Source organism: Cupriavidus sp. 05N39, assembly GCF_056397325.1.
This window is the reverse complement of sequence record NZ_JBFTNE010000047.1, coordinates 1-55964: the sequence shown is the minus strand read 5'-3', so window position 1 is coordinate 55964 and position 55964 is coordinate 1. Positions and strand designations below refer to the sequence as shown.

Genomic DNA, 55964 nt, shown 5'->3' with positions numbered 1-55964 from the left:
CAGGCGGACGGCCGCATGTCGATGAAAGAGCTGGCGGAAGCGGTTGGCCTGACCATCACGCCGTGCATCGAGCGGGTCAAGCGCATGGAGCGCGACGGCGTCATCATGGGCTACTACGCCCGCCTGAATCCCGTGCTCCTTGGCAGTGGCCTGCTGGTGTTCGTGGAGATTTCGCTTGGCAACAAGTCGGGCAATATGTTCGAGCAGTTCCGCCGCGAGGTGTTGCGTATTCCCGAGGTGCTGGAGTGCCACCTTGTATCGGGCGATTTCGATTATCTGATCAAGGCCCGCATCCGCGAGATCGGCGAGTATCGCCGGCTGCTGGGCGACATCCTGCTGCAGTTGCCCGGCGCCGCGCAGTCCAAGAGCTACGTTGTGATGGAGGAGATCAAGGAGACGCTGGCGATCGCGGTCGACGAGAAGGCACCGCACGCCTGAGACCCTGCCGGCATCTGTCTAGAACAATGACATCTGTGGCGTTGCACCGGCCCTTGAGAAATGTTCGGTAGTCAGGGGATGGCGTTCGGCGTTTAGCCCATGGCGCTGGCAGGCYAGCTTGAAACGCTTGCGCAGCAGTTCGGCAAAAATGCCGGTACCTGTCATGCGCGTGCCGAAGTTGGAGTCGTAGGCCTGGCCGCCCCGCATCTGCGCGATCAGGCTACGGACATGCCGGGCGCGCAGCGGATGGTAGGTGGCCAGCCACTCGGAAAACAGATCCGCTACCTCGCGCGGCAGCCGCAGCAGGATATAGGCGGCTGTCTTCGCGCCAGCGTTGGCGCCCGCCTCCAGGATGGACTCCATTTCCGGGTCGGTCAGGCTTGGGATGACGGGCGCCACCATCACGCCCACGGGAATCCCGGCCTCACTCAGCGACGCGATGGCTGCGATGCGACGTGCCGGTGCGCTCGCCCGCGGTTCCAGCGTGCGGGCTATCTCATTGTTGAGCGATGTGACCGACATATGGACCCGGACCAGGTTCCTGGCCGCCATGCGCTGGAGGATGTCGATGTCGCGCGTGACAATCCCCGACTTGGTCGTGATGGCCACCGGATGGTTGAACCGTTCCAGCACTTCCAGTATGCCCCGTGTGATGCGGAGTTTGCGCTCGATGGGCTGGTAAGGGTCGGTATTGGCGCCCAGCGCGATGACCGATGGCGTGTAGCCGCGGCTGCCTAGTTCGGCCTGGAGCAGCTCRGCGGCGTTCTCCTTCGCGTACAGGCGGGTTTCGAAGTCGAGGCCCGGCGAAAGTCCCAGATAGGCATGGCTGGGTCTGGCATAACAGTAGATGCAACCGTGCTCGCATCCTCGGTAAGGATTGATGGAAGCATCAAAGGGCAGGTCCGGCGACTGGTTGCGCGAGACGATGCGTTTCGCCTTCTCCGTGAAAACAATGGTCTGGATCTGGGGTATCTCTGGCTCATCAAGGGCTCGTGACTCATCGTCGACCCGTTCGCGGGTCCATGCATCGAAGCGGCTGACGTTGTTCGAGCGCGCCGCCCGGCCTTTGAGCGGGCTGGAGGAGGGAGGTCGGGTCGTCACGTTGGCAGTCCTGCGGCTACGATTGATACTGTATAAATATACAGTGCCCAACAGCTCGCCGGCAAGGAGTAAAGGGTGGATGTCCCTGGAAGCGGAAGATTTGGAGAATCGCGCACGACGTGGTCTGTGCGGGACGGCGGCTCGGCAATGGGTATTCCTGCTGCAGCACTTTGCAAAAACAGCCAGGTGTGTCTTGCGGTGCGGGAGCCAGGCCAGTCAGGCAGGCGGTGCTGCCTCGGGGCGGTCCCAGTAGGGCGGGGAGCCGAAGCGCGCCGCAAAGAAATCGGTAAAGGCGCGGGTTTTTGCCGGCACCTGCCGGCGGCTCGGGTAGACCGCCCAGATCGATACCGACGGCAGCACCGGATAATCCGGCAGCACGTTGACTAGCGCGCCACTGCGCAGGTAGGGGCCGACATCCCAGGTGGATTTGAGCGCGAGCCCCATGCCAGCCAGGATCGCATCCCGGATGACCTCGCCGTTGTCCGTGCGGAGATTGCCGCTGACGGCAATCGCGGTCTTGCCCAGCGCCGTGTCGAACTGCCAGGAGGCCTGGTCGCCAAGCACGATGCAATTGTGGTTGCGCAGATCCTCCGGGTGCCGTGGCGTGCCATGGGCGGCAAGGTAGGCGGGCGAGGCGCAAATGGCGCGATGGCTCGGGGCAAGCGGGCGGGCCACCAGCGATGAGTCGGGCAGGGCACCCATGCGCAGCGCCACGTCTACCCCGGCCTCCACTAGGCCGATCACCTGATCCGTCAGCCGCAGGTCCAGCGTCAGGCCGGGGTAGGCGGCAAGGAAGGCTGGGATGGCCGGAGAGACATGCTGGCGGCCGAAGGATGCGGGCACCGTGACGCGCAGTATTCCGTGTGGTGCTTCCGCCCCCCGGCCTACCGACTGCGCGGCCTGGTCGGCCGTGTCGAGCAATTGCCCGGCATGCTCAAGAAAGCGCTGTCCGTCTCCGGTCAGCGAAATGCGCCGCGTGGTCCGGTGCAGCAGCCGCGTGCCGAGCTTCTGTTCGAGTAGCGCCAGGCGGCTGCTGGCCGATGACGTGGACAGCCCGAGATCGCGCGCCGCCGCCGACAGGCTGCCCAGCGCCGCCGCGCGCACGAACACCGCGATATCCAGCAGGTCGAAGTGCATGGCGCCTGGGCCCCTGGGCCTTGGAACTGCTAATTACTGCGAAAGGGCGCGAGCGGCTTCGACCTGGGATTCGAAGAAGGTCTGGAAACTGATGGCCAGGCCGGCCATCAGCAGGCCGGTTCCGATCAGCAGCGACAGGATGACCAGGATCACGACCGGCCAGCCAGACCGGGTCGGCTTGCCATGGGGATTGAAGCGGGCATCCCATCTATCGTCCGGGCGCAGGCCGTACACGATGGCTGCCAGGAAGGCGCTGATCACCGATGTGCCACCGGCGATGGCAAAGGTCCAGTCCAAGGCCGGCGTGCCGGCGCCAGTCTGTATCGAAATGACGCCGATGACCCCGGCCAGGGCCGCCAGCAGGTGAGCCCATGCAAACTTGTCGCGCAAACCACCCAGGTAGAAGCGATGCAAGCCCAAACTGCCGAACAGGAAGGCAAGCGCGACCGTGAGCAGTTTGGACTTGCCCGGAAGCGGCTTGACGAGTGCGGTGGCGGCTGGAACTTGGGTAGCGGCAGGCATGAGGCGGCAACTAGGTTGATGGCCGGCCAGGGGGCGGCCGGCGCAAGATCAGATCAATGCCAGTCAAGCTGGCACCGGCGCTCATTGTACGCTGGCCTCAGGCGCGGGCGCGGGAAGGCCGGGAGCGATGCGCGTCGGACGGCGAAGCATTTGGGAGTTCCGTGCGCGGCACAGCCGGGAGGAGGGGGGTAGGGGAAAGGGAGGCGGATCCCGCCGTTTGGAGGGCAAACAGGCGGGGGAGGGAAATGCAGGTGTCAGGCGGACCTAACGGCCGCCGTCGCGTCCCCGCGCCTGCCAGCCGGGGCCGGTGCCGGGACCGCGCTGCTCGCCGCGCGCGTTGTCGCCTTGCGCGTTGCGATCGGGTGGGCGGCCGCGCTCGTCATCGCGCTCCTGGGGAGGCAAGGGGCGACCGTTAAGGCGGTCATCAGCGCGGGCTCGGGCTTCCATTCTTTCGATCTGGGCGCGCACATGGTCTTGCCGTTCGGCGCGTACGCTAGCCATCTCCCAGCCACCCTGGCCGCGCGCGTTACCATTGCCCGCGGTCCGGCCTTCGGGCCGGCTGTGTTGCCAAAACGCGACCTGCGCATGGCTGACAGCATTGAGGCCGAGCACTGAAACGGCCAACAGGATGCCAGCCACCGAGTCGCGCAGGAAGGTGCGGGGGAGCATGCGGAATCCCAGTATCCTGTCGCGCGGTGAGTTGTTCGAGATATGGGTTCATGGTACGCACGGGCCTTCGGGACGCATATGCAAAAGCCGTTACTGGTGTAACGGATTGTTTCGCCTCACCCGGTACGTTTCGCAGCTTGCCTGCGGGCAATGCGGGGAGTGGCGTTTCAACGCCTCACGGCGCGTAGCGGATACGGTAAATGGCGCCCGCCGTGTCGTCGCTGACAAGCAGCGAACCATCCGGGGCGACCAGGACATCGGCCGGCCTGCCCCAGGCTTTGCCGTCTTGCAGCCAGCCTTGCGCGAAGACTTCCTGGCGCACTGCCTGGCCACTCTCGTTCAGCACTACCCGGACAATGCGGTAGCCGACCTTCGTGCTACGGTTCCAGCTGCCGTGCTCGGCAATGAAAATATTGTTCCGGTATTCGGCGGGAAACTGTGAGCCGGTATAGAAGCGCATCCCGAGCGAGGCGACATGCGCGCCCAGCTTTGCGGCCGGCGGCTCGAACTCCGAGCAGTTGCGCTGCTTGCCGAACTCAGGGTCCGCGACGCTGCCGGCGTGGCAGTATGGATAGCCAAAATGCTGGCCGGCACGGGTCAGGCGGTTGAGTTCGTCGTCTGGCACGTCGTCTCCCAGTTGATCGCGCCCATTGTCCGTGAACCACAGCTGGCGCGTGACCGGGTGCCAGTCAAAGCCCACCGAATTGCGCACGCCCCTGGCTACTACCTGCAGGTCGGACCCGTCGGGCTTCATCTTCATGATATTGGCGTAGCGGTTTTCATCAGGCTTGCAGATATTGCAGGGTGCGCCAACCGGGACATAAAGATAGCCATCCGGACCAAAGGCGATGAACTTCCAGCCGTGGTGGGTTTCGGAAGGGAAGCGATCGCTCACCACGATCGGTTTTGGCGGGGTGTCGAGCCGGGCTTCGATGTCATCGAGCCGGACGATGCGCGAGACCGAGGACGCATAAAGGGCCCCGTCGCGGAAGGCCACGCCTACCGGCATGGTCAGGCCGGTGGCGATTGTCCTTGCCCTCGGGTCAGGCGCCAGCGCGTTGCTGATTGCATAGACCTTGCCCTGGCCAAGGCTACCGATAAAGAGGGTGCCAGCCGGTGACATGGTCATGCCCCGTGCTTCCGGCACATCCTGGCTCAGCACGTCGATGCGGAACCCCGGCGGCAGCTGGATCTGCTCCAGCGGCAGGGCCGTGCCCGCGCTTGCATTGGGGCTGAACCAGGCCGCCGCGGCGAAAGTGGCTGCAAGCAGGGCGCGGAAGGCGCGAATGTGAAGGTAGGAACGCACGGCAAGATCTCCTGTCGGGGTTTTCGCCACGATGCCTGTCGCCAGGTGTCGAGTCAATCGCTCTAAGTGTTTGTTTGGGCTCGGGATTTGGTCTATACTCTTGCGTTTCGTGTTCGAACATCAAGTTTTCTGAGGAATCAAACCATGGTCGTAATCCGTCTGGCTCGCGGTGGCAGCAAGAAGCGCCCCTTCTTCAATATCGTCGCTGCTGACTCGCGTAATCGTCGCGATGGCCGTTTCATCGAGCGTATTGGTTTCTACAATCCCCTGGCTTCGGCAAGCGAAGAAGGCCTGCGTCTGGTGCAAGACCGCCTGACGTACTGGACCGGCGTTGGCGCCCAGCTGTCGCCGACGGTTGCCCGTCTGGTCAAGCAGAACGCCGCCAAGGCTGTGGCCTGATTGTTGTGACGCGCGTTTCGCGACGCGTGGCAAACGACACGTGACAGAACGCAAGCAAGGCGTCCCGGCGCGGCGGCCGCTCAATGTGCCGCTCGAGCCCTCGGCCCGGCCCCAGGCCGGTGTGCAGGAAAAGGCGAGTTTCAAGCCGCAGGGCGTAGCTGGGTTTCCGGCTGCGCTGGCGTTTACCGATAAGCTGCCGGACGACCTGATCGAGGTCGGTTACATCAGCGCAGCTTATGGCATACGGGGCTGGATCAAGGTCCAGCCACACGCCGACGATGCGAGCGCGTTGTTGCATGCGCGCCGCTGGTGGCTGCTGAAAGCCCCGCCGACAGGCCTGGTGGGCGCGGCCGATGCCGTGGCATCGGAGGCATTGTGCGTGAAGGTCGTGCAATCCCGTGAGCATAGCGGTACCGTGGTGGCCCAGGCGAACGGCGTGTCCGACCGCAACCACTCGGAAGCGCTCAAGGGTCGCCGTGTCTGGATTCGTCGCGAGGATTTCCCCGCGCCGGATGAAAACGAATTTTACTGGGTCGATCTGATCGGCTGCGCCGTGTTCAATGAGCAGGGCGAGTCGCTGGGCGAAGTGTCCGGCCTGATCGACAACGGCGCGCACCAGATCCTGCAGGTAGCGCATACCTTGCCTGACGGCAAGGCAGGCGAGCGCCTGATCCCCTTTGTCGACGCATTCCTGCGCTCGGTCGATATTTCGGCCAGACGCGTGGTGGTCGACTGGGGCCTGGACTACTGAGCGGTCCGGCAACGGACGCTCGGCTGGCGGCGGCCGGGTGGGCAAGTATAGGGAGGGGCGGATGCAGTTCGATGTGATCACGCTATTTCCCGAGATGTTCCGTGCGCTGACCGACTGGGGTATCACCAGCCGGGCGGCCAAGCAGCAGCGTTATACGCTGCGCACCTGGAATCCGCGCGATTTCACCAGCGACAACTACCGTACGATCGATGATCGCCCGTACGGCGGCGGTCCTGGCATGGTAATGCTGGCCAAGCCACTGGAAGATGCGATCGGCGCGGCATGTTCGGCGCAACTGGCGGCGCAAGCCGCCACGGATGTGCCGGGCGAGCCGGTGAAGCCGCATGTGGTGCTGATGTCGCCGCAAGGCGCGCCCCTGACGCATCGGAAGGTGATGTCGCTGGCACAGCGTCCCGGCCTTGTGCTGCTTTGTGGCCGATACGAAGCCATCGACCAGCGATTGATCGAGCGGCGCGTGGATGAGGAAATCAGCCTCGGCGATTTCGTGCTGTCGGGCGGCGAGTTGCCGGCCATGGCCGTAATCGACGCGGTCGTCAGGCATTTGCCGGGCGTGCTGGGCGATGCCCAGTCGGCGGTTCAGGACAGCTTCGTCAATGGGCTGCTGGACTGTCCGCACTATACGCGGCCGGAAGAATACGAAGGTGTGCGGGTGCCCGAGATACTGCTCGGGGGCCATCATGCCGAGATCGAGAAGTGGCGGCGCCAGCAGGCGCTCGCGAATACTGCGAAGAAGCGCCCCGATCTGATCGAGGCAGCGCGCAGCCAAGGGTTGCTGAGCCGGGCCGACGAGAAATTCCTGTCGGCCTGGCTGGCGAAAGAAGGGCGGGAGTTCGCTCCCGCCAGGTGAAACCCCATCCTCTGCCGGGGCCCAGGCCATGCCTGGGGCATACAACGTCGGCATGATGGACAAGGAGAAAAAACGATGAACATCATCGAGCTGATCGAGAAAGACGAAATCGCGCGCCTGACCGCGAACAAGACCATCCCCGCATTCGCACCCGGCGACACCGTGATCGTCAGCGTGAACGTGGTGGAAGGTAGCCGCAAGCGCGTGCAGGCTTATGAGGGCGTGGTGATTGCCAAGCGCAATCGCGGCCTGAATTCGTCCTTCATCGTGCGCAAGATTTCGTCGGGTGAAGGCGTGGAACGTACGTTCCAGCTGTACTCGCCGCTGATCGCAGCGATCGAAGTGAAGCGCCGTGGCGACGTCCGCCGCGCCAAGCTGTACTACCTGCGTCAGCGTTCGGGCAAGTCCGCGCGGATCAAGGAAAAGCTGGCATACAAGTCGGCACCGGCCAAGGCTGCTGCTGCGGAGTAAGCCGCTGTCGCCACGATCGGTTCTGCCGGTCGTGGCTGCGCAAAAAGGGCACCTTCGGGTGCCCTTTTTGCGTCTGCGCACGGTATTTTTGCTGCGGTGCATGAAGAACGGCTTGGCCGGCTTCTGTCATACTCACAACGATTATGCGTCCTGCCTTCGATCCCGAATCCCTCCCCATCGTCGCAACCGATACCCGGCATCCGCCGCTTGCGGATGCGCGCCTGCAGCCCGAGTTCATCCGCCACCGGCTGCAGTCGCCGCCGGCGTGGGCGCCCGAGCTGACTGACGAATCGCGTGCCTACGATCGCAGCCTCAAGCTGCGCGACGCGGCCGTGCTGGTGCCTCTGGTTGAGCGGGGCGACGGGCTGACCGTGCTGCTGACCGAACGCAATGCCAACCTGAGTTCGCACGCCGGGCAGATCAGTTTCCCGGGCGGCCGGCACGAAGCCTTTGATATCGACCGTGTTGCCACGGCGTTGCGTGAAACCGAAGAAGAAGTTGGGTTGGTGCGCGACTATGTGGAGGTGCTGGGCGCTCTGCCCGACTACATCACGGGCACCGGTTTCCATGTCAGCCCGGTGGTGGGCCTGGTGCGCGACGGTTTCACGCTGCGCCCCGATGCGCGCGAGGTCGCCGATGTCTTCGAGGTTCCCCTGGGGTTCCTGATGGACCCTTCCCATCACCAGCAGCGTCTGTTCCGCTGGGTGGACGGCGAGCGCCTGTTCTACGCCATGCCCTTCCCGCGCGAAGACGGCGGCCACCGCTTTATCTGGGGCGCCACCGCCGGCATGCTTCGCAACCTCTACCATCTGCTGGCTGCCTGATTGCCATCGGGCAGCCGTACAGGGAGCGATCTCAGGCCGCGGCAGCCTGGTCTTGGCCGATGCAGTGCGGGCAGCTCTTGCCCACCACATAGTGCGGGCTTTGCTGCTCCTCGGCGGTGACCACGGCGCGGCAGGCGAAGCACTGCTTCGGTCCGGCGGGCTCCAGGCTCGGGTTGAGCGCGGTGCGGTAATCGAAGACGAAGCAGTCGCCCTGATAGTGGCTGCCGCCCACTTCCTCGAAATACTTCAGGATACCGCCTTCGAGCTGGTAGACGTGCTCGATGCCGGCCTCCTGCATGTGGATGGCGGCTTTCTCGCAGCGGATGCCACCGGTGCAGAACGACACGATGGTCTTGCCCTCGAACTCCGCCTTGTGTGCCGCGATGGCCGGCGGGAAGTCGCTGAACTTGGCAATGTCGTAGTCGACCGCCTGCTCGAAGGTGCCGACCGCGACCTCGAATGCATTGCGTGTATCGAGCATCACCACCGGGCGGCCGGCGTCGTCATGGCCCTGGTCCAGCCAGCGCTTGAGCTCCACGGGCCGTACCGCAGGCGCGCGCCCTGCCTCGGGGCGGATCAGCGGCATTTTCATGGTGATGATTTCCTTCTTCTCGCGCACCAGCATGCGCTTGAAGGGCTGGTTCTCCGACAGGCTCTCCTTGGGCGCGATGTCGGCAAAACGCGGGTCGGCGTGGAGCCATCCCAGGAAGCCGTCTATGGCTTCGCGCACGCCGGCCAGGAACAGGTTGATGCCTTCCGGCGCGAGCAGGATGGTGCCCTTGAGCCCGTGGGCTTCGCAGCGCGCGCGCATTTCCGGGCGCAAAGCCGGGATATCGTCCAGCGTGACGAATTTGTAAGCGGAGATGTTTACGATCTGCATAGGTGGCGCACGCCCGGCCCGCGCATTGTGACCGCGCGGTAACTGCCTGATTGGAAAGGCGAAATTATAGCGCCTTGAAGGCCTCGTGCTGGTCTTTTCCGAGCGGCCGGGTTGGTCTTGCCGTGCGGTCCGTGGCGCAAAGAAGGCGGGCGAGGACATGCCGAGCCGGTACAATTACGCCCATGTCTGCACCTCGCTTCGTTCATCTCCGTCTCCATTCCGAATACTCCGTCGTCGATGGCATCGTGCGTCTTGAGGACGCCGTCGAGGCCGCCGCCGCCGATGGCATGGGCGCGCTCGCCCTGACCGACCTGGCCAACGCCTTCGGCCTGATCCGCTTCTACAAGGAAGCGCGCGGCGGCGGCGTCAAGCCCGTGGTCGGCGCCGACGTCTGGCTGACCAACGCCGACGATCGCGACAAGCCCACGCGGCTGCTGCTGCTGGTCCAGGACCGGCGCGGCTACCTCAACCTGTGCGTGCTGCTGTCGCGCGCATGGCTGTCGAACCAGTACCGCGGCCGCGCCGAGATCGATCCGGCCTGGTTTGACGAGGCCGGTGAAGAGGGCCTGCCGTTGGCCACTGGCATGATTGCTCTTTCCGGGGCCATGGGCGGTGATATCGGCGTGGCGCTGGCCAATGGCAATGAGGCGGTAGCGGCACAAGCCGCGGCGCACTGGGCCAAGGTCTTCCCGCAGCGTTTCTACATTGAACTGCAGCGTGCCGGCCAGCCCGGCACCGATGCCTATGTGCAGCAGGCGGTGCAGTTGGCGGCCAAAATGCGCCTGCCGGTGGTGGCAACGCATCCGGTGCAGTTCATGACCGCCGACGACTTCACCGCGCACGAGGCCCGCACCTGCATCGCCGAAGGCGAACTGCTGGCCAATCCGCGCCGCACGCGGCGCTTCACCACCGACCAGTATTTCAAGTCCCAGGACGAGATGTGCGCGCTGTTCGCCGACATCCCGTCCGCGCTGGAAAACGCGGTACAGATCGCGCGCCGCTGCAACCTCACGCTGGAACTGGGCAAGCCGCGCCTGCCGCTGTTCCCCACGCCCGACGGCATGTCGCTCGACGACTACCTCGTGCACCTGGCCAAGGAAGGCCTGGAAAAGCGCATGGCGGTGCTGTTCCCCGACGAGGCTGTGCGCGAGGCCAAGCGCCCCGAGTACTACGCCCGGCTGGAGTTCGAGACCGGCACCATCATCAAGATGGGCTTCCCAGGCTACTTCCTGATCGTGGCGGACTTTATCAACTGGGCCAAGAACAATGGCGTGCCGGTAGGGCCGGGGCGCGGCTCCGGCGCTGGCTCGCTGGTGGCCTATGCGCTCGGCATCACCGACCTGGACCCGCTCAAATACGCGCTGCTGTTCGAACGTTTCCTGAACCCGGAACGGGTTTCGATGCCCGACTTCGACATCGACTTCTGCCAGCACGGCCGTGATCGGGTGATCACTTACGTGAAGGAGAAGTACGGACACGCAGCCGTCTCGCAGATCGCGACTTTCGGCACCATGGCCGCAAAGGCCGCGGTGCGTGACGTGGGCCGCGTGCTTGACCTGGGCTACGGTTTCGTCGACGGCATCGCCAAGCTGATTCCGTTCAAGCCGGGCAAGCTCGTCACCATCGAGGAAGCCAAGAAGGAAGAGCCGCTCCTGACCGAGCGCGAGAAGAACGAAGAGGAAGTGCGCCAGTTGCTGGAGCTGGCGCAGCGCGTGGAAGGCATGACGCGCAACGTCGGCATGCACGCCGGCGGCGTGCTGATCGCGCCAGGCAAGCTGACCGATTTTTGCCCGCTCTATACCCAGGGCGCGCAGAACGACGGCATGAGCGGCGTGGTCAGCCAGTACGACAAGGACGACGTGGAAGCGGCAGGCCTGGTCAAGTTCGACTTCTTGGGCCTGACCACGCTGACCATCCTGGACTGGGCCGAACGCTATATCCGCCGGCTCGATCCGACCAGGGCGGACTGGAACTGCAGCCACATTCCGCTCGACGATGGCCCCGCCTTCGACATCCTCAAGACGGCCAACACGGTAGCCGTGTTCCAGCTGGAAAGCCGCGGCATGCAGGGCATGCTGAAGGACGCCAAGCCCGACCGCTTCGAGGACATCATCGCGCTGGTGGCGCTCTACCGCCCGGGCCCGATGGACCTGATTCCCAGCTTCTGCGCGCGCAAGCACGGCCGCGAGAAGGTGGAGTACCCGGACCCGCGCGTCGAGCCGGTGCTCAAGGAGACCTACGGCATCATGGTCTACCAGGAGCAGGTGATGCAGATGGCGCAGATCATCGGCGGCTACTCGCTGGGCGGCGCCGACTTGCTGCGCCGCGCCATGGGTAAGAAGAAGGCCGAGGAAATGGCCCAGCACCGCGAGCTGTTCCGCGCGGGCGCGGCCAAGAACGGCCTGACCGCCGAGAAGGCCGACGACACCTTCGACCTGATGGAGAAATTCGCGGGCTACGGCTTCAACAAGTCGCACGCGGCCGCCTATGCGCTGCTGGCCTATTACACGGCCTGGCTCAAGGCGCACCATCCGGCCGAATTCATGGCAGCCAATATGTCGCTCGCCATGGACGACACCGACAAGGTCAAGATCCTGCACGAGGATTGCAAGCTCAACCACCTCAAGGTGCTGCCGCCCGACGTCAACGCCAGCGAATACCGCTTCGCGCCGACCGATGCCAAGACGATCCGCTACGGCCTGGGCGGCATCAAGGGCTCGGGGCAGGGCGCCATCGAAGACATCCTGCGCGCTCGCGAGGAAAAGCCCTTCACCGACCTGTTCGACTTCTGCGAGCGCGTCGACCGCCGCCAGGTCAACCGCCGCACCATCGAGGCGCTGATCCGCGCCGGCGCCTTCGACAGCCTCAATGACAATCGCGGCCAGCTGCTTGCCTCCGTGTCGCTCGCGATGGAGGCCGCCGAGCAGAAGGCTGAGTCGGCCAACCAGGTCTCGCTGTTCGACCTGATGGCCGACGCCGGTGAATCGCACCGTCCCGAACTGGTCGACGAGCCGCGCTGGGCGCCCAAGCGCACGCTGCAGGAAGAAAAGCAGGCCCTGGGGTATTACTTCTCGGGGCACCTGTTCGATGCCTATCGTGACGAAGTCGGCCGCTTCCTCAAAGGCACGCTGGCCGGGCTGGAGAAGGAAGTACAGGGCAATGGCGGCGGCTATGGCCGCGATGTGCGCGGCAAGGTGATCGCCGGTGTCATTACCGGCATGCGTACCCAGATGACGCAGCGCGGCAAGATGCTGATCGTCTTGCTCGACGACGGCACCGGGCAGGTCGAGATGACCGTGTTCAACGAATTGTTCGACGCCAACCGCCATATGTTCCGCGAGGACGAGATGGTGATCGTGCAAGGCAACGCCCGCCATGACACCTTTACCGGCGGCGTGCGTTTCACCGCCGAATCGGTGATGGACCTGGTGGCGGCGCGCGCCAAGTACGCCGAAGCGGTCGGCCTGGCTTTCAATGGCAATGCCTCTACCGAGCTGTTGCGCGAACTGCTCACGCCCTACCTGGCGACGGTGGCCAACAGCCCTGGCTTGCCGGTGCGCATCAGCTATGCCACCACCGGTGCCCGCTGCGAGGCGGAGCTGGGCCGGCAATGGCTGGTCACGCCGTCCGAGGATGCGCTCGCGAGCTTCCGCTCGGCCTTGTCGGGCGAGAACGTTCGCATGCTGTACGGCTGACCCGGGCTGCCGGCAGGGCGGCAACGGCATTGCGCCGCCCTGATCGGTATTGCTGCCATCCCGTCATTCCATGGATCACACAAGCCCCGCATGGCTAAGCAACGCATCCTCTTTCACCTGACTCACTTCCTGCGCGGCGGCATCGAGACCTCGCTGGTGTCGCTGCTCGCCTCGCTGGATCGCGAACGCTTCGAGATAGGCCTGACCCTGACCTATCCGACCGAAGCACTGGAGACCCATTTCCGCGCGCTGTTGCCGCCGGACGTCAAGCTCCACATCCTCGCGCCGGAAGCCTGGCTGTCGCGTTGCCGGCAACTTAAGAAAGCGGGCAAGCTGGGCCCGCTTGGCAAGATCTACGAGGAAGTGCTGCTGCCGCCGCTGCGCAAGCCGCTGGTCAACCGGCGCTTTCGCGGCATCCTGCGCGACTATGACCTGGTGATCGACTACGACATGTCGCTGTCGCGGCTGACAGGGCGGTTGCCAGTGCCGATGATTGGCTACCAGCATTTCAGCGTGGCGCACCTTGAGCGCGAGAACCGCCGCAAGCTGCGCAAGCTGCGGCGCCAGTGCCGCGAGCACTATGACCGCATCGTCGTGCTCAATGACACCATGCTGGCGGATGCGCGGGCGCTGATTCCCGAGGCGGCCGGCAAGTTCATCCGCCTTTACAACGCCACCGATCTCGACCGTATTCGCGCGCTTGGCAAGGCACCGTTCAGCCCGCCGGCCCATCCCTACATCGTTTCGGTGGGGCGGCTGGAGGAGAGCCAGAAGGATTTCACCACGCTGCTGCGGGCCTACGCGGCGCTGGTCAGGGGCACGGGTTTGCGCGAGCGGCTGGTGCTGGTGGGCGACGGCGCTTCACGCGGCCGGCTTGAGGCGCTCGCGCGCGAGCTGGGTATCAGCGAGCGCGTCAGCTTTGCCGGCTTCCAGCCCAATCCCTATGCCTGGATCCACCATGCGCGGCTGATGGCATTCAGCTCCAAGATGGAGGGACTGCCGAATGTGCTGCTGGAAGGCATGGCGCTCGGCCAGTTCGTGGTGAGCACCGATTGCCCTGTGGGCCCGCGCGAGATCCTGGCCGAGGGCAAGGCCGGGCTGCTGACGCCGGTTGGCGATGTGCCCGCGCTGGCGGAGGCGATTCGCCGCGGGCTGGAGGACGAGCCGCTGCGTGCCCGGCTGCTGGCCTATGCGGCGGYCCATATCGAGCAGATGGGCTTTGGCCCGACCTCGGCAGCTTTCGGCGCTTGCGTCGACGATCTGCTGGGCGCTCCATGCACGGGGGCGGCAACCCCTACCGCGGCTGCTCCTGCCGCTTCTGCTGCTGCAGGTACCGCAGCTTGATGTACTTGTAGTAGCTGGCCTGGCCGTTCATCAGCGCCACGCCGAGGCCTTGCGCGCCATCCAGAAAGCCGCGGCGCAGCAGGTAGGTCCGCAGGAAGGCCCAGGCGCCATGCAGCGCGGCGCCGGCGGGCGAGGCCGTCTTGCCGCGCGCCAGGCCCTGCCGGGCGCCCAGGGTGGAGTATTGGTCGATCTTGCGCAGCACCTGCGAAAAGTCGTCGTAGGTGTAATGCAGCAGCGGCGTGTTCAGCTTGCCGGTGGGGCCGTCGGAGATCACGCGTTCATGCACGAGATCGTCGGTGAAGCGGGCGCGGCCGCGCCGGAACAACCGTGTGACGTAGTCGGGATACCAGCCGCCGTGGCGGATAAAACGGCCGCAGAAACGCGACAGGCGCGGCATTTCGTAGGCGTCGGCCTGGCCGGACGCGATCGCCGCGAGGATCTCGTCGCGCAACTCGGGAGTGACCCGTTCGTCGGCGTCGATGGAGAAGATCCAGTCGCTGTCGGCCTTCGACACCGCCAGGTTTTTCTGGGCGCCGAAACCCGGCCAGTGCTCGGTTTCGAAGACCTCGGCACCCAGGCTGCGGGCCAGTTCGACCGTCCCGTCCTGGCTACCCGAATCCACTATAATCGCGCGGTCGCACCAGGACACGCTTTCCAGGCACTCCCGGATATTGTGTGCCTCGTTTTTTGTAATTAGTACGACTGAGATTCTCATAGAGTTTGCTTATGGTGTTTCGTGCGACCAAACAGGCATGGCTGGCCAACGGGCTGGTCCTTGCTTTCCCCGTGCTGCTGCTGAGCGTACCGCGCGGCGCGGGCATCTTCATTGGCGCGGTGGTGCTGGCCATGCTGCTGGGCTGGCGGGGCATGGGCCTGACCATGGCGTGGTATCGCTCCCTGCTGGTCCCGCTCGGGCTAGCCATTCTAGCGGTACTTGTGGTGTGCATCGCATCCAAGCTGCTCTTCGGCCTGCGCTGGAGCGCGATCGATAACCCCACGCGCGTGCTGCTGGCCCTGCTGACCTGCCTGGCGGTGCTGCGGCATCGCCCGGACAGCCGCATGCTCTGGTACGGGATTCCACTGGCGCTGGTGTCCTGCCTGCTGATCGTGGCGTACCAGTTCCTGGTGCTGCATGATGACCGCCCGGCGGCGTGGACCCAGCCTATCGCCTTTGCCAATATGGTGGCGGCGTTCGGGCTGATCGGATTTGCGCGGCCGGGCCATCGCCGGCTCGACCATGCGCTGGCATGGGGGGGGCTGGTGGTGGCGGGTGCCGTGCTGGTCCTCAACGGATCGCGTGGCGCCTGGCTGTCCCTGGCCCTGACCATGGTCCCGCTGCTCGCGGTGCGCTACCGCCGCATTCGGCTGCCGGCCTTTATCGGCATGGTGGCATTGCTGGCGGCGTTAGCGGGTGCGCTCTATCTGGTGCCGGGCAGCCCGGTCGCCAAGCGGGTGGACCTGGTCGGCCAGGATGTTGCGCAGTTCGAGGCCGGCAATGCGGATACCTCGACCGGCGCGCGCCTGCTGATATGGCAAATGGCGGCCACGGCGTTCGCAGCGCATCCATGGAGCGGGATCGGCTTGAGCCAGTTCCGCCAGCTGACGGAGGCACTGCCGGCCTGCCAGGTCAGCCGCAGCCACCAGTTCTGCCTGGAGCATGCCCACAACGACGTGATGGAGGCGCTTGCCACCATGGGCGTGCCCGGCCTGATTGCCGTCATGTCGATTTTCCTGGTGCCGGCCTGGCTGTTCTTCGGGCTCTTGCGCCAGAGCCGCCGCCAGGGCGACGAGCGTGGCGAGTGCCTTGCCGCGGCCGGACTGGCGGTCGTCATGGCCAGCCTGATTGGCGGCCTGACCCAGGTCACGATGGCCCACCAGGCAAGTATCGTTTTCTATGCCGGCGTGATCGGGCTCTTGCTCGGGCTGGCTGCAGTACAAGCAAAGTATCCCCGGACCGACGGGGTGGAGAAACCGTGAAAGTCCAAGAACAAAATGCACCCCCGGCACAGGAAGCCGACACCCTGAAACGAGTCTGGTCATACCTGCGTCCGGAAATGCGCATCTTCATCGTTGCCATCATCGCGATGGCGGCTGTGGCGGGCGCCGAAGGGATCATGCCGAAGGTCGTCAATGACCTGCTCGACAACGGTTTCGGCGGCGCATATGCCGGCAAGCTCTGGCACGTGCCGGCGCTGCTGATTGGCGTGGCACTGGTACGCGGGGTGGCGCAGTTCGCTTCCGGCTACCTGCTCGCCCTGATCTCCAACCGGGTGCTGCTGAAGATGCGTATGCAGATGTTCGAGCGCATGCTGCATGCGCCCGCGCTGTTCTACCATCGCAATACCGCGGCGTCGCTGATCAATGCGGTGATCTTCGAAGTCAACCAGGTCATGCAGATCCTGACCGGCGTGCTGATCACCCTGGTGCGCGATTCGCTCACCGTGTTGGCGCTCCTTGTCTACCTGTTCTATACCAACTGGAGCCTGACGCTGGTGGTGGCGGTGATCCTGCCGGTGATCGGCTTCGTCATGGCCAAGGTCAATCGCCGCCTGCGCCGCCTCAATCGCGACCACCAGGCGCTGACCAACACCGCCGCCTACGTGGTCGAGGAAGCCGCCGGTGGCTACAAGGTGGTCAAGCTGCATGGCGGCGAAGCCTATGAGACGTCGCGTTTCGCGGCCATGGCTGAGCGCCTGCGTGGCTATTCCATGCGCATGGCAGTGGCGGGCGGGCTGAACCAGCCCGTCACGGCATTCCTGGCGGCGCTGGCTCTGTCGGTCATCCTCACCATCGCGATGATCCAGTCGCAGACCAACCACACCACGGTGGGCAGCTTCACCGGCTTTGTGATGGCGATGCTGCTGCTGGTCTCGCCGCTCAAGCACCTGACCGACCTGAACCAGCCGCTGCAGCGCGGCCTGACCGCGGCCGAGATGATCTTCGGCCTGATCGATGAGCCGGTCGAGCCGCAGAACGGCGGGCTGCCGCTTGAGCGCGCGCGTGGCGAGCTGGTATTCGAGAAGGTGGGCTTCCGCTACGGCGATGCCGCCCGTCCGGCGCTGGACAACATCCACTTCAACGTCAGCGCCGGCGAGGTGGTGGCGCTGGTGGGGCCGTCGGGCAGCGGCAAGACCACGCTGGTCAACCTGGTGCCGCGCTTCTTCGACCCGACCGAGGGCCGCATCCTGCTGGACGGCAAGACGATCGACGCGTTCTCGTTGCAAGACCTGCGTCGCCAGATCGCTTTTGTCAGCCAGGAGGTGGTGCTGTTCAATGACACCGTGGCCGCCAATGTTGCCTATGGCGTGCATCCCGCGGCGGACATCGATATGGCGCGCGTCGAGCGCGCGCTGGCCGCCGCCTACCTGACCGATGTGGTCAAGGGCCTGCCGCAAGGGCTCGATACCAATATCGGCGACAACGGCATGAAGCTCTCCGGCGGCCAGCGCCAGCGGATGGCGATCGCGCGCGCTCTTTACAAGGACGCACCGATCCTGATCCTGGACGAAGCGACCTCGGCACTCGACTCGGAGTCCGAGCGCCAGGTCCAGGCCGCGCTGGAGGCCTTGATGGTCGGCCGTACCACGCTGGTGATCGCGCACCGCCTGTCCACCATCGAGAACGCCGACCGCATCGTGGTGCTCGACCACGGCCGGGTGGCGGAGCATGGCACCCACGCCGAACTGCTGTCGGCCGAGGGACTCTACGCCGGACTCCACAAGATCCAGTTCGCCACCCAGTAAGCCGGTTTTTCGCTGCCCGCGGCAGCTGTTGCGGGCGGTTCATGCGCAGTGCAAAGAGGGGGATACCCCCGAAGGAGACCACCATGACCGCATCCACGCCGCCGCTGAGCCGCTATCCGGTTCCCGCCATCGCCGAGCTGCCCGAGGACATCCGGGCGCGCATCCTGGAAGTCCAGGACAAGGCTGGTTTCGTACCCAACGTGTTCCTCACGCTGGCCCACCGGCCGGACGAATTCCGCGCCTTCTTCGCCTACCACGACGCGCTGATGCTCAAGGACGGGGGGCTGACCAAGGGCGAGCGCGAAATGATCGTGGTTGCCACCTCGGGCGCCAACCAATGCCTGTACTGCGTAGTGGCGCATGGCGCCATCCTGCGCATCTACGAGAAAAAACCGGAGCTGGCCGACCAGGTGGCTGTCAACTACCGCAAGGCCGACATCACGCCGCGCCAGCGCGCCATGCTCGACTTCGCTCTCAAGGTCTGCCAGGCCTCCAGTGAGGTGGGCGATGCCGATTTCGCTGCACTGCGCAAGCATGGGTTCAGCGACGAGGACGCCTGGGATATTGCCGCCATCACCGCCTTCTTCGGCTTGTCCAACCGCATGGCTAACACCATCAGCATGCGGCCCAACGAGGAGTTCTACCTGATGGGGCGCGTGCCGAAGGCAAAGTAGGGCGGCGTGCTGCTCTTCGGAGGCGGGGCCCGTCGCGCCCGTCTCCTTATCCTGTTTCCCATTGCCAGCGCGTGCTGCGCGCTACCGGATCTGCGCGCACGTGCCGCTGCGCGGGTTGAACAGTACCGGCCACGCCTGTTCATAGATGCCCGGGGTGCAATGCTGCTCGCAATGCGCATGGGCGAGCGTGACGCGCCGCGGATCCTGCCACACCATCAGCGTGCAGCCGCTGTCGTCGATGGCCCGCAGTTCGATGTGCGGAGTCTTGCGCACCTGGCGGAACTCGGCGAGATCGAAATGGCAGGAGCCACGCCTGCCCACCCAGAGTTTCCAGGACAGACTGCGCACGTCGTTGCTCACCACTTGCATATGCGCATCCTCGCGGAAGCCGTCTTCCTCGGTGCGCTGGCAATTGGCGGAGATATCGATGTCGCGCGGAACAATTGGCGTCGGCCGTTCGCGGACAACAGCGGGGGGCGCCGCGGGGGGCCCAGGTGCGCGCGCGGCGGGTGGGGCCGGCGGCAGTGTCACGGTGCATGCCGTCAGCGCGGCGACAAAAAGCCACGGCCACAGAGGCCAGCACTTGTTCTTCATGGTGACTCCTTGCGCCCGGTATCGCGGCGCGCGCGATGCGCTGGCGAGGCGCATCCCATATCACTATTTATAGTGGATGGCGCAAGGAAGGCGAGCCCAAACGGCCCGGACTGCTACATCAGGATGATGTCGTACTGCTCCTGGTGGAAGGTCGATTCCACCTGCAGCGAAATTGGCTTGCCGATGAAGTCGCCGAGCATGGCCAGATGCTGGCTTTCTTCCTCCAGGAACAGGTCGATCACTTGCTGCGAGCCGAGGATGCGGAATTCGCGCGGGTTGAACTGGCGCGACTCGCGCATGATTTCGCGCAGGATGTCGTAGCACACCGTGCGCGGCGTCTTGACCTGGCCCTTGCCCGTGCACACGGGGCATTGCTCGCACAGCACGTGCGCCAGCGATTCGCGGGTGCGCTTGCGGGTCATCTCCACCAGCCCGAGCTGCGAGAAGCTGTTGACGGTGATGCGCGTGCGGTCGCGCGACAGTGCGCGCTTGAGTTCCGACAGCACCTGGTCGCGGTGCTCGGTGTTCTCCATATCGATGAAATCGATGATGATGATGCCGCCCAGGTTGCGCAGCCGCAGCTGGCGCGCAATCGTGTGCGCCGCTTCCAGGTTGGTCTTGAAGATCGTGTCGTCGAAGTTGCGCGCGCCGACGTAGCCACCGGTGTTGACGTCAATGGTGGTCATGGCCTCCRTCTGGTCGATCATCAGGTAGCCGCCTGATTTCAGGTCGACCCGGCGCGACAGGGCCTTTTCGATTTCGGCGTCGATATTGAAGAGGTCGAAGACAGGGCGCTCGCCGGTGTAGTGCGACAGGCGCGGCAGCACGGCCGGGGTGTATTCCTCCGCGAACTCCACCAGCTTCTGGTAGTTCTCGCGCGAATCCACCTGAATCACGTTGGTGGCGTCGTTGACGAAGTCGCGCAGCACGCGCTGGGCCAGGTTGAGATCCTGGTACAGCAGGCTGGGCGCGGGCAGGGTGGTGGCATTCTGGCGGATGGAGGCCCAGATCTTGCGCAGGTAGGCGATATCGTTGCCGAGTTCCTCGTTGCTGGACTCCTCGGCAATGGTGCGCACGATAAAGCCGCCGCGTTCGTCCGCCGGTACCAGGCTTTGCACGCGCGAGCGCAGGGCTTCGCGGTCGACCTCGCCCTCGATGCGCTGGGAGATGCCGATGTGCGGGTCCTGTGGCAGGTAGACCAGGGTGCGTCCGGCGATGCTCACCTGGGTGGACAGGCGCGCGCCCTTGGTGCCGATCGGATCCTTGATGACCTGCACCATCAGCGCCTGGCCTTCATAGAGCGTCTTCTCAATCGCCAGGGGCGCGGCATTGCCGTTTTTTTCCGGGTCGCGCGGATGCCAGATATCGGCGACGTGCAGGAATGCGGCGCGTTCGAGCCCGATGTCGATAAAGGCGGATTGCATGCCGGGCAGCACACGTACGACCTTGCCCAGGTAGATATTGCCGACGAGCCCGCGCGACAGCGTGCGCTCGACATGGAGTTCCTGCACGGCGGCCTGCTGCACGATGGCCACGCGCGTTTCCTGCGGTGTGATGTTGACGAGGATGTCTTCAGTCATAGTGGATGAAACTCGTCGCCGGCTGACCGGCCAGGGGGTTGTCCGCACTGCGCCGCCATGCGCTCCGGGGCGCTGCCTTGGCCAGGGCAGCCGCGGGGTAGCGGAAAGGGCGGCGGCGGGGTTCTCAGAACCGCAGTTCGGCCTGTCTGAGCAGCGAAGCGGTCTCAAACAGGGGCAAACCCATGATACCCGAATAGCTGCCGTCGATTCGCGCGACGAACTCCGCCGCGCGGCCCTGGATGCCGTAGGCGCCGGCCTTGCCGGCCGGCTCGCCGCTGGCGACATAGGCCGCGACTTCATCGGCCGTCATGGGCCGGAAACTGACCTCGGAGACCGAAAGCGCGTGGCGCAGGCCAAGCGTGGACACGACGGTCACGGCGGTCAGCACGCGGTGGGTGCGGCCTGCCAGCGCCGCCAGCATGCGCGCGGCGTCGGCGTCGTCGGCGGGCTTGCCGAGGATTTCGCCGCCCAGGCAGACGGTGGTGTCCGAGGTCAGGATCGGGGAGTCGGGCAAGGCGCGCCGTTCGCGCCGGCGCAGCGCGGCCTCGGCCTTGAGCGCGCATACGCGCTGCACGTAGTCGTCGGGGCTCTCGCCCGGCAGAACGGTTTCCAGCGCCTCGGCGTCTTCGGTGTCATCGGCCAGCAGCAGTTCGTAGGCGACGCCAAGCTGGGTCAGCAATTCGCGCCGGCGCGGGCTCTGGGARGCGAGGTAGAGGAAGGAATGGGTCACGGCAGGGCAGTCGGGGATCCGGGGAAATGTGCCGGCGGCATGCGCCGCTTCGGTCGCATTGTACCTGCCGGCCTCGCCCGCTGCGTGCCACTGGCGGCGGCCAGCCAGCTTCAGGCGCGATGGTACGGATGATTCTGCGTCACCGACCAGGCGCGGTAAAGCTGCTCGGCCAGCAGCACGCGCACCATGCCATGCGGCATGGTCAGGCTGGACAGGCGCAGCAGCGTCTGCGCGCGCGCCTTCAGCGCCGGATCCAGCCCGTCCGCGCCGCCGATCAGGAAGGCGACGTCGCCGCCTTCGCGCTGCCAGTCGCCCAGCTGGGCGGCGAGTTGCACGGTGGTGAGATCGCGCCCGCGCTCATCCAGTGCCACGATGCGGCATTGCTTGGGCAGCGCCGCCTCGATGCGGGCCGCCTCGCGCTGCATCACGGTGGTGGCGTTATTGCTCGACGAGCGCGCCTCGGGCTTGATTTCGCGCAGCTCGATGCGCAGCTCGGGTGGCATGCGCTTCGCGTACTCGGCGAARCCGGTTTCGATCCAGCCGGGCATCTTGTGGCCAACGGCCACGATCAGCAACTGCATGACGGGAAGCGGAGCGGTTCCGCTCAGGCCGAGCGGGTGGTGCGCTTGCGCGCGGCCGGTGCCTTGGTGGCAGCCGTCTTCGCGGGTGCCTTGGCGGCCGTTTTGGTCACTGCGGTCTTGGTGGCGGTCTTGCGTGCCGCGCCGGTACCGGCGGCGGTCTTGCGCGGCGCGGCGGACTTGGCCGGCGCCTTGCGTGCCGGGGCCGAGCCCAGCGCGCTGGTCAGGCGCTTCTGTACGGTCGGGGCGCGGTTGGTGGCGATGGCGTCCGGATCGGTGTCTTCATGGCCAAGCGGCGGCGAAGGCTCTTTCATGCCTTCGGGCAGGCGGGCCAGGGCCGGGCGCAGGCCGGTGGCGCGGCGTGCGGTGCGCACCACCGGGCTGTCGTCCTCGTCTTCGCCGTCGATGGGCTCGCTGGCCTTGGCCAGGCCCTTCTTGGCGGTGGACAGCTTGAGCCGTACCGGCTTGTCGCCCCAGAGTTCTTCCAGGTTGTAGTACATGCGCAACTGCGGCTGCATGATGTGGACCACCGCGTCGCCGCAGTCCACCAGCACCCATTCGCCCGTTTCCAGCCCTTCCACCGCGACGATATGGCCGCCGGCGTCCTTGACGGTATCGCGGACCGAGGCGGCCAGCGCCTTGGTCTGTCGGTTCGAAGTCCCGCTGGCGATCACCACCCGGTCGAACAGTTCCGTCAGGTGGGTGGTGTCGTACACCTTGATGTCCTGCGCTTTGACATCCTCGAGGCCGTCGACGATGGCGCGTTGCAGTTTACGAATATCCATGGTGCTTTTTCAGTTCAGCTGAGATCGGTTTGGGGGCGGGCCGGGATGGGCAGATCCGACTGGGTCGGCCGATACAGGCCGCGGCTCGCGATGTAGTGTGCCACGCCGGACGGCAGCTGGTCATCTGCCGGTTGTCCGGCAGCCAGGCGTTGGCGTAGGGCGGTGGAGGAGAGGTCGACGGCTAGCGTCTGGTCGATCCACATGCGGCCGGAGGGCATGGATTGTATCAGGTCGGTGGACGCCCGCCGCGCGGCGAGCTCTTCCCGCACCGGACCATCGAGTTCGGCGAGGTCGAAACCGGGTCGCGTCGCCACGCAAAGGTGGACGTCGGCGAACAGTTCCTGCCAGCCATGCCAGGTGTGCAGGCGCAGCAACTGGTCGGCACCCATGAGCCAGGCCAGCGAAGCGGTGGGGCCATAGTGCTGGCGCAGTTCGTGCACGGTATCGACGGTGTAGCTGGGGCCCGCGCGATCGACTTCCATGCGGCTGGCATGGACCAGCGCGCGCGTGTCGGACAGCGCCTGCGCGGCCAGTTCGGTCATGGCGAGGCGGTCGGCGGCGGGGGTGACGTCGTCGCCTTTTTGCCATGACTGGCCGGTCGGGATCCAGACCAGTTCGTCCAGTTCGAGATGCTCGATGCAAAGCCTGGCCAGCGCCACGTGGCCGATATGGGGCGGATCGAAGGTGCCGCCGAGGATGCCGAGGCGGTAGGGGCGGGTGCGGTTGCTTGCGTCTGCCGCGTTGGCGGTGAGCGGTCGTGCAATGTCGTGTGCCATGGGGTTGCCGTCAGGCCCACTCGCGCACGGGCAGGAAGTCGGTGTACAGCGCGCTTTCCGCGCTGCCCGGCTCCGGCTGCCAGTCGTAGCGCCAGCTTGCCAGCGGCGGCATCGACATCAGGATCGATTCGCTGCGTCCGCCCGATTGCAGCCCGAAATGCGTGCCGCGGTCGAATACCAGGTTGAATTCCACATAGCGGCCACGGCGGTAGGCCTGGAATTCCCGCTCGCGTTCGCCATAGGGCGTATCCTTGCGCGCCTGCAGGATCGGCAGGTAGGCCTCCAGGAATGCATCGCCCACGGATTGCATCATGGCAAAGCTGCGATCGAAGCCCAGCGCGGAGAAGTCATCGAAGAAGATGCCGCCAATGCCGCGCGCTTCGCCCCGGTGCTTGAGGAAGAAGTATTCGTCGCACCATTGCTTGAAGCGCGGATAGAGTTCGCCGCCATAGGGCGCGAGCGCATCGCGGCAGGTGACGTGGAAGTGCCTGCAGTCTTCGGCGTTCCCGTAGTACGGCGTCAGGTCCATGCCGCCGCCAAACCACCAGACCGGCTCGGCGCCATCCTTCACCGCCATCAGGCAGCGCACGTTCATGTGCACGGTCGGGACGTAGGGATTGCGCGGGTGGAACACCAGCGAGACGCCCAGCGCCTCGAAGCCGCGGCCGGCCAGCTCGGGCCGGTTGGCCGTGGCCGAGGGCGGCAACGCGTCGCCGCGCACGTGCGAGAAGCCCACGCCGGCGCGCTCCATCACGGCGCCACCTTCCAGGATACGGGTGCGGCCGCTGCCGCGCAGGCGCTCGGTGGGCGGCTTCTCCCAGGCATCGGTGGAAAACGCCGTGCCGTCGATGGCGGCGACAGCGTCGGTGATACGGTCTTGCAGACCGAGCAGATAGGCACGGACTGCCTGGGAATCGATCATGGTGTGCGGGCGGGTGGCCGGAGCGGTGACGGCCGGGCAGGTAGTCAACCTGCCCGGCCGTCATGGCGATGTCATGATTGTACTGGCTGGGACAACACTTGGCCGGATTCGGCAAATTCAGCGCAAAGCGCCGTAACGGGCCAAGAAATCGTAGTGAGCGGCCCGCCATGGGCCGCGCGGCGGATCTATTCGTCCCTTTACCGTTTGATGGCGCGGTAGCCGATGTCGGTGCGGTACTGCATGCCATCGAAGTGGATCTTCTCGGCCGCGCTGTAGGCCGCGCGTTGTGCTGCCTTGACGGTATCCGCCAGCCCCACCACGCACAGGACACGGCCGCCCGTGGTCAGCAGGGTGCCGTCCTTGAGCGTGGTGCCGGCGTGGAAGGTCACGCTTTCCTCGGTCTCGGCCGGGATGCCGGTAATGGCGTCGCCCTTGCGCGGAGCGTCGGGATAGCCATAAGCGGCCATCACCACGCCCAGCGCGGTGCGGCGGTCCCAGTCCAGTTCGATCTCGTCGAGCTTGCCGGTGACCGCGTGCTCCATCACGTCGACCAGGTCGGTCTTCAGGCGGGCCAGGATCGGCTGGGTTTCCGGGTCGCCCATGCGGCAGTTGAATTCCAGCGTCTTGAGGTTGCCTTCGGCGTCGATCATCAGGCCGGCGTAGAGGAAGCCGGTGTAGACGATGCCGTCCTTTTCCATGCCGCGCACGGTCGGCATGATGATCTCGCGCAAGGCGCGGGCATGCAGCGCGGGCGTGACCACCGGCGCCGGCGAATACGCGCCCATGCCGCCGGTGTTGGGGCCGGCGTCGTGATCGAGCAGACGCTTGTGGTCCTGGCTGGTAGCCAGTGCGAGGACGTTCCTGCCGTCCACCAGCACGATAAAGCTGGCCTCCTCGCCTTCGAGGAATTCCTCGATCACCACGCGCGCGCCGGCATCGCCGAGGCGGTTGTCGGCCAGCATCATGTCGACCGCGGCGTGCGCTTCTTCCAGCGTGGCGGCAACCACCACGCCCTTGCCGGCGGCCAGGCCGTCGGCCTTGATCACGATCGGCGCGCCCTGCGCGTCGATGTAGGCATGCGCCGCGGCGGCGTCGTTGAAGGTCTGGTAGGCGGCGGTCGGGATGCCGTGGCGCTGCATGAACGCCTTGGCGAAATCCTTGGACGATTCCAGCTGGGCCGCCGCTTGCGTGGGGCCGAAAATGCGCAGGCCCTTGGCACGGAAGATATCGACGATGCCGGCCGCCAGCGGCGCCTCGGGGCCGACTACCGTGAAATGCACGCCCTCGCGCTCGGCAAAGGCGGCCAGCACTTCCGGATCCGTCAGGGGCACGTTCTGCAGACGCTTGTCGAGCGCGGTGCCGCCATTGCCCGGCGCCACGTACACCACCTGCACCTTGGGCGACTGGGCCAATTTCCAGGCCATCGCGTGTTCACGACCACCCGAGCCGACAACCAATACTTTCATGATCTACTGCCAGAAAAAATGACGCATGCGAAATGCGAAAAGCGGCAGCCATGGCTCATCGAACCGCGCTGCCGCCGTGAGGCGAGGTCTTGCCCGATCCCGCCTTACTCCTCGATCACCGCGTTGGTGAAGACTTCCTGCACGTCGTCCAGGTTTTCCAGGGCGTCGAGCAGCTTTTGCATCTTGACGGCGTCGTCGCCGGTGAAGCTGACTTCGTTCTGCGGCTTCATCGTGACGTCGGCCATCTCGGCCTTGAAACCCGCGGCTTCCAGCGCGGCCTTGACCGTGGCGAAATCGTTGGGCGGGCACAGCACTTCGATCGATTCGTCGTCGTTGGTGACGACATCGTCGGCGCCGGCTTCCAGCGCGACTTCCATCAGCTTGTCCTCGGCGGTGCCGGGGGCGAACAGGAACTGGCCGCAGTGGGTGAACATGAACGCCACCGAGCCTTCCGTGCCCATGTTGCCGCCGTTCTTGGAGAAGGCATGGCGCACTTCGGCCACGGTGCGGGTACGGTTGTCGGTGAGGCAGTCGACGATGATGGCCGCGCCGGCCAGGCCGTAGCCCTCGTAGCGGATTTCTTCGTAGTTGGCGCCTTCCAGGCCACCCACGCCGCGCTGGATGGCGCGCTGGATGTTGTCCTTCGGCATGTTCGCGTCCATCGCCTTGTCCATGGACAGGCGCAGGCGCGGGTTGGAATCGGCATCGCCGCCGCCGAGCTTCGCGGCGACGGTGATTTCCTTGATCAGGCGGGTCCAGACCTTGCCGCGCTTGGCGTCAGCGGCGGCTTTCTTGTGTTTGATATTGGCCCATTTTGAGTGACCGGCCATGATTCTCTCCGAAGCGCAAAACGTTTGATGCGCGCGCCCTGACGGCGCGCGCCGGCCGTGCCGGGCGAACAACGGGTGATCGGCGGCACGGCTGGATGGTGTTGTGTGTCTGTGAGCCGGCCTGGGGGCTGGCTATAATCAGCCCAGCATTTTATCACGCGGCCCCGCCGCCGCCGGTCCCGCGATCACGGGGGGCGGCGCACGGGCGGGGACGGTCGCGGCGATGCCGCTGTGCTGCCTGCCAACCAGAGAAACCATGGCCGAACCCATCCTCATCGCCAAGAACGCCGAGCTCGAACTTGCCCTGCTGCCCGAGATGGGCAACCGKCACGGCCTGATCACCGGCGCCACCGGCACCGGCAAGACCGTGACGCTGCAAAGCCTGGCCCAGGGTTTTTCGCGGCTGGGCGTGCCGGTCTTCATGGCCGACGTCAAAGGTGACCTGACCGGCATCTCCCAGCCGGGCAAGCTCTCCGACAAGCTCAAGGCGCGCCTGGCTGACCTGGGCCTGCCCGAGCCGGCGTGGGGCGCCTGCCCTACCACGCTTTGGGACGTCTTCGGGCAGAAGGGCCATCCCGTGCGGGCGACGGTCTCGCATATGGGGCCGCTGCTGCTGTCGCGCATGCTGGACCTCAACGACACCCAGCAGGGCGTGCTCAACCTGGTATTCCGCATCGCCGACGCCAACGGGCTGTTGCTGCTCGACGCCAAGGACCTGCGCGCCATGCTGCAGTACGTGGGCGACAACGCCGGGCAGTTCACCACCGAATACGGCAATATCTCGGCAGCCTCGATCGGCGCCATCCAGCGCGGCCTGATGGCGCTGGAATCGCAAGGCGCCGATGCGTTCTTCGGCGAGCCCATGCTCAACCTGGATGATTTCATCCAGACCGAGAACGGGCAGGGCGTGGTGAATATCCTGGCCGCCGACAAGCTGCTGAATTCGCCCAAGCTCTACGCCACCTTCCTGTTGTGGCTGCTGTCGGAACTGTTCGAGAAGCTGCCCGAGGCCGGCGATCTCGACAAGCCCAAGCTGGTGTTCTTCTTCGACGAGGCGCACCTGCTGTTCAACGACGCGCCCAAGGGCCTGCTCGACAAGATCGAGCAGGTGGTGCGCCTGATCCGCTCCAAGGGCGTTGGCGTGTATTTCGTCACGCAGAATCCCGTCGATATTCCCGACACGGTGCTGGGGCAGCTCGGCAACCGCGTGCAGCATGCGCTGCGCGCCTTCACGCCGCGCGACCAGAAGGCTGTCAAGGTGGCGGCGACCACCATGCGCGCCAAGCCAGGCCTGGACCTGGAGAAGGCGATCGGGGAACTCGGCGTGGGCGAGGCGCTGGTGTCGCTGCTCGACGCCAAGGGCATTCCCGGCATGACGGAACGTGCCTGGATAATGGCGCCCGGCAGCCGGATCGGCCCCATCACCGATGACGAGCGCAAGCAGTTGCTGGCTGCGTCGCTGGTAGCCGGCACCTACGAGCAGGCGATCGATCGCGAGTCGGCCTACGAGAAACTCAAGGGCCGGGCGGTCGCGCCGGCGTCATCCCYGTCCACCGCCGGCAACGGCGCGCCAGCGCCCTCGGCAGGCCAGCCGGAGCAGGCACCCGCGCAGGGTGGCGGCTGGCTCGACCAGGCGGGCGAAATCTTTGGCGGGCTGACCAAGGGCACCGGCAAGACCGGGCGCGGCGATTCCATCCTGGAGTCGATGGCCAAGTCGGCGGCGCGCACGGTCGGCTCGCAAGTCGGGCGCGAGCTGATCCGCGGCGTGCTGGGCAGCCTGCTGGGTTCCGGCAAGAAGAAATAGGCGAAAGCCGGACGGCGCCGGCGGCCGGTTCAGCGGCGTTGCGCCGCCGCCTCGTCTTCCCGCATCTTGCGCAGGAACAGCCGGGTGAAGAACCACCCCATGCCGATGATGAAGCCAATGACGCCGAGGCTCATCAGCCCGGTGCCGGTGGTAAACAGGATCTTCAAGGCTGCCATCTGGGTCTCCCTGGTCAGGCACGGCACACCGGATCATGTGCCGTTGCCGCCAGTCTAGGCAGRCCCCTCGCCGCGCGGGTTGAGGCGGATCAAGCCGGGCGCAGAGAGCGCGCGGCCTGATCCGTTTTCAAGGGAACGCTCAGTTCTTGGTCCCGAACAGCCGGTCGCCGGCGTCGCCCAGGCCCGGAATGATGTAGGCGTGCTCGTCCAGATGGCTGTCCAGCGAGGCCACGAACAGCTTCACGCCTGGGTGTGCCTTCTGGAAGACTTCCACGCCTTCCGGCGCAGCCACCAGCGCGACGAAGGTGATCGCCTCGTCCGCGACGCCGCGGCGCTTCAGCACGTCGACCGCGTGCGCGGCGGAGTAGCCGGTGGCGACCATCGGATCGCACAGGATAAAGCTGCGGTCTTCCACATCGGGCAGGCGAACCAGGTATTCCACGGGGCGATGCTGGTCATCTCGGTAGACACCGATATGACCGATGCGCGCCGAAGGAATCAGCTCGACCAGGCCGTCGCTCATGCCCACGCCGGCGCGCAGCACCGGCACGATGGTGAGCTTCTTGCCGGCAATCACGGGTGCATCCAGTTCGACCAGCGGCGTCTCGATGTGACGCGTGGTGAGCGGCAGGTTGCGCGTGATTTCATAGCCCATCAGCAGCGTGATCTCCCGCAGCAGTTCGCGGAATGTGCGCGTGGACGTGTCCTTGTCGCRCATATGGGAGAGCTTGTGCTGGATCAGCGGGTGATCGAGGATGTACAGCTTGGGGAAACGCGGATCTTGCTTCATGGCGGGTAGGCGGCTGGAGTGGGCGCGAAGGCCCGGTGCAGCCGGATTGTAATGGATGCGCAGCCGCGCGCCCCCGGCAGTGTCCCGGCCGGCAGCGCGCGGGGCCCGCCGCTCAATCCACCGAGATGCTGGCGCTCTTGGCGACCTTGCCGAATTTCTCGTACTCGGACAGCGTCAGCGACTGCAGTTCCGCCGCGCTCGAGCCCTTCGGGTTGAAGCCCGCCTGGACCAGCTTGTCCTTGACGTCCGCATTGCCCAGCGCCTCGACGAAGGCGGCATTGAGCGCCTGCACCACCGGCGCGGGCATGCCGGCGGGCCCGTACACGCCGAACCACGGCTCGACAGCGTAGCCAGCCAGGCCGGCCTCGGCCAGCGTCGGCACATTCGGCAGGGCGGGCGAGCGGCTCTTGCCGGCCACGGCCAGCGCGCGCAGCTTGCCGCCCTGGATGTGCGGCAGCGAGGCGGGCAGGTTGTCGAACATTACCTGCACATGGCCGCCCAGCATATCGTTGATGGCCGGGCTGCTGCCTTTGTATGGCACATGGGTAAGGCCCGCCTGCGTCATCTGCGAGAACATCGCGCCGGCCAGGTGCATCGACGTGCCGGTTCCCGCGGTCGCGTAGGTCAGGCCGGGGTGCGCCTTGGCATAGCTGACCAGTTCCGACACGGTTTTCACCGGCAGGCTGTTGCTGACTTCCAGCACGATGGTCGAGGTGCCGAGCAGGCTCACCGCGGTGAAGTCCTTGCGCGGATCGAATGGCACGTGCTTGTAGATATGCGGGTTGAGCGCATTGGTCGAGATCGCGCCGAAGCCGATGGTGTAGCCGTCCGGCGCGGCCTTGGCGACCGCCTCCATGCCGATATTGCCGCCCGCTCCGGGGCGGTTTTCCACCACCACCGGCTGGCCGAGCTTCTCGGCTACTTTCTGGCCGACGGTGCGCGCGACCAGGTCGGTGGTGCCGCCTGCGGCATAGGGCACGATAAAGCGGATCGGCTTGGCGGGGAAATCCGCGGCGCTGGCGGCGCCGGGCAACCAGCCGGCCGCGAGCGCGGCCGCCGCGGCCACGGCGGCCATCAGCGGGCGGGCGCCATGCTGGCCGGTCCGCGGCGCGCGACGATTGCCGCGGAAGGCGAAGCGAGGGGACACTAGGGAAAGGGGTGCTGCCGTCATGAGTGAATGCTCCTGGTTCTTCTTATTGGGCACGTGTCGCACGCGCCGAGCGGCGAGCTTACGGCAGTTTCAGGATGCCTGCCAGCGGCGCCGTCGCCGCCATCCGGTCGAAACCGGAGCCAGGCAGGAGAGGGTGCGTTGCATGGGGGATTCCTCAAGGAAGGTGACATCGCCCAGCGGCCGCACGCAGGGCAATGGGCGCCGGATGCAGTTGACTCTTTTCGAATACAATGGCTCGCGTCTTCAGCGGTCCGCCTTGCCCTCGGCGGCGCGCGGCCCTTCTATCCGGCTTTCCCGTGTCAGCATCCCAGCTCTCCAGCACCAGCAGCGTGTCTCCCGCCCAGCCGGCATCGCAGCGCGCCGGCCTTGCCGTGGCCGCCGTCGGCGCCATCCTCTTCTCCGGCAAGGCGATCGTCGCCAAGCTGATGTACCGCTACGACGTCGACGCGGTCATGGTCATCAGCCTGCGCATGCTGTTCGCCGTGCCGCTGTTCATGGCCATCGGCTGGTGGCAGTCGCGCCGGCTGCCGGCGCTGTCCTGGGCCGACCGTGGCCGCATCGTCTTCCTTGGCATCATCGGCTACTACCTGTCGAGCTTCCTCGACTTCCTCGGGCTGCAGTACATCACCGCAGGGCTGGAACGGCTGATCCTGTTCCTGACGCCATCCTTCGTGCTGCTGGCCAGCGCGGTGCTGTTCAAACGCAGCATCAGCACCCGGCAATGGCTGTCCTTGCTGCTTGCCTATATAGGCATCGTGCTGGTTTTCGCGCATGATCTCGACGTGAGCGGCAGCGGCGTGTGGCTCGGTGCCGCGCTGGTGCTGGGCAGCGCACTCACCTATGGCATTTACCTGATTGCCTCGGGCGAACTGGTGCAGCGTATCGGGTCGCTGCGGCTCGTGGCCTATGCGATGTGCGTTTCCACCGCCTGCTGCGTGGTGCAATACCTGGTGCTGGGACGTCCGCTGGCGGCGCTGTTGCAGCCGGCGCCGGTGATGTGGCTGTCGCTGGTCAAYTCGGTGTTCTGCACGGTGCTTCCGGTGTCGCTGACCATGGTGGCGGTGGCGCGCATCGGCGCGCCGATGGCGTCGCAGGCGGGCATGCTCGGGCCGGTGTCCACCTTGTTTCTCGGCTTCTGGCTGCTGGGCGASCCGATCACCGGCGTGCAGCTTGCCGGCAGCGCATTGGTGATGGGCGGGATATATTTACTGTCGGCGCGCCCCGGAGCCAAGGGGCGCGGCGGTGCGAAGGGCACGCAGGATAACAAGCAGGCGGGTGGCCGCCTCGATGACACAAGGAGTCGATGAGATGGATCTAGGATTGCGCGGCAAGCATGCGCTGGTGTGCGGCGCCAGCAAGGGTCTCGGTTTCGCCTGCGCCGATGCGCTGGCTGCCGAAGGCGTGGACGTGGTGATCGTGGCGCGCGGCGCCGAGGCGCTGGAAAAGGCGGCGGCGGACCTGCGCGCGCGCCACGGCCGGCGCGTGGTGCCTGTCGCCACCGACATCACCACCCCGGCGGGGCGCAAGCTGGCGCTGGACGCCGTCGCCAAGCTGGGCGACCTGGACATCCTCGTCAACAACGCGGGCGGGCCGCCGCCGGGCAACTTCCGCGACTGGGACCGTGATACCTGGCTGGCAGCGATCGATGCCAATATGCTGACGCCGATCGAACTGATCAAGGCCACTGTGGATGGCATGATCGCGCGCAAATGGGGCCGCATCATCAATATCACCAGCGGTGCCGTCAAGGCGCCGATCGACGTGCTCGGGCTGTCCAACGGCGCACGCTCCGGCCTGACCGGCTTCGTCGCCGGGCTGGCGCGCGAAGTGGCGCAGCATGGCGTGACCGTCAACAACCTGCTGCCCGGCCCGTTCAATACCGACCGCCTCTACAAGACCATGGAAGGCGGCGCCAAGCAGGCCGGCCTGTCCATCGAGGAAGTCGCGCAGCGCCGCGCCGCGTTGAACCCGAGCCGCCGCTTCGGCGAGCCGGCCGAGTTCGGCGCCACCTGCGCCTTCCTGTGCAGCCGCCAGGCGGCCTACATGACCGGGCAGAACGTCCTGCTCGACGGCGGCGCTTACCCCGGCACGTTCTGAGCGCCTGCCCCCCTCCGGGCGGTGGCAGTGCCGCCGCCCGGCGTGTTTCCCGCCGGGCCGCACCGGCCCGACCTTTGCTGACTGGCCAGGATGACGCCGATGACTCCCCCCCGTATCGCGCTGATCGCGCACGACCACAAGAAAGATGACATCGTGGCCTTTGCCGGCCGCCATCGCGATTTCCTGTCGCGTTGTGAACTGTTGGCAACCGGCACCACGGGCGGCCGGCTGAGCGACGAAATCGGCCTCACGGTGACGCGCATGCTGTCCGGCCCCTGGGGCGGCGACCTGCAGATCGGCGCGCAACTGGCCGAGGGCCGCGTCGGCGTGGTGATCTTCCTGCGCGATCCGATGACGCCACAGCCGCACGAACCCGATATCAATGCACTGGTGCGCGCCTGCGACGTGCACAACGTGCCTTGCGCCACCAACGTGGCGACCGCCGACCTGTTGATCGCGGAGTTGCGGCGTCTATACCCGGAGCCGGGCAAGCCGGCCTGATCGTTTCCGCGCGTACCGCGCATGACATCGTTTGCCGATGCGCATCGATACGCATCGACAAGCATCAACAGGAACAGGAGCGAGACATGAGCAAAGCCATCCGCATTTTCGAGACCGGCGGCCCCGAGGTGATGCAGTGGGTCGACGTCGAGGTCGGGGATCCCGGCCCCGGCGAGGTCCGCGTGCGGCACGAGGCGGTCGGCCTCAACTACATCGACGTTTACTTCCGCACCGGGCTGTACAAGCAGGCGCTGCCGGGCGGACTCGGCATGGAAGGCGCCGGCGTGGTGGAGGCCGTGGGCGATGGCGTGCCGCACCTCGGCGTGGGTGACCGTGTCGCCTATGCCGGCCGCCCGACGGGCGCCTATGCGCAGGTACGGGTGATGCCTGCCGATATCGTGGTGCGCCTGCCCGATGCCATCTCGTTCGAGCAGGGCGCGGCGATGATGCTGCAAGGCCTGACCACGCAATACCTGGTGCGCGACAGCTACCGGGTGCAGCCGGGCGATACGGTGCTGCTGCACGCCGCCGCGGGCGGGGTTGGCCTGATCGCCAGCCAGTGGCTCAAGGCGCTGGGCGCCACGGTGATCGGCACCGCCGGCAGTGACGAAAAAGCCGCGCTGGCGCGCGCGCATGGCTGCGACCACACCATCGTCTATACCCGCGAATCGTTCGTGGACAGGGTCAGGGAAATCACCGGCGGCAAAGGCGTCGCGGCGGTCTACGATTCAGTCGGAAAGGATACCTTCAATGGCTCGCTGGATTGTCTGAAGCCGCGCGGCACCCTGGTGGTGTTCGGCAATGCATCGGGTCCGGTGCCGCCGTTCGATCTCTCGTTGCTGGGCAACAAAGGCTCGCTGCGCGTCACGCGGCCGACGCTGATGACTTACGTGGTGCACCGCGAACTGCTCGAGCCGATGGCGGCCGAACTGTTCGAAATGGTGACCAGCGGCCGGGTCCGGATCGAGGTGCGCCAGCGCTATGCGCTGGCGGATGTGGCACAGGCGCATCGCGATCTCGAAGGCCGCAAGACCACCGGCACCACGATCCTGCTGCCCTGAGCAGCGCGCGCTAGCGGGCGCGCACCGTAGTGGCGCCGGCGCGCGCCTCGGCCTGCCGCAGCACATGCGGCGGCAGGCGCTTGAGCATGAAGTGCACCGCCAGCGGAATCAGCACCACGTCGTCCACGATGCCCAGGCCAAGGATAAAGTCGGGAATCAGGTCGATGGGTGAAATGGCGTAGAGCACCAGGCCGAACGTGGCCGGCCGCAGCCAGGGCGGTGCGTCGGGATGGCGCAGCGCGAACCACAGCAGGCGGCCGTCGCGCCGCAGCAGCGTCCACAGTGCTGAAAATCGTTTCCACATGAGAAGCCTCCTTCGCTTTGCACTTGCAGCGTGGCCAGGTCGGGCCACTCGCAGATAGCTTGGGCCAATCCACGGGGCTTCAAGTTCCGTAGGGGGAGTCCGGGCAGAGGAGGACTACGAGGAGGAGCGGCGGGGCCTGGCAGGCGACCCGCCGCTGTACCGGCATTCCCGCGGGTGCGGGATGCCGGTACAGCTTGAACCGGTGCTGACGTTCAGCCCGGGATCTTGCCTTCCACGCCTTCGACGTAGAACTTGATGCCATGCAGGAAGCCATCGTCGGCGACCTGGTCCTTGGTCAGCTGCTCCTTGCCGGTGTTGTCCTTGAGCGGACCCTTCCAGATCGGCGCGGAACCGTCGGCCACGCCCTTCTTGCGCTCTTCCACCAGTGCCTTGACGTCATCCGGCACCACGGCGTTGAAGCCCTTCAGGTCGATCATGCCTTCCTTCAGGCCCCACCACGTGGTGCTGTTTTTCCACTGGTTGGCCAGCACGTCGCCCACCACCTTGTTGTAGTAGACGCCCCACGAAATCACCGAGGCGGCCAGGTGGGCCTTCTCGCCGAACTTGCTCATGTCGCTGTCCCAGCCGAAGGCGTACACGCCCTTTTCCTGCGCGGTCTGTACCACGGCGGCGGAGTCGGTGTTCTGCATCAGCATGTCCACGCCCTGRCCGATCAGCGTGGTGGCGGCTTCGCGCTCCTTGCCCGGATCGAACCACTTGTTCACCCACACCACCTTGACGGTCGCCTTGGGATTCACGCTGCGCGCGCCCAGGGTGAACGAGTCGATATTGCGGATCACCTCGGGGATGGGCACCGATGCCACCACGCCCATCTTGCCGGTCTTGYTCATCTTGCCGGCTACCACGCCGGCCAGGTAAGCGCCTTCATAGGTGCGTACGTCGTACTGCGCCAGGTTGTCCGCGGTCTTGAAGCCGGTGGCGTGCTCGAACTTCACGTCCGGGAATTCCTTGGCCACCTTGAGCATCGACTCCATGTAGCCGAAGGTCGTGCCGAAGATGAGCTTGTTGCCTTGCGCGGCGAGGTCGCGGAACACGCGTTCCGCATCGGCGGCGGATTCCGGCACGTTCTCGACGAAGGTGGTCTTCACCTTGTCGCCGTACTTTTCTTCGACGGCCTTGCGTCCTGCGTCATGGGCGTAGGTCCAGCCCGCGTCGCCGACCGGTCCGATGTAGACGAAGGCAACCTTCAGCGGTTCGGCCTTCTGCTCGGCGGCGGGGGCCGAAGCCGGGGCGGCGCTTTCCGCAGGCTTTTCGGCTTCCTTCTTGCCGCAGCCCGCGATAGCCAGCACGGCGGTGGCGGCCAATGCGGCGAGGGTTTTCCTGCGCGTGACGATCATGATTTCTCCTTGTGATGACCTGGGTACTGATTCTTTGATTAAGGTTGCAACTGTGGCTCTGGTAACGAGGGTTTTCAGCGTGAGGTCTCTGGCGGACTTCTGAAAATCGGGCAATGCGGCGCGGCCCGGCAAGGCGCCGGGCCGCAATCGCAACGGTCAGGCAACACCCGGGCGGAAGGGTTTGCCCAGCGAGGCCGGCATGTTCAGGCGGATCCACGCCGGATTGCGCGAGATCAGCGCCAGCACGACGATGGTGGCCGCATAGGGCAGCATCGACAGTATCTGCGACGGCATCGACACACCGATCCCTTGCAGGTAGAACTGCAGGATGGTGACGCCGCCGAACAGCCACGCCCCGGCCCATACGCGGCCGGGTCGCCAGGTGGCGAAGGTGGTCAGCGCCAGCGCGATCCAGCCGCGCCCTGCCACCAGGTTCTCCACCCACATCGGCGTGTACACCAGAGACAGGTAGGCTCCGGCCAGCCCGCAGCAGGCACCGCCGAACAGCAGCGCGCCAAAGCGGATCAGCCGCACGGGATAGCCCAGCGCGTGCGCCGATTCCGGCGATTCGCCGATCGCGCGCAGGGTCAGCCCGGCGCGCGTGCGGAACAGGAACCACATGATGGCGCCGCACAGGAACAGGCTGAAATACACCATCCAGTGCTGCTGGAAGAAGGCCGGGCCGAAGAACGGGATATCAGCCAGGAAAGGAATCGACCTGGCCTGCGACGGCATGGCGAAGCCGACGAAGCGCTGGCCCATGAAGGCCGACAGCCCGGTGCCGAAGATCGACAGCGCCAGGCCGGTGGCCACTTGGTTGGTGGCCAGCACCAGCGCCAGCCACGAGAACAGCGTGGCCATCAGCATGCCGGCGAGCGCGCCGGCGGCAAAGCCGAGCATCGGCGACTGCGTCTGGTAGCCGACCATGAAGCCGAATGCGGCGGCCACCAGCATCATGCCTTCGGCGCCCAGGTTGAGCACGCCGGAGCGTTCGTTGATCAGCAGGCCGAGCGCGGCCAGCAGCAGGGGTGTGCCGGCGTTGATCGCCGTGGCGATAAGAGGGGCGAATTGTTCCATATCGTGTGGGCTCCGCTCAGGCGGCCTTGGCGCGCCAGCGCAGGCGGTTGTCGATCAGCGTATCGCTGGCCAGCAGGAAGAACAGCAGCATGCCCTGGAACACCGAGCCGATCGCCGAAGGCAGGCCCAGCCGGGACTGGGCCATTTCGCCGCCGATATAGAACAGCGACATGACGATGCCCCCGAATACGGTGCCCACCGGATGCAGGCGGCCGACGAAGGCGACGATGATCGCGGTGAAGCCGTAGCCGGGCGAGATCGACGGCAGCAACTGCCCGATCGGGCCGGTCACTTCGAAGGCGCCCGCCAGGCCGGCGGTGCCGCCCGAGATCATCAGCGCGCTCCACAGCGAACGGCGCGCCGAGAAGCCCGCATAGCGCGCCGCCGCCGGCGCGGTGCCGCCCACCTGCAGCCGGTAGCCCGCGAAGCTGCGGAAGATGAAGACGGTCATCACCGCCACCAGCACCAGCATCACCGCAAAGCCCGCGTGCAGGCGCGAGCCCGACAGCAGGTTGGGCAGCAGGAATTCGCTGGAGAACACCTTGGACTGCGGGAAGTTCATGCCGTTGGGATCCTTCAGCGGACCATTGACCACGTACAGCATCAGCTGCTGCGCGATATAGGTCAGCATCAGCGACACCAGGATCTCGTTGGCGTTGAACTTGTCCTTGAGCGCCGCGGTGATCGATGCCCAGAACATGCCGCCGACCACGCCGGCCAGCGAAGCCAGCACCAGCACCACGGAGCCGTTGACGCCATTGCCGGGCACGTCGAAGTACAGCACCGTGGCGCCGGCGAAAATGCCGCCGAGGATCAACTGGCCGTCGGCGCCGATGTTCCAGATATTGGCGCGGTAGCACACGGAAAGGCCGAGCGCGCAAAGCACCAGCGGTACGGTCTTGAGCAGCACCTCGCCGATGGCGCGGCGGTCCTTGAGCGGATCGACCAGGAAGACCTTGAGCGCGGCCACCGGATCCTTGCCGAGCAGCAGGAAGAGCAGGGCGCCGAAGGCGAGCGTCAGCGCCAGCGCAATGAAAGGGGAAGCGTAGGCCATGCGCCGCGAGGGCAGCCCGCGCGGCGCCAGCGACACGGGCGAGCGAAACAGGAAATCAGCCATGGAGCGCGGCCTCCTGTTGTTCGCGACGGCCGCCTGGCCCGCCTTCCCACAAGCCGCTCATCCACAGCCCGACCTGTTCGCGCGTGGCGTCCTGGGTGGGGATCGACGGCGATAGCCGGCCCTTGGCGATCACGTGCAGGCGATCGCAGATGGCGAACAGTTCGTCCAGTTCCTCGGACACCACCAGCAAGGCGCAGCCGGTGGCCTTGAGCGCCAGCAACTCGTTGTGGATCTGCGCCGCGGCGCCAACGTCCACGCCCCAGGTCGGCTGGGCCACGATCAACACCTTGGGGCCGCTCTCTATCTCGCGGCCAACGATGAATTTCTGCAGGTTGCCGCCCGACAGGCTCTTGGCCAGCGCGTCCGGCCCGCTTGCCTTGACGCGAAAGCGGCCGATCACGGCTTGCGCCAGCCCGGCCGCCGCCCTGGGCGATATCATGCCGCGCAGCACATAGGGCGCGGACTGGTGCGAGAGCAGGATATTGGCCGCCAGGCTCATGCCCGGGACGGCGCCGCGGCCCAGGCGCTCTTCCGGCACGAAGGCCAGGCCGGCGCGGCGGCGCTGGCGAGCGTCCAGCCTGCCCACCGGCTTGCCGTCCAGCGCGATGGCGTTGCGTTCCGCGCGGACGTCCTCGCCCGACAGCGCCGCCAGCAATTCCTGCTGGCCGTTGCCGGACACACCGGCGATGCCGACGATTTCGCCGGCATGCAGATCCAGCGAGATGCCGGACAGCTCCGTGGCGAAGGCATGCGCGCGCGGCAGGGACAGTTCGCGCACCGCGAGCCGGCACGCGCCGGGTTCCGTCTGCACGCGCGCTTCGCGCGGCGGCTCGCCGCCGATCATCAGGCGCGACAGCGAAGCCGCGCTCTCCTGGCGCGGATCGCACACGCCGGTGACACGGCCCATGCGCATCACGGTGGCGCTATGGCAAAGCTCGCGGATCTCGTCGAGCTTGTGGCTGATGTAGAGGATGCTGGTGCCTTCCGCGGCGAGCTGGCGCAGCGTGACGAACAGCGTCTGCACCGCCTGCGGCGTCAGCACGGAAGTGGGCTCGTCCAGGATCAGCAGCTGCGGTTTTGCCAGCAGCGCGCGCACGATCTCCACGCGCTGGCGCTCGCCCACCGACAAGGTGTGCACATGGCGGTTGGGCTCCAGCGGCAGGCCGTAACGCTCCGCCGTTTCGCGGATCTGCTCGGCCAGCTGCTTCATGTTGGTGGCGCCGGCGGCCTTGCTTGCCCTGGGCAGGCCGAGCGCGATGTTCTCGGTGACGGTCAGCGTATCGAACAGCGAGAAGTGCTGGAACACCATGGCGATGCCCAGGTTGCGGGCGTCGTGCGGATTGTGGATGGCGGCGGGCGCACCGTTGAAGTGCATATCGCCGGCGTCGGGTTTGACCGCGCCAAAGATGATCTTCATCAGGGTGGACTTGCCGGCGCCGTTCTCGCCGAGCACGGCGTGGATTTCGCCGGGGGCGACGACGAGGGACACATCGTCGTTGGCGGTCACGCCGGGGTAGCGCTTGCTGATATGGGCAAGCGCCAGCCTTGGGGTTGTACTTAAGGTCACTGAGGCGGCTCGAGTTGTTATGGCAGCAACGTGGATCAATGTTCGTATCGGGCAGCACCTCCTGCAGTGCGTGGGGCAGGATCGCCGTTACGCATTGCAGCAACCATCACTGGCTGGTGATGCCGTTTATTAACCGTGGATTATATAAGTGTGCGGGGTTCGGACGGCCTGTCCAGGACAGTTTTCTCGGCCCCGCAATGGATACAGGCAGGTTGCAAGTCGCATGCCGGGCACATGGCGCGGCCGGGCTGCCGCCTCTGGGGCGGAAGGTGGACAACATGGCCCGCAAGCGGCGCAATCGGGAGAGGCTGGGGGGAAGACGAGGGAAGCGGGGAGGCGCGGCAGCGGCCGGAGCAGGGCGCTCCGGCGCATGGTCCGCCGGGGGCGGCCCCGGCGGTAACTGGCGCGTCAGGCGCCTTTGCCGACCGCGATCTGGTTGAAGCGGCCTTCGCGGAAATCCGCCAGCGTCTGATAGATCTGCTCCTGGGTGTTCATCACGAACGGCCCATATTGCACGATCGGCTCGCCCAGCGGCCGGCCCGCGATCAGCAGGAAGCGCGCATCGGCGCTGGCGCTGACCGTCACGCCGTCCGCGCCTGCCGGGTTGTCCAGCACGCCCATGCGCTGCGCTTCCAGCACGGCCGCGTTGTCTCCCGCGCCGACCGCGATCTCGCCGCGGTAGACGTACAGGAAGGCGTTATGCCCGGCCGGCAGCACCTGGGAGAAGCGCTGCCCGGCGGGCAGCGTCACGTCCAGGTAGAGCGGTTCCGTGACCGGACGCGTCACCGCACCTGCCACGCCGTGCGAAGCCCCTGCCAGCACCCGTACCGTGGCGCCATCCGGCAGTGCCACGGTGGGCACGGCGGCGGCTGGCAGATCGCGGTACCACGGCGCCGTCATCTTGTCGGCGGCGGGCAGGTTCAGCCACAGCTGGAAGCCTTCCATGCGGCCGTCCTCCTGCTCGGGCATCTCCGAATGCACCACGCCGGCGCCGGCCACCATCCACTGGGCACCGCCGTTTTCCAGCAGGCCCTCGTTGCCGGCGCTGTCGCGATGGCGCATGCGGCCGGCCAGCATATAGGTGATGGTTTCGAAGCCGCGATGCGGGTGATCGGGGAAGCCGCCGATGTAGTCGTCGCGGCTATCGGTGCCGAAGGCGTCCAGCATCAGGAACGGGTCCAGCCGGCGCTGCAGGTTCTGCGTGAGCACGCGCGTGAGTTTGACGCCGGCGCCATCCGAGGTGGCGATGCCCCGCACCACGCGGTCGACCGCGCGCGAGCGCTGCACGGTCTCCACGGCGGTGGCCGGGACGATGGGGGCGGTAGTGCGTTGTTCCATGATGAATCTCCTGTTGGCGGGGCTGGCGGCAATGGTGCCCGAGCCCGTTGGCTACCCTCCCAATTTAAGGGTTTGGGCCAAAACCGGTAGAGGGCATCCGGACAACAGATTGTTCTGCCAATGGCACGATCGGAGGTCATTGGTAGATCAATTCTGGAACAGCGCGAGCCTCGCGGAGATATTGGACGAAGGCTGATAAACGCGGGCAGAAAGCGGTGTGGAAACGAGATGATGACAAGATCGGTGTAAATGGGTATAATAGCGCTCTCGTTGTCATCCGATGCCGCGTAATTATCTCGGGTTGGCAGGGTCCGGGCAAGCGTCTTAACCAGCTTGCAACCCGCCCAAGCCACCCGTGTGCGGCACCGGCCGATTGATCCGGCGGCGCGTCGGAACCACCAAATTTGCGCTGCCACTGGCCTCCCGTTTCTGCACCTTGCAGCGGGTTGCGCCGCTCCAGGGATCCCAGCCTTCACTGGCATGGCGTCCCGTCAATTGGGTTTCCCGCCTCCGCGCGTGGAACCCGGCGCCCGTCCACCGGCTCATCTGCCGGTCATGGCGGGCAAGGCAATCTAGTCAGGGCCGGCGGCCCCCATTGCACCCGCCCGTGCCCATTTGTTCGTCCGTCAATCCGGATGTGGCTCTTCATGCCCACATGCGGCATGCGGAGAGAGGGGAATATGTCCAAGCAATCCAAGCAGGCACTGGCCTGGGGATGTTTCGCGCTCGCCGCGCTGGCCGGTCTGGTCGCGTGGATCGGTGTCGACGTCATCCGGCAGTACGAGGACCGCCTGTGGTACGACGCGGCCGACCACCTGCGCCTGGTGGCGTGGTCGATGGCGCTGGCCCTGGCCACCGGGATTCCGGCCGGCATCGGCCTGAGCCGGCCCTGCATGCGACGCTGGGCCGATCGCCTGATGCAAGTCTTCAATATCGGCAACACCGTGCCGTCGCTGGCAGTGCTGGCGCTTGCCCTGGCTGTGCTCGGCATTGGCGAGCGGCCCGCCATCCTGGCGCTCTGGCTGGCCTCGCTGCTGCCGATCGTGCGCAATACCTGCGAGGGTCTGCGCGGCGTGTCGCCGGCATTGACCGAGGCCGCGCGCGGCCTTGGCATGACCTCGATGCAGCGCCTGTTCCGGGTCGAATTGCCCAATGCGCTGCCGGTGATCCTGGCGGGCGTGCGTATCAGCCTGGTGATCAATGTCGGGACGGTGCCGCTGTCCTTCCTGATCGGCGCCAACAGCCTGGGCGAACTGATCTTCCCCGGCATCTACCTGAACAATCAGCCTTTGCTGCTGCTGGGCGCCGCGGCCACCGCGCTGCTGGCGCTTGCCCTCGACGGCCTGTTCGCCGCCGCCGGCTACTGCTACCTGCGCCGCCGCGGGCTGGCGCGCTGATGCGCGCACCGAACATGAAGGAGAACCCGATGCATTTCATCACAAGCGCGCTGGCCCGCGCGGCCCGCGGCCAGGCACGCATGCTGGCAAGTCTCGCCGTGCTCGCCGCACTGGCAGCCCTGGCGCTGCCGGCGCATGCCGATCCCGTTCGTGTAGGCGGCAAGAACTTCACCGAGCAGCTGATCCTGTCGTCGATGACGTCCCAGTACCTGCAGGCCAAAGGCCTTGCCACCGAGCTGACTTCCGGCCTGGGCAGCACGCTGATGCGCCAGGCCATGGAAAGCGGCCAGCTCGACGTGGTGTGGGATTACACCGGCACGGCGCTGATCGTGTTCAACAAGGTCGAGGAAAAGCTCGAAGCCAGGGAAAGCTACGAGCGCGTCAGGACGCTGGACGCCGCCCGCGGCCTGATGTGGCTCGACGCCTCGGGCATCAACAACACCTATGCGCTGGCGATGCCGCGCAAGCGCGCCGAAGCCGCCGGCGTGACCACGCTGTCGGCCTTCGCCGGGAAGATGCAGGCCGCCGCGGAAGGCACCGCGCATCCGTTCGCGGTCGACATGGAATTCGCCGCGCGCCCCGACGGCCTGGAGCCGCTCAAGACGCTCTACAAGCTGCCGTTCTCGCGGCGTGACGTGATCCAGCTCGATCCCGGCCTGGTCTATACGGCGCTGAAGAACGACCAGGTGGAGCTCGGCCTGGTGTACACCACCGATGGCCGCGTCAAGGGCTTCGACCTCGTGCTGCTGGAGGACGACCAGCACTTCTTCCCCGCATACAACGCCGTGCCCGTTGTGCGCAAGGCGACGCTGGACAAGCATCCCGAGATCGCGGGCCTGCTCAATGCGCTGTCGGCCAAGCTCGACAACGAGGCCATGACCGAGATGAACTACAAGGTCGATATCGGCCAGCAGCCGGTCGACAAGGTGGCGCAGGAATTCCTGCGCGGCCACGGCCTGATCTGAGGAGGGTCGCATGGAATTGCTGACTTACCTTCAACATAGCTGGCCAACATTGCTCAAGCTAACCGGACAGCATCTGGCGCTGGTGGGCTCCGCGGTGGGGCTGGCTATCGTGGTGGGCGTGCCGCTGGGCATCCTGTGCGCGCGCTTCCGCTTCCTCGCCACGCCGCTGCTGACGCTGGCCACCATCGTGCTGACCCTGCCGTCGATCGCGCTGTTCGGCCTGATGATCCCGATCTTCGCCCGCTTCGGCCACGCGCTCGGCTATGTGCCGGCGGTGACTGCGGTGTTTCTCTATTCGCTGCTGCCGATCATGCGCAATACCTGCGTGGCGCTTGCCAACGTCGACGACGGCATCCAGGAAGCCGGCCGCGGCATCGGCATGACCACCTGGCAGCGCATGCGGCTGGTGGACCTGCCGCTGGCCGTGCCCGTCATCCTCGGCGGCGTGCGTACCGCCGTGGTGATGAACATCGGCGTGGCCACCATCGCCGCCATCATCGGCGCGGGTGGCCTTGGGGTGCTGATCCTGCAAGCGATCAGCCAGAGCAACATGAGCAAGCTGGCGATCGGCGCGGTGCTGGTCAGCGTGCTCGCCATCGTGGCCGATGCCTGCCTGCAGTGGTTGCAGCGGGCGCTGACACCGAAAGGAATTCGCTGAACATGATTGAACTCGAACAACTCACCAAGACCTTCAGGCAAAAGGATGGCGCGGAAGTACGCGCCGTCGATGCCGTTTCGCTCACGGTGCCCAAGGGCGAGATTTGCGTCTTCCTCGGTCCCTCTGGCTGCGGCAAGACCACCACGCTSAARATGATCAACCGCCTGATCCAGCCCAGCTCCGGCCGCGTCCTGATCGACGGCGAGGACACCACCCGCGTGGACGAAGTCACGCTGCGCCGCAAGATCGGCTACGTGATCCAGCAGATCGGCCTGTTCCCGAACATGACCATCGAGGAGAACATCATGGTCGTGCCGCGCCTGCTGGGCTGGGACAAGAAGCGCTGCCGCGAGCGCGCGCGCGAACTGATGTCGATGGTRCAACTCGATCCCGACAAGATGCTCACGCGCTATCCGCGGGAATTGTCGGGCGGCCAGCAGCAGCGCATCGGCGTGATCCGCGCGCTCGCGGCGGATGCGCCCGTGTTGCTGATGGACGAACCCTTCGGCGCCGTCGACCCGATCAATCGCGAGAGCATCCAGAACGAGTTCTTCCAGATGCAGCGCCAGCTCGGCAAGACCGTGATCATGGTTTCGCACGACATCGACGAGGCCATCAAGCTGGGCGACCGCGTGGCCGTATTCCGCGGCGGCAAGCTGGTGCAATTCGACCATCCCGACGCACTGCTGGCGCGTCCGGCCGACGATTTCGTGCAGGCCTTCATCGGCCACGACAATACGCTCAAGCGCCTGTTGCTGGTGCGCGCCGGCGATGCCGCCACCATGGCGCAGACCTGCAGCCCGGACATGCCGCTGGCGCAGGCTTTCGGCATCATGGACGACGCCGATGTGCGCCACCTGCCGGTGGTGGACGAGACGCAGCGCGCGCTGGGCTACGTCACGCGGCGCGACGCGCGCACGGGGCAAGGGGTGTGCGCGAATGCGATGCGGCCGTTCATGGCGACCGCCGCGTTCGACGAGCACCTGCGCATCGTGCTTTCGCGCATGTACCAGCACAACACGAGCTGGCTGCCGGTGGTGGATGCCGATGGTGTCTATCTTGGCGAAGTCACGCAGGAATCGATTGCCGACTATCTCAGCTCGGGCCGCTCTCGCGGTAACGCGCCGGTGATCCAGCCGCCGCAGTCGCCGGCCGCGATCGAGCGTATTGCAGCGTAGGCAACGCGTGCCGCGCGAAATGGAAAAGGGCCGGGATTACCGGCCCTTTTTTACGGCTGTGCGTAATGTCAGTCGCGCGCCAGTTGTCCGTCAGTGAGACGCCACGCCTTCAACGGGTTGCCGTCCTGCAGCGCCGGCGGCAGCAGTTCCGCAGGCACGTTCTGATAGCACACGGGGCGCAGGAAGCGCTCGATCGCGGAAGCGCCGACCGAGGTGGCGCGCGTATCCGACGTGGCGGGGAAGGGGCCGCCATGCACCATCGCATAGGACACTTCCACCCCGGTCGGATAGCCATTGAACAGCACGCGCCCAGCCTTGCGCTCCAGCACCGTCAGCAGGCTGCCGGCGTCGGCGCGGTCACCCGCATCCGCTTGCACGGTGGCGGTAAGCTGGCCTTCGAGCCGGCGTGCCACCGCCAGCATTTCCTCGTGGTCGCGGCACACGACCAGTACCGAGGACGGGCCAAATACTTCGGCTTCCATGCGATGGTCTGCGAGGAAGCGTTCAGCCGTGGTTTCGAACAGCGCAGGGCGGGCCTGGTTGGGGCCGCTCGCTGGCTTGCCGCTGCCGATGCGGCGCAGTCCTTCGATGTCGCCGAGCTGGGCCACGCCGTTGTCGTAAGCCTGGCAGATGCCGGGCGTCAGCATGGTGGCGGCGGCTTTCTCCGCCAGCGCCGCAATCGCGCCCTGGCGGAACCCATCCAGCGCCGGGCTTTCCACGGCCAGCAACAGGCCGGGGTTGGTGCAGAACTGGCCCACGCCCATCACCAGCGAATCCACCAGGTTGCGCGCGATCTCCGCGCCGCGGGCGGCCAGCGCCGCCGGCAGCAGGAACACCGGGTTGATGCTGCTCATCTCCGCATAGACGGGGATCGGCTGGGGCCGGCTGTTGGCCGTCTGCACCAGCGCCAGGCCGCCGCTGCGCGAGCCGGTAAAGCCCACTGCCTGGATCGAAGGATGCGCCACCAGGGCCGTACCGACGGCAACGCCCGCGCCGACCAGCAGCGAGAACACGCCTTCGGGCAGCCCGGTGTCCGCCACGGCCTTCTGGATCACGCGGCCGACCAGCTCGGAGGTGCCGAGGTGGGCCGAATGCGCTTTCACGATGACCGGGCAGCCCGCAGCCAGCGCCGACGCGGTATCGCCGCCCGCCACCGAGAACGCCAGCGGGAAGTTGCTGGCGCCGAATACCGCTACCGGCCCGATAGCGATCTTCTGCAGGCGCAGGTCGGGGCGCGGCGGCGTGCGCTCCGGCAGGGCGGAGTCGAGCGTGGCGGATTGCCAGCGGCCATCGCGCAGCACGCTCGCGAACAGGCGCAACTGGCCGGCGGTGCGTGCGCGTTCGCCCTGCAGGCGCGCGATCGGCAGCGCGCTTTCGGCGTGGGCGCGCTCGATCAGCGTGTCGCCCAGGGCTTCCAGGCCGTTGGCGATGGACTCCAGGAACCGCGCGCGGGTTTCCGGCGAGGTGTTCCGGTAAGTGTCGAACGCGGCTTCGGCCAGCACGCAGGCGCGCTCGGCCTCGGCGGCGCCGCCGCCATGGAATTCCGGTGCGAGCGTTTCCCCCGTGGCCGGGTTGGTGGCATGGAGGATCTTGGTGGTGCCGCGCACTGCGCTGGCGCCGATCAGCATTTCGCCGGTGATGGTCATGAGCGTTTCCTGCTTTTCAACTGCGATCAAGGATCAAGAGGGTGCCCGCGCGGCAGCGCGAGCGGGACTTCCGGGTTGTCTTGCGAGTGGCTCGCATCGATTCGAGGCACTGGCTGGCGCGACAGACGGTAGTTGCGCGGGCGCGCCCATGTGGCTCTGTGCGAACACTGCGGGGCCAGCGAGCAGCGCCAGGATCTCATCGGTTTTATTGTAAGACATCCTACAACATACAATGCGTTACTAGCAAGCAGGAAAACCCCGATTCCGTCGGGGTTCTCCAGACCACCAGTCTTTAGCTTGCTTCCACCGCCGCCGACGCCTTGCGCAGCCGCTCGCGGCTGTTGGTCAGGTGCATGCGCATGGCGGCCTTGGCGCCTTCGGGGTCGCGCCGCTCGATGGCATCGTAGATATTCTCGTGCTCGATATTGACGCGCTCGAGATATTGCTCGCGCTCCTGCGCGCTGACGTGCAGCCGGCTGCGCGGGATCACCATGGTGCCGAGATGCCCCATGATGTCGGTGAAGTAGCGATTGCCGGTAGCGCGCGCAATGACGAGGTGAAACTCGAAGTCAGCCCCCACCGAATCCTCGCCGCCGGCCGCCGTGCGCTTGAGTTCGTCGAGCGCACGGCGCATTGCCGCCAGCTGCTCGTCGCTGCGCCGGGACGCCGCCAGGCTGGCGGCCTCGGCTTCCAGGCTGACGCGGAATTCCAGCATGGCCAGCACGTCCATGGCGGTCCCCATGGTGGCGGGGTCGATGCGGAAGGGCGAGCCGTTCTCGGTACTGCGCGCCAGCACGAAGGTGCCGATGCCGTGGCGGGTCTCGACCAGGCCGCTGGCTTGCAGCCGCGACAGCGCTTCGYGCACCACGGTGCGGCTGACGCCGAGCGCGGCCATGATCTCGGATTCGGTCGGCAGCTTGTCGCCCGGCTTGAGCAGGCCTTGCTGGATGCGCTCGCTCAGGTTGCTCACCGCCTCTTCGGCAAGCGTGCGGCCGCGGCGCCGCAGCGGGGTGGTGGAGGCAAACATCGGGTTTGACATGATAGTGGGCAGGGGGCTTGACCGGATCTCGATGGGCTCATTATACTGCGTCGTAAGTTATATGACGACCGATAACAGGTGTCTCGTGCCTCGAATTCAATTCCAGGCCCGGCCAGCACCGACGAACTGGTACCCGGCAGCAACCGGGCAGCCAGACCGAGACAACCCGTAAGAGCCGCAGCCGCCAGGCCGTGCCTGCTCTTTCCGCCGGAATTCCACATGATCCAGACATCCATCTCCGCTACCCGCGCCGCGCCAGTCGCAGGCACGCCCGTCGTCACCGAACTCACCGTGGTGCCGGTAGCCGGCCACGACAGCATGCTGATGAACCTGTCGGGTGCCCACGGTCCGTTCTTCACCCGCAATATCGTCATCCTCAAAGACAGCGCGGGGAATACCGGCGTTGGCGAAGTGCCGGGCGGCGAAGCGATCCGCCAGACCCTGGAGGATGCGCGGGAACTCATCGTGGGGCAATCGATCGGCAATCACCAGGCCTTGCTCAATCGCGTACGCAGCGCCTTTGCCAGCCGCGATGCGGGCGGGCGCGGCCTGCAGACCTTCGACCTGCGCATCACCATCCATGCCGTCACCGCGCTGGAAGCGGCCCTGCTGGACCTGCTCGGCAAGCACCTCGGCGTGCCGGTAGCGGCCCTGCTTGGCGAGGGCCAGCAACGCGATGCGGTGGAGATGCTGGGCTACCTGTTCTATATCGGCGACCGCAACCGCACCACGCTCGGCTATCGCAGCGAACCGGAGGCGGACAACGAGTGGTTCCGCTTGCGCAACGAGGCGGCTATGAGCGCCGAAGGCGTGGTACGACTGGCTGAGGCCGCCTATGCGCGCTACGGCTTCAACGACTTCAAGCTCAAGGGCGGCGTGCTGCGCGGCGATGAAGAGATGGAAGCCATCCTGGCGCTCGCCGAACGCTTCCCCATGGCGCGTATCACGCTGGACCCCAACGGCGCGTGGTCGCTGGCCGAAGCCGTGCGCCTGTGCCGCGACAAGCATGGCGTACTGGCCTATGCCGAAGATCCGTGCGGCGCGGAGGATGGTTTTTCGGGCCGCGAGGTCATGGCCGAGTTCCGCACCGCCACCGGTCTGCCCACCGCCACAAACATGGTTGCGACCGACTGGCGCCAGATGGGCCACGCAGTGCGCCTGCAGTCGGTCGATATCCCGTTGGCCGATCCGCATTTCTGGACCATGCAGGGCTCGGTGCGGGTCGCGCAGATGTGCGCCGAATGGGGCCTGACCTGGGGCTCGCACTCCAACAACCATTTCGATATTTCGCTGGCCATGTTCACCCATGTGGCCGCTGCCGCGCCGGGCCGCGTCACCGCGATCGATACGCACTGGATCTGGCAGGACGGCGAGCGCCTGACCAAAGCGCCGCTGAAGATCGAGAACGGCAAGGTAGCCGTGCCGAGCCAGCCGGGCCTSGGCGTCGAACTCGATATGGAGCAGGTGGCGCTGGCGCACGAGCGCTACAAGAACATGGGACTGGGCGCGCGCGACGATGCGGCTGCCATGCAATTCCTGATCCCGGGTTGGACCTTCAACAATAGGGCGCCGTGCATGGTCCGGTGAGCGCGCACCATCCGGACACAAGAAATACCACTCAAAAGCGAGGAGACAACGATGTTCAAGACTGACGACCGGTCCCGCATGACCGGCACCACAGCTGCGCCCACGTACCGCGTGCTGCGCCGGTTGACCACCGCCATGATCGCAGCCGTGACGGTGCTGGCGGCCGCCGGCACCGCCGTCGCATCGACGGCATGGCCCCAGAAGGCCGTCTCGGTCGTGGTGCCGTTCCCGGCCGGGGGCTCCACCGACACCATCGCGCGCATGCTGGCGGTGCCGCTCAATGAGAAGCTGGGCCAGCCCTTCGTGGTGGACAACCGCCCGGGCGCCACCGGGGCCATCGGCGCGACCATGGTCAAGCGCGCGCCCGCGGATGGCTACACCTTGCTGGTAGCGTCGATCGGCGTCTACGCGGTGAACCCCTTCCTGCAGAAGAATCTTGGCTACGACCCGGCCAAGGACTTCGACCTGTTGACGGTTGCCGTGCGTGCGCCCAATGTGCTGGTCACCAAGCCCGATTTCCCGGCGAAGAACCTGCAGGAACTGGTTGCGTACATGAAGAAGAATCCTGGCAAGGTCGCATTTGCCAGTTCCGGAGCCGGCTCGTCCGACCACCTGACGGCCGCGTTGTTCTGGCAGAAATCCGGTACCGACGGACTCCATGTTCCCTATAAGGGCGGGGCGCCGGCCATCTCCGACCTGCTTGCCGGACAGGTGGATGTCTCGTTCCAGAACGTGAACGCGGTGCTCCAGCATATTCGCAGCGGCAAGCTGAAGGCGCTGGCGGTGACTGGCGACAAGCGCTCGTCCGTGTTGCCGAACGTGCCCACCATGGCGGAGAGCGGCGTGAAGGACGTCGATGTGTATTCGTGGCAAGGCGTGGCGGCGCCGCGCGGGCTGCCGAAGGACGTCAAGGCCAAGCTGCATGCCGCCCTGGTCGGCGCGCTCAATGAGCCCCAGATGCGGCAGAAACTGGCCGAGAACGGTTTCGAGGTGGTCGCCAACACGCCCGAGCAGTTCGAACAATTCGAGAAGCAGGAACTCCAGCGCTGGAAGGCCGTGATCGAAGCCGGCAAGATCAGCATCGACTAGGTTCGCGGTATCGGCGCAAGCGTTGCTCTTTGCCCCGCCTGTCTGCGGGGTGTTTTCATTTGCGGAGCGGATTCGGACGCGGGCGCGCGCAACCTGATAGGCTTGGGCCACGCGCGCTTTGCGCTGCCCCGCCGCTGGCGCCCCCCATGATCCGGTTCTGCAAATCGCCGCCCTGCCTGCTGATCGAGACAGAGTCCCGGTGGCTGATTCCGCGTGGGTTCGACGGCTTCGCGCCGGGGCCGCTGATCCTGGTGCGGCCTGGCGTCAGCCATGCGCTGATCGAGCATGAGAAGGTGCACGTGCGGCAGTTCTGGCGCTCGGGGGGACTGATGGGCGTGTTCTACCTGCTCAGCCCGCGCTGGCGCCTGCGTTTCGAGCTGGAGGCCTATCGCGAGCAGCTCAGGCACTGCGAGCCCGGCGCCGCGCATTATTTCGCGCGGATGCTGGCGCGGCACTATCGGCTGGATATATCGCAGGAGGAGGCGTACCGCTTGTTGACGGAGCCCGGCGAACCGGAGTGACCGTTTGCCGTTTCGCTCAATCGGGATGGCTGCATTCGCGAGCGGAAAATCTGGCGGAAGCGGTGAGATTCGAACTCACGGATGGGTCACCCCATCGGCAGTTTTCAAGACTGCTGCCTTAAACCACTCGGCCACGCTTCCGGTAAGAAAGTGCAGTCATTGTAGCGCGAACAGGGGGAGGTTCCCGCTCGTGCTTCATGCTGCATTGACGCTGGCGCAACGGCCAGCGCCGCGCATTATAGCAAGGGCGGGGACGCTTGGTTGCGCATGTTGTGCAATGTTGTCTTGTCGGTGTCTTGTCGGTGTCTGTCGGACACGGCGGAACCTTCTTTCAGGCTCGGCGCTCCTATCATGCATGAGGGCGCGCGCCGGGGTGGCGCGTCCCCCTGTTCCATGCATTTGCAGGCAATCGAAGAGGACAACTGATGAAGGGCAAGATTCTGTTGGGCGTAGCGGCGGCCGCCGCGTTGACCGGGTTGGCGGGTTGCGCGGCGCCGGGCGGCGGCTATGGCGGCGGCTATGGCGCTCCGCCGCCGCAGGCTGGGTACCAGACGCCGCCCCCGGCGCCGGCCACGAATACCTACCAGGCGCCGGCGGGTTCGGTGTTTCATGGCCGGGTCGAGTCGATCGAGCCGGTGACCACCCAGAAGAACAGTTCGGGCGTGCTCGGCACGGTCATCGGCGGCGTCGCCGGTGGCCTGCTGGGGCACCAGGTCGGCGGGGGTACCGGCAATACCATTGCGACCATCGGCGGTGCGGTAGCGGGTGGCTTGGCGGGCAACCAGATCGAGAAGCGCGCCGGCAGCAGCACCGAGACCGTCTATCGCGTCAATGTGCGGTTAGACGATGGCCGTCTGGCCACGGTGACGCAGCGCGATGTCAGTAGCTTGCGCATCGGTTCCCGTGCGCAGGTCGCCAACGACATGGCGATGCCGTATTGACCGGGACGCGGGTATCGCGTCAAGCATTTCGACAGGAAAACGGCCACCCTCGGGTGGCCGTTTTCCTGTCTGCTGCAAGGCGTCTGGCGTCACCCCTTCAGGAACATCTCCTGCAGGTCGTTCAGGAAACGCCGGCCGAGTTCGGTGGGCTTGATGGTGGCGAGATCGGCTTCGAGCAGGCCCTTTTTCTCGGCCGCGGCCAGTTCGCGGCTGATGGTGTGCAGCGGCAGCCCGGTGTGGTCGAAGAACGTGCTGGCCGGCACGCCGTCGGTAAGGCGCAGCGCGTTCAGCATGAACTCGAAGGGCAGGTCGGACGCGCCGACGTCGTGCTGCTCTTGCACGGCATTGCCGGCCATGGACTGTGCCATATAGGTGGCCGGATGCTTGTGGCGCATCTGGCGCAGTACCCGGTGCGGGAAGGAGAGCTTGCCGTGCGCGCCGGCCCCGATGCCGAGGTAGTCGCCGAAGCGCCAGTAGTTCAGGTTGTGGCGCGCTTCGCGATGCGGCTTGCCGTAGGCCGAGGTTTCATAGTGCCGGTAGCCGGCCTGGGCGGTGCGCGCTTCGACCAGGTCCTGCATTTCGTAGGCGCTGTCGTCGTCGGGCAGGGCCGGGGGGAATTTGGCGAACAGCGTATTCGGCTCCAGCGTCAGATGGTAGAGCGACAGGTGCGTGGTGTTGAACGACAGCGCCGTTTCCAGGTCCTGCGCGCAATCCGCCAGGGTCTGGCCTGGCAGCGCGTACATCAGGTCGAGATTGACGTTGTCGAAATTGTCCAGCGCGATGCCGATCGCGGCGCGCGCTTCGTCGCCGCCGTGGATGCGGCCGAGCGCGGCGAGATGGCGGTCGTTGAAGCTCTGGATGCCGATCGACAGGCGGTTGATGCCGCTGGCCCGATAGCTGGCGAAACGCTCCGCCTCGAAGGTGCCGGGGTTGGCCTCCATGGTGATCTCGGCGTCGGCGTCGAGCGGCAAGAGCGCGCGAATGTCCGAGAGCAGCCGGTCCATGCCGGCGGCAGACAGCAGGCTGGGCGTGCCACCGCCGATAAAGACCGTGTGCACGGGGCGGCCCCATACCAGGGGCAGCGATTGCTCCAGGTCGGCGCGCAGCGCATCCAGGTAGGCATCTTCCGGAATGTCGTGGCTGTCCGCCGCGCCGGGCACCGCATGCGAGTTGAAGTCGCAGTACGGACACTTGCGCACGCACCAGGGGATATGCACATAGAGCGACAGCGGCGGCGAGGCGGGCAGGGAGATCTGGCCCGGCTGCAGCCACAGCGACTTGGTATCGGCAGGGGTGGTGCCGGTCGACGCGACGGGAACGATCGGGATCATGGGCAGCCGGGCGTGATGCCGTCCGCCTGCAGGCGTTCGGTCAGCGCCTTGAGCGCCAGCGCGCGATGGCTGATCGCATTCTTTTCCGCGGGGCTCAGTTCGGCCGCTGTCTTGCCCAGCTGGGGCAGCATGAAGTGCGGATCGTAGCCAAAGCCGGCGTTGCCGCGCGGTGCGTCGACCACCTCGCCGGACCATACGCCTTCGGCGATGACGGGGCGCGGATCCTCGGCATGGCGCACCAGCACCAGCACGCAGTAGTAGTAGGCACGGCGGTTCAGCTTGCCGGCGAGTTGCGAGATGAGGTGCGCATTGTTGGCGGCGTCGGATTTCGGCTTGCCTACCAGTTGCGCGTAACGCGCGGAGTAGACGCCCGGCGCGCCATCCAACGCGTCGACGCAGATGCCGGAATCGTCGGCCAGCGCGGGCAGGCTGGACAGGCGGCTGGCGTGGCGCGCTTTGGTAAGGGCGTTTTCGACGAAGGTGGCGAAGGGTTCCTCGGCCTCGTCGATGCCGAGTTGTCCCTGCGGTATCACCTCGAATCCGAGCGGCGCCAGCAGCGCGCCAAACTCGCCGAGCTTGCCGGGGTTGTTGGAGGCGAGGACCAGGCGTTGCATGGCGTTCACCGYATCAGGCCAGGCCGAGCGCACGGCGCTGGTGCGCCACCAGTTCAGCGATGCCCTGCTCGGCAATACGGGTCATCGCATCGAGGTCGGCGCGGCTGAACGGCACGCCTTCGGCCGTGCCTTGCACTTCGACGAAGCCGCCGCTGCCGGTCATCACCACGTTCATGTCGGTGTCGCAATTGCTGTCTTCGGCATAGTCCAGGTCGAGCACGGCCACGCCGTCCACCATGCCTACCGAGACGGCGGCGACGAAATCGCGGATCGGGCTGGTCTTGAGCTGGCCGTCCCGCAGCATCGCGGAAATGGCGTCATGGGCGGCCACGAAGGCGCCGGTGATGGCTGCGGTGCGGGTGCCGCCGTCGGCCTGCAGCACGTCGCAGTCCAGGTGGATGGTGTACTCGCCCAGCGCGGACAGGTCGAACACCGAGCGCATGGCGCGGCCGATCAGGCGCTGGATTTCCTGGGTGCGCCCGGTCTGCTTGCCGCGGGCGGCCTCACGGTCGGAGCGCGTATGGGTGGCGCGCGGCAGCATGCCGTACTCGGCGGTGACCCAGCCTTCGCCACTGCCCTTCTTGTGCGGCGGCACCTTGGCCAGCACGCTGGCGGTGCACAGCACCTTGGTATCGCCAAAGGCACTCAGGACGGAGCCTTCGGCGTGGCGGGTGTAGTGTCGGGTCAGGGTGATAGGGCGCAGCGCATCGGCTGCGCGTCCGCTCGGTCGCATGTGTGGGTTTTCTCGGGAATCGGTTCAGGACACGGATTTTAACGCCGCGGGGCTGCGCGTGCCCATCCGGCTTCGATTCGGCCCTCGGCGAACCGCAAATTCCCGCGCCATTGCGGCGCGGGCGGTACTTCCGTCCGGTATGGGCGGCAGGTTTCGCAGGCCGCCCGGAACGCTTAACGCATGAAGTTGCTCGTCTTGTCGATCGCTGCGCGGATCTCGGCGATGGAGCGTTCGATTTCCTCCTCTGACAGCAGGTCGGTGTCGCCGCCGTTGTTCTCGAGGATGGAGGTGGTAAAGGTGTTGAGCGGCAGGGTCTCGGTGGCGACCGAGTCCTCGTTGGAAAGGTGTGCGTCGAGTTCCCACATCATGGCGATCGCGGTGGTGTTGTCGGCGCCGTCGCCCGCATTGTGCAGCGCTTGTTCGATCAGGTCGGGGATGGCGTGCACCACCGACAGGTGGGTCACTTTGTCAACCAGGAGCTGTTCTTCAATGCTGCCCCAGAGCCCGTCCGAGCATAGCAGCGCGACGTCGCCGGGCTCCAGCCGCAGCGGGCCGCCGATGTCGATCAGCGGCAGGTTGGGGGAGCCGAGGCAGTTGTACAGCTTGTTGCGCTCGGGGTGGTTTGCCACCTGCATCGGCAGCACGCGTTCCTGCTGCAGCAGGTTTTCGATCTTGGAGTGGTCGCGCGTGCGGGTCAGCAGGGCGCCCTTGCGCACCAGGTACAGCCGTGAGTCGCCGGCGTGGGCCCAGTGGATCTGGCCATTCTGGACCAGGCAGCAGACCACGGTGGTGCGGGGGACATCGGCGCGGGGGACATCGGC

55 protein-coding genes and 1 tRNA gene (1 of these 56 running past the window's edge) are annotated in these 55964 nt (G+C 66.2%); 24 read left to right on the top strand and 32 right to left on the bottom strand.

The window, feature by feature from the left end; all coding sequences use genetic code 11:
- Nucleotides 1-438, top strand: the 3' portion of a protein-coding gene (locus AC1DN0_RS22420) for an Lrp/AsnC ligand binding domain-containing protein (RefSeq protein WP_441634428.1). Its footprint begins 66 nt before the window's first position; the window shows 438 of its 504 coding nt (coding positions 67-504); its start codon lies beyond the left edge, outside the window; the stop codon is at nt 436-438.
- A gap of 18 nt (nt 439-456) precedes the next feature.
- On the opposite strand, the gene AC1DN0_RS22415 is transcribed toward AC1DN0_RS22420, so the two are convergent.
- The 5 genes from AC1DN0_RS22415 to AC1DN0_RS22395 all read right to left on the bottom strand — a co-directional run bounded on the left by AC1DN0_RS22415 (nt 457) and on the right by AC1DN0_RS22395 (nt 5173).
- A complete protein-coding gene (locus AC1DN0_RS22415) occupies nt 457-1539 on the bottom strand; it encodes a PA0069 family radical SAM protein (RefSeq protein WP_441634426.1) in 1083 nt (360 codons plus the stop codon).
- Nucleotides 1540-1755: 216 nt separating this feature from the next.
- Nucleotides 1756-2676 (bottom strand): LysR family transcriptional regulator, encoded by a 921-nt coding sequence (locus tag AC1DN0_RS22410; protein ID WP_441634424.1) that lies wholly within the window; start codon nt 2674-2676, stop codon nt 1756-1758.
- Nucleotides 2677-2709: 33 nt separating this feature from the next.
- A complete protein-coding gene (locus tag AC1DN0_RS22405) occupies nt 2710-3198 on the bottom strand; it encodes an NINE protein (protein WP_441634422.1) in 489 nt (162 codons plus the stop codon).
- A gap of 264 nt (nt 3199-3462) precedes the next feature.
- Nucleotides 3463-3867, bottom strand: a complete 405-nt coding sequence (locus AC1DN0_RS22400) for a hypothetical protein (RefSeq protein WP_441634420.1) — start codon at nt 3865-3867, stop codon at nt 3463-3465.
- Nucleotides 3868-4042: 175 nt separating this feature from the next.
- Complete coding sequence (locus AC1DN0_RS22395; RefSeq protein WP_441634418.1) at nt 4043-5173, bottom strand: PQQ-dependent sugar dehydrogenase; 1131 nt, start codon at nt 5171-5173, stop codon at nt 4043-4045.
- A gap of 144 nt (nt 5174-5317) precedes the next feature.
- Here AC1DN0_RS22395 and rpsP point away from each other — a divergent pair, with 144 nt between their 5' ends.
- The 5 genes from rpsP (at nt 5318) to AC1DN0_RS22370 (ending at nt 8486) form a co-directional block, all read left to right on the top strand.
- Entirely contained in the window at nt 5318-5572 is a 255-nt protein-coding gene (gene rpsP, locus AC1DN0_RS22390; RefSeq protein ID WP_006158390.1) for a 30S ribosomal protein S16, read from the top strand.
- A 121-nt stretch (nt 5573-5693) separates the two neighbouring features.
- Complete coding sequence (gene rimM, locus AC1DN0_RS22385) at nt 5694-6323, top strand: ribosome maturation factor RimM (RefSeq protein WP_441634432.1); 630 nt, start codon at nt 5694-5696, stop codon at nt 6321-6323.
- 61 nt (nt 6324-6384) lie between these two features.
- A complete protein-coding gene (gene trmD / locus AC1DN0_RS22380; RefSeq protein WP_441634416.1) occupies nt 6385-7191 on the top strand; it encodes a tRNA (guanosine(37)-N1)-methyltransferase TrmD in 807 nt (268 codons plus the stop codon).
- 75 nt (nt 7192-7266) lie between these two features.
- Nucleotides 7267-7662 (top strand): 50S ribosomal protein L19, encoded by a 396-nt coding sequence (rplS, locus tag AC1DN0_RS22375; RefSeq protein ID WP_035859392.1) that lies wholly within the window; start codon nt 7267-7269, stop codon nt 7660-7662.
- 143 nt (nt 7663-7805) lie between these two features.
- Nucleotides 7806-8486, top strand: a complete 681-nt coding sequence (locus AC1DN0_RS22370; RefSeq protein WP_045238663.1) for an NUDIX hydrolase — start codon at nt 7806-7808, stop codon at nt 8484-8486.
- Nucleotides 8487-8517: 31 nt separating this feature from the next.
- Here AC1DN0_RS22370 and AC1DN0_RS22365 read toward each other — a convergent pair whose 3' ends face one another.
- A complete protein-coding gene (locus AC1DN0_RS22365; protein WP_035859395.1) occupies nt 8518-9366 on the bottom strand; it encodes a sulfurtransferase in 849 nt (282 codons plus the stop codon).
- A 182-nt stretch (nt 9367-9548) separates the two neighbouring features.
- Here AC1DN0_RS22365 and dnaE point away from each other — a divergent pair, with 182 nt between their 5' ends.
- Both dnaE and AC1DN0_RS22355 read left to right on the top strand, forming a co-directional pair.
- Nucleotides 9549-13061: a DNA polymerase III subunit alpha gene (dnaE, locus tag AC1DN0_RS22360; RefSeq protein ID WP_441634412.1), complete on the top strand. Its 3513-nt coding sequence runs from the start codon at nt 9549-9551 to the stop codon at nt 13059-13061.
- 90 nt (nt 13062-13151) lie between these two features.
- Nucleotides 13152-14405, top strand: coding sequence for a glycosyltransferase (locus tag AC1DN0_RS22355; RefSeq protein WP_477146017.1), 1254 nt, complete (start codon nt 13152-13154; stop codon nt 14403-14405).
- Here the strand turns inward: AC1DN0_RS22355 and AC1DN0_RS22350 are convergent.
- On the bottom strand, nt 14356-15120 hold the full coding sequence (locus AC1DN0_RS22350) for a glycosyltransferase family 2 protein (RefSeq protein ID WP_477146016.1): 765 nt from the start codon (nt 15118-15120) through the stop codon (nt 14356-14358). The two genes, AC1DN0_RS22355 and AC1DN0_RS22350, sit on opposite strands and share 50 nt — an antisense overlap.
- A gap of 11 nt (nt 15121-15131) precedes the next feature.
- Between AC1DN0_RS22350 and AC1DN0_RS22345 the strand changes: the two genes are divergently transcribed.
- From AC1DN0_RS22345 to AC1DN0_RS22335, 3 genes are all read left to right on the top strand, one after another.
- Nucleotides 15132-16382: an O-antigen ligase family protein gene (locus AC1DN0_RS22345; protein ID WP_441634406.1), complete on the top strand. Its 1251-nt coding sequence runs from the start codon at nt 15132-15134 to the stop codon at nt 16380-16382.
- The gene (gene msbA / locus AC1DN0_RS22340; RefSeq protein WP_441634404.1) at nt 16379-18148 is read left to right on the top strand and encodes a lipid A export permease/ATP-binding protein MsbA; all 1770 of its coding nucleotides are present in this window, start codon (nt 16379-16381) and stop codon (nt 18146-18148) included. Before AC1DN0_RS22345 ends, msbA begins: the two co-directional genes overlap by 4 nt.
- Nucleotides 18149-18231: 83 nt before the next feature.
- On the top strand, nt 18232-18822 hold the full coding sequence (locus tag AC1DN0_RS22335; RefSeq protein WP_441634402.1) for a peroxidase-related enzyme: 591 nt from the start codon (nt 18232-18234) through the stop codon (nt 18820-18822).
- Nucleotides 18823-18903: 81 nt separating this feature from the next.
- On the opposite strand, the gene AC1DN0_RS22330 is transcribed toward AC1DN0_RS22335, so the two are convergent.
- From AC1DN0_RS22330 to AC1DN0_RS22290, 9 genes are all read right to left on the bottom strand, one after another.
- The gene (locus tag AC1DN0_RS22330; protein WP_441634400.1) at nt 18904-19416 is read right to left on the bottom strand and encodes a hypothetical protein; all 513 of its coding nucleotides are present in this window, start codon (nt 19414-19416) and stop codon (nt 18904-18906) included.
- A 113-nt stretch (nt 19417-19529) separates the two neighbouring features.
- Nucleotides 19530-20996, bottom strand: coding sequence for a ribonuclease G (gene rng / locus AC1DN0_RS22325; protein ID WP_477146015.1), 1467 nt, complete (start codon nt 20994-20996; stop codon nt 19530-19532).
- 124 nt (nt 20997-21120) lie between these two features.
- On the bottom strand, nt 21121-21744 hold the full coding sequence (locus AC1DN0_RS22320) for a Maf family protein (protein ID WP_477111641.1): 624 nt from the start codon (nt 21742-21744) through the stop codon (nt 21121-21123).
- Nucleotides 21745-21836: 92 nt separating this feature from the next.
- Complete coding sequence (gene rlmH, locus AC1DN0_RS22315; RefSeq protein ID WP_035859413.1) at nt 21837-22307, bottom strand: 23S rRNA (pseudouridine(1915)-N(3))-methyltransferase RlmH; 471 nt, start codon at nt 22305-22307, stop codon at nt 21837-21839.
- A 23-nt stretch (nt 22308-22330) separates the two neighbouring features.
- A complete protein-coding gene (gene rsfS / locus AC1DN0_RS22310; RefSeq protein WP_441634396.1) occupies nt 22331-23089 on the bottom strand; it encodes a ribosome silencing factor in 759 nt (252 codons plus the stop codon).
- Nucleotides 23090-23103: 14 nt separating this feature from the next.
- Entirely contained in the window at nt 23104-23865 is a 762-nt protein-coding gene (locus AC1DN0_RS22305) for a nicotinate-nucleotide adenylyltransferase (RefSeq protein WP_441634394.1), read from the bottom strand.
- 10 nt (nt 23866-23875) lie between these two features.
- The gene (gene hemF / locus AC1DN0_RS22300) at nt 23876-24787 is read right to left on the bottom strand and encodes an oxygen-dependent coproporphyrinogen oxidase (protein WP_441634392.1); all 912 of its coding nucleotides are present in this window, start codon (nt 24785-24787) and stop codon (nt 23876-23878) included.
- A gap of 197 nt (nt 24788-24984) precedes the next feature.
- Complete coding sequence (gene purD / locus AC1DN0_RS22295; protein ID WP_035859419.1) at nt 24985-26253, bottom strand: phosphoribosylamine--glycine ligase; 1269 nt, start codon at nt 26251-26253, stop codon at nt 24985-24987.
- A gap of 104 nt (nt 26254-26357) precedes the next feature.
- Nucleotides 26358-27083 (bottom strand): YebC/PmpR family DNA-binding transcriptional regulator, encoded by a 726-nt coding sequence (locus AC1DN0_RS22290; RefSeq protein WP_441634389.1) that lies wholly within the window; start codon nt 27081-27083, stop codon nt 26358-26360.
- 256 nt (nt 27084-27339) lie between these two features.
- Here AC1DN0_RS22290 and AC1DN0_RS22285 point away from each other — a divergent pair, with 256 nt between their 5' ends.
- The gene (locus AC1DN0_RS22285) at nt 27340-28887 is read left to right on the top strand and encodes a helicase HerA-like C-terminal domain-containing protein (RefSeq protein WP_477146014.1); all 1548 of its coding nucleotides are present in this window, start codon (nt 27340-27342) and stop codon (nt 28885-28887) included.
- A 29-nt stretch (nt 28888-28916) separates the two neighbouring features.
- On the opposite strand, the gene AC1DN0_RS22280 is transcribed toward AC1DN0_RS22285, so the two are convergent.
- The 3 genes from AC1DN0_RS22280 to AC1DN0_RS22270 form a co-directional block, all read right to left on the bottom strand.
- Nucleotides 28917-29063, bottom strand: coding sequence for a DUF3149 domain-containing protein (locus AC1DN0_RS22280; RefSeq protein ID WP_081861985.1), 147 nt, complete (start codon nt 29061-29063; stop codon nt 28917-28919).
- A 139-nt stretch (nt 29064-29202) separates the two neighbouring features.
- A complete protein-coding gene (upp, locus tag AC1DN0_RS22275; protein WP_477146013.1) occupies nt 29203-29853 on the bottom strand; it encodes a uracil phosphoribosyltransferase in 651 nt (216 codons plus the stop codon).
- Between the two features lie 112 nt (nt 29854-29965).
- Nucleotides 29966-30928 (bottom strand): Bug family tripartite tricarboxylate transporter substrate binding protein, encoded by a 963-nt coding sequence (locus tag AC1DN0_RS22270; RefSeq protein ID WP_035859426.1) that lies wholly within the window; start codon nt 30926-30928, stop codon nt 29966-29968.
- A 392-nt stretch (nt 30929-31320) separates the two neighbouring features.
- Between AC1DN0_RS22270 and AC1DN0_RS22265 the strand changes: the two genes are divergently transcribed.
- The 4 genes from AC1DN0_RS22265 (at nt 31321) to AC1DN0_RS22250 (ending at nt 34683) form a co-directional block, all read left to right on the top strand.
- Nucleotides 31321-32331, top strand: coding sequence for a DMT family transporter (locus AC1DN0_RS22265; RefSeq protein ID WP_477146012.1), 1011 nt, complete (start codon nt 31321-31323; stop codon nt 32329-32331).
- Nucleotide 32332: 1 nt separating this feature from the next.
- A complete protein-coding gene (locus AC1DN0_RS22260; RefSeq protein ID WP_035859428.1) occupies nt 32333-33121 on the top strand; it encodes an SDR family oxidoreductase in 789 nt (262 codons plus the stop codon).
- 99 nt (nt 33122-33220) lie between these two features.
- Complete coding sequence (locus tag AC1DN0_RS22255) at nt 33221-33622, top strand: methylglyoxal synthase (protein ID WP_441632129.1); 402 nt, start codon at nt 33221-33223, stop codon at nt 33620-33622.
- An 86-nt stretch (nt 33623-33708) separates the two neighbouring features.
- Nucleotides 33709-34683, top strand: coding sequence for a quinone oxidoreductase family protein (locus AC1DN0_RS22250; protein ID WP_441632127.1), 975 nt, complete (start codon nt 33709-33711; stop codon nt 34681-34683).
- Nucleotides 34684-34693: 10 nt separating this feature from the next.
- Here AC1DN0_RS22250 and AC1DN0_RS22245 read toward each other — a convergent pair whose 3' ends face one another.
- The 6 genes from AC1DN0_RS22245 to AC1DN0_RS22220 form a co-directional block, all read right to left on the bottom strand.
- Nucleotides 34694-34987, bottom strand: a complete 294-nt coding sequence (locus AC1DN0_RS22245) for a YkvA family protein (RefSeq protein ID WP_045238646.1) — start codon at nt 34985-34987, stop codon at nt 34694-34696.
- A 212-nt stretch (nt 34988-35199) separates the two neighbouring features.
- The gene (locus tag AC1DN0_RS22240) at nt 35200-36345 is read right to left on the bottom strand and encodes a BMP family ABC transporter substrate-binding protein (protein ID WP_477146011.1); all 1146 of its coding nucleotides are present in this window, start codon (nt 36343-36345) and stop codon (nt 35200-35202) included.
- Nucleotides 36346-36501: 156 nt separating this feature from the next.
- Nucleotides 36502-37422: an ABC transporter permease gene (locus tag AC1DN0_RS22235; RefSeq protein WP_045238644.1), complete on the bottom strand. Its 921-nt coding sequence runs from the start codon at nt 37420-37422 to the stop codon at nt 36502-36504.
- A 16-nt stretch (nt 37423-37438) separates the two neighbouring features.
- On the bottom strand, nt 37439-38539 hold the full coding sequence (locus tag AC1DN0_RS22230) for an ABC transporter permease (protein WP_441632122.1): 1101 nt from the start codon (nt 38537-38539) through the stop codon (nt 37439-37441).
- On the bottom strand, nt 38532-40106 hold the full coding sequence (locus AC1DN0_RS22225) for an ABC transporter ATP-binding protein (RefSeq protein ID WP_441632120.1): 1575 nt from the start codon (nt 40104-40106) through the stop codon (nt 38532-38534). The genes AC1DN0_RS22230 and AC1DN0_RS22225 overlap by 8 nt, the downstream gene beginning before the upstream one ends.
- Nucleotides 40107-40514: 408 nt before the next feature.
- Complete coding sequence (locus AC1DN0_RS22220) at nt 40515-41444, bottom strand: pirin family protein (protein ID WP_441632118.1); 930 nt, start codon at nt 41442-41444, stop codon at nt 40515-40517.
- A 680-nt stretch (nt 41445-42124) separates the two neighbouring features.
- Between AC1DN0_RS22220 and AC1DN0_RS22215 the strand changes: the two genes are divergently transcribed.
- The 4 genes from AC1DN0_RS22215 (at nt 42125) to AC1DN0_RS22200 (ending at nt 45642) form a co-directional block, all read left to right on the top strand.
- Entirely contained in the window at nt 42125-42841 is a 717-nt protein-coding gene (locus AC1DN0_RS22215) for an ABC transporter permease (RefSeq protein WP_441632116.1), read from the top strand.
- Nucleotides 42842-42921: 80 nt separating this feature from the next.
- Nucleotides 42922-43806, top strand: coding sequence for a glycine betaine ABC transporter substrate-binding protein (locus AC1DN0_RS22210; protein WP_441632139.1), 885 nt, complete (start codon nt 42922-42924; stop codon nt 43804-43806).
- 10 nt (nt 43807-43816) lie between these two features.
- The gene (locus tag AC1DN0_RS22205; RefSeq protein ID WP_441632114.1) at nt 43817-44464 is read left to right on the top strand and encodes an ABC transporter permease; all 648 of its coding nucleotides are present in this window, start codon (nt 43817-43819) and stop codon (nt 44462-44464) included.
- Nucleotides 44465-44466: 2 nt separating this feature from the next.
- A complete protein-coding gene (locus AC1DN0_RS22200; protein WP_441632112.1) occupies nt 44467-45642 on the top strand; it encodes an osmoprotectant ABC transporter ATP-binding protein OsmV in 1176 nt (391 codons plus the stop codon).
- Nucleotides 45643-45710: 68 nt separating this feature from the next.
- Here the strand turns inward: AC1DN0_RS22200 and AC1DN0_RS22195 are convergent, their stop codons facing one another.
- Both AC1DN0_RS22195 and AC1DN0_RS22190 read right to left on the bottom strand, forming a co-directional pair.
- Nucleotides 45711-47288: an aldehyde dehydrogenase (NADP(+)) gene (locus AC1DN0_RS22195; RefSeq protein ID WP_441632110.1), complete on the bottom strand. Its 1578-nt coding sequence runs from the start codon at nt 47286-47288 to the stop codon at nt 45711-45713.
- Between the two features lie 292 nt (nt 47289-47580).
- Nucleotides 47581-48327, bottom strand: coding sequence for a FadR/GntR family transcriptional regulator (locus AC1DN0_RS22190; RefSeq protein ID WP_477146010.1), 747 nt, complete (start codon nt 48325-48327; stop codon nt 47581-47583).
- 219 nt (nt 48328-48546) lie between these two features.
- Here AC1DN0_RS22190 and gudD point away from each other — a divergent pair, with 219 nt between their 5' ends.
- From gudD to AC1DN0_RS22175, 3 genes are all read left to right on the top strand, one after another.
- Nucleotides 48547-49914, top strand: a complete 1368-nt coding sequence (gene gudD / locus AC1DN0_RS22185; RefSeq protein WP_441632108.1) for a glucarate dehydratase — start codon at nt 48547-48549, stop codon at nt 49912-49914.
- A 135-nt stretch (nt 49915-50049) separates the two neighbouring features.
- A complete protein-coding gene (locus tag AC1DN0_RS22180; RefSeq protein WP_441632137.1) occupies nt 50050-51003 on the top strand; it encodes a Bug family tripartite tricarboxylate transporter substrate binding protein in 954 nt (317 codons plus the stop codon).
- Nucleotides 51004-51149: 146 nt separating this feature from the next.
- On the top strand, nt 51150-51524 hold the full coding sequence (locus AC1DN0_RS22175; protein WP_441632106.1) for a hypothetical protein: 375 nt from the start codon (nt 51150-51152) through the stop codon (nt 51522-51524).
- Nucleotides 51525-51575: 51 nt separating this feature from the next.
- On the opposite strand, the gene AC1DN0_RS22170 is transcribed toward AC1DN0_RS22175, so the two are convergent.
- A tRNA-Ser gene (locus AC1DN0_RS22170) sits at nt 51576-51665 on the bottom strand.
- Between the two features lie 284 nt (nt 51666-51949).
- Between AC1DN0_RS22170 and AC1DN0_RS22165 the strand changes: the two genes are divergently transcribed.
- Entirely contained in the window at nt 51950-52465 is a 516-nt protein-coding gene (locus AC1DN0_RS22165) for an outer membrane lipoprotein (protein ID WP_441632104.1), read from the top strand.
- Between the two features lie 89 nt (nt 52466-52554).
- Here AC1DN0_RS22165 and hemW read toward each other — a convergent pair whose 3' ends face one another.
- From hemW to AC1DN0_RS22145, 4 genes are all read right to left on the bottom strand, one after another.
- Nucleotides 52555-53796: a radical SAM family heme chaperone HemW gene (gene hemW / locus AC1DN0_RS22160; protein WP_441632102.1), complete on the bottom strand. Its 1242-nt coding sequence runs from the start codon at nt 53794-53796 to the stop codon at nt 52555-52557.
- Complete coding sequence (gene rdgB / locus AC1DN0_RS22155) at nt 53793-54410, bottom strand: RdgB/HAM1 family non-canonical purine NTP pyrophosphatase (RefSeq protein ID WP_441632100.1); 618 nt, start codon at nt 54408-54410, stop codon at nt 53793-53795. Before rdgB ends, hemW begins: the two co-directional genes overlap by 4 nt.
- A gap of 13 nt (nt 54411-54423) precedes the next feature.
- Nucleotides 54424-55143: a ribonuclease PH gene (gene rph / locus AC1DN0_RS22150; RefSeq protein ID WP_045238632.1), complete on the bottom strand. Its 720-nt coding sequence runs from the start codon at nt 55141-55143 to the stop codon at nt 54424-54426.
- 173 nt (nt 55144-55316) lie between these two features.
- Nucleotides 55317-55964: PP2C family protein-serine/threonine phosphatase (locus AC1DN0_RS22145; protein WP_477146009.1), on the bottom strand; the 648-nt coding region annotated here is incomplete at its 5' end.

Excerpts from the sequence above, each read along its gene's own strand:
- AC1DN0_RS22410 (WP_441634424.1), bottom strand. The coding sequence starts at position 2,676 with ATGCACTTCGACCTGCTGGATATCGCGGTGTTCGTGCGCGCGGCGGCG.
- AC1DN0_RS22405 (WP_441634422.1), bottom strand. The coding sequence starts at position 3,198 with ATGCCTGCCGCTACCCAAGTTCCAGCCGCCACCGCACTCGTCAAGCCG.
- AC1DN0_RS22400 (WP_441634420.1), bottom strand. The coding sequence starts at position 3,867 with ATGCTCCCCCGCACCTTCCTGCGCGACTCGGTGGCTGGCATCCTGTTG.
- rpsP (WP_006158390.1), top strand. The coding sequence starts at position 5,318 with ATGGTCGTAATCCGTCTGGCTCGCGGTGGCAGCAAGAAGCGCCCCTTC.
- trmD (WP_441634416.1), top strand. The coding sequence starts at position 6,385 with ATGCAGTTCGATGTGATCACGCTATTTCCCGAGATGTTCCGTGCGCTG.
- rplS (WP_035859392.1), top strand. The coding sequence starts at position 7,267 with ATGAACATCATCGAGCTGATCGAGAAAGACGAAATCGCGCGCCTGACC.
- AC1DN0_RS22370 (WP_045238663.1), top strand. The coding sequence starts at position 7,806 with ATGCGTCCTGCCTTCGATCCCGAATCCCTCCCCATCGTCGCAACCGAT.
- AC1DN0_RS22365 (WP_035859395.1), bottom strand. The coding sequence starts at position 9,366 with ATGCAGATCGTAAACATCTCCGCTTACAAATTCGTCACGCTGGACGAT.
- dnaE (WP_441634412.1), top strand. The coding sequence starts at position 9,549 with ATGTCTGCACCTCGCTTCGTTCATCTCCGTCTCCATTCCGAATACTCC.
- AC1DN0_RS22350 (WP_477146016.1), bottom strand. The coding sequence starts at position 15,120 with ATGAGAATCTCAGTCGTACTAATTACAAAAAACGAGGCACACAATATC.
- AC1DN0_RS22345 (WP_441634406.1), top strand. The coding sequence starts at position 15,132 with ATGGTGTTTCGTGCGACCAAACAGGCATGGCTGGCCAACGGGCTGGTC.
- AC1DN0_RS22335 (WP_441634402.1), top strand. The coding sequence starts at position 18,232 with ATGACCGCATCCACGCCGCCGCTGAGCCGCTATCCGGTTCCCGCCATC.
- AC1DN0_RS22330 (WP_441634400.1), bottom strand. The coding sequence starts at position 19,416 with ATGAAGAACAAGTGCTGGCCTCTGTGGCCGTGGCTTTTTGTCGCCGCG.
- rsfS (WP_441634396.1), bottom strand. The coding sequence starts at position 23,089 with ATGGATATTCGTAAACTGCAACGCGCCATCGTCGACGGCCTCGAGGAT.
- AC1DN0_RS22305 (WP_441634394.1), bottom strand. The coding sequence starts at position 23,865 with ATGGCACACGACATTGCACGACCGCTCACCGCCAACGCGGCAGACGCA.
- hemF (WP_441634392.1), bottom strand. The coding sequence starts at position 24,787 with ATGATCGATTCCCAGGCAGTCCGTGCCTATCTGCTCGGTCTGCAAGAC.
- purD (WP_035859419.1), bottom strand. The coding sequence starts at position 26,253 with ATGAAAGTATTGGTTGTCGGCTCGGGTGGTCGTGAACACGCGATGGCC.
- AC1DN0_RS22290 (WP_441634389.1), bottom strand. The coding sequence starts at position 27,083 with ATGGCCGGTCACTCAAAATGGGCCAATATCAAACACAAGAAAGCCGCC.
- AC1DN0_RS22280 (WP_081861985.1), bottom strand. The coding sequence starts at position 29,063 with ATGGCAGCCTTGAAGATCCTGTTTACCACCGGCACCGGGCTGATGAGC.
- AC1DN0_RS22270 (WP_035859426.1), bottom strand. The coding sequence starts at position 30,928 with ATGGCCGCCGTGGCCGCGGCGGCCGCGCTCGCGGCCGGCTGGTTGCCC.
- AC1DN0_RS22260 (WP_035859428.1), top strand. The coding sequence starts at position 32,333 with ATGGATCTAGGATTGCGCGGCAAGCATGCGCTGGTGTGCGGCGCCAGC.
- AC1DN0_RS22255 (WP_441632129.1), top strand. The coding sequence starts at position 33,221 with ATGACTCCCCCCCGTATCGCGCTGATCGCGCACGACCACAAGAAAGAT.
- AC1DN0_RS22250 (WP_441632127.1), top strand. The coding sequence starts at position 33,709 with ATGAGCAAAGCCATCCGCATTTTCGAGACCGGCGGCCCCGAGGTGATG.
- AC1DN0_RS22245 (WP_045238646.1), bottom strand. The coding sequence starts at position 34,987 with ATGTGGAAACGATTTTCAGCACTGTGGACGCTGCTGCGGCGCGACGGC.
- AC1DN0_RS22235 (WP_045238644.1), bottom strand. The coding sequence starts at position 37,422 with ATGGAACAATTCGCCCCTCTTATCGCCACGGCGATCAACGCCGGCACA.
- AC1DN0_RS22230 (WP_441632122.1), bottom strand. The coding sequence starts at position 38,539 with ATGGCTGATTTCCTGTTTCGCTCGCCCGTGTCGCTGGCGCCGCGCGGG.
- AC1DN0_RS22220 (WP_441632118.1), bottom strand. The coding sequence starts at position 41,444 with ATGGAACAACGCACTACCGCCCCCATCGTCCCGGCCACCGCCGTGGAG.
- AC1DN0_RS22215 (WP_441632116.1), top strand. The coding sequence starts at position 42,125 with ATGTCCAAGCAATCCAAGCAGGCACTGGCCTGGGGATGTTTCGCGCTC.
- AC1DN0_RS22210 (WP_441632139.1), top strand. The coding sequence starts at position 42,922 with ATGCTGGCAAGTCTCGCCGTGCTCGCCGCACTGGCAGCCCTGGCGCTG.
- AC1DN0_RS22205 (WP_441632114.1), top strand. The coding sequence starts at position 43,817 with ATGGAATTGCTGACTTACCTTCAACATAGCTGGCCAACATTGCTCAAG.
- AC1DN0_RS22195 (WP_441632110.1), bottom strand. The coding sequence starts at position 47,288 with ATGACCATCACCGGCGAAATGCTGATCGGCGCCAGCGCAGTGCGCGGC.
- AC1DN0_RS22180 (WP_441632137.1), top strand. The coding sequence starts at position 50,050 with ATGATCGCAGCCGTGACGGTGCTGGCGGCCGCCGGCACCGCCGTCGCA.
- AC1DN0_RS22175 (WP_441632106.1), top strand. The coding sequence starts at position 51,150 with ATGATCCGGTTCTGCAAATCGCCGCCCTGCCTGCTGATCGAGACAGAG.
- AC1DN0_RS22165 (WP_441632104.1), top strand. The coding sequence starts at position 51,950 with ATGAAGGGCAAGATTCTGTTGGGCGTAGCGGCGGCCGCCGCGTTGACC.
- hemW (WP_441632102.1), bottom strand. The coding sequence starts at position 53,796 with ATGATCCCGATCGTTCCCGTCGCGTCGACCGGCACCACCCCTGCCGAT.
- rdgB (WP_441632100.1), bottom strand. The coding sequence starts at position 54,410 with ATGCAACGCCTGGTCCTCGCCTCCAACAACCCCGGCAAGCTCGGCGAG.
- rph (WP_045238632.1), bottom strand. The coding sequence starts at position 55,143 with ATGCGACCGAGCGGACGCGCAGCCGATGCGCTGCGCCCTATCACCCTG.